Consider the following 57,671-nt stretch of genomic DNA (forward strand, 5'->3'; position numbering starts at 1 on the left):
AATCCTTTAATACTATCTCCGTTCAGATAAGCATTTACAATCGTTAGTCTGAACTCTACACTGAATTTTCTGTTTTTACCCATAAAAAATGCCCCCAAGAAGTGTCTAACTTTTTGGGGGCAGTGCAAATACAGATGTGCTTTCACCGCAAAGACAAAAGGAAATCGCCGCCCTTGTGGAACGGGTTCGGAAATTCCAGCCGGATATGATCGCCATTGAGCGGCTGCCCGAAGAACAGGCGGAGCTGGACAGCATTTATAATCTGTTTGCAAGTAACCAGTTGCAGCTAAGTACGCTTCCGGACGGAAGATCGGAGTCCTATCAACTGGCGTTTAACCTTGCGAAAAACCTGAAACTGAAAAAAGTATACGGCGTGAATGCACCCGGCGGAACTTCACAAAGTATCCTGAGCAATGGCGAGAATATTGATATGTACAAGGAAGAAGGCATGCAGGTCAGAAATATGGCCAGGGCGCAACTTGCAAAAATTCAGGACGGCAGCCTTTCCATCCGGGATTATATTCTTTTTCTGAACCAGCCTGAAATTATCCAGAAAACGCATCATCTGCGTTACATCATGCCTTCGCGTGTAACCAACGGGAAATTTACCAATCCGGATGCAATGGTGGATACCGCATTTGTAAACCCGAAATACATTGGCGCCGAACTGACTTCCGTGTTCAAGAACCGGGATTATAAAATCTATTCAAACATTGTGACGACACAATTGAAGCAGCAGTCCAAACGCATCCTGGTTGTAATCGGACAGGCGCACATCGGTTCGCTGCAAAGTATTTTCCGTGACGATCCGGCATTCAAAATCATCGAAGCCACGCAGTACCTCAGATAAATGGAAATAGAACAAACCACAAATAACCGCCGGCAAACTTCAACCCCACTCATCATCCTATAACAACTATCAATGACCGTTTCCGAAAATTAACGGCAATCAATGACTACATACCGGCAATCCCCGACCACGAATGACCTATTTGCCTTGTCCGCCATCCTGAACGCAGTTAAAGAACATCATGCAGAAACGATTTGCCTGAAACAAATACAACTGACATAAGCTTCAACTACGCTCAGTCCGGCAACTTTTTTACTAAACCTTGAAGATACATTCCGCAATATTCGCCGATGCCTGTTCACAGAAATCCAGTCCCGAATAATCAGGATTGTACCCGCCGATGTAAGGAACCGCCATCATGAACACCCGGTCGTTTGCTTTTCCGTCATGGCCTACAACCTGAAAATAGTCGTTGATTGTAATGCCAGGAACTTTAAGGTAAAATGCGCCGTCCGCATCTTTTACCACCTTTTCATTGCCCTGTTTCAATTCCGTACTGCCAGCTTCATCCGACTTGAACCTGATTTGTGCCGGACTTACCGTACGGTTTGCAACCAGACTTTTAAACGGAAAGGCATCAAAGGACAAATGCGGCTGACCGACACAATTAACGAACGTATTGTAATATACTGCCTGCTCACGATCTGATTCATCGGCATAATGGTATGTGACGCCGCCTTTGTTTTCAGGCACTGCATTGCTGTCTTGTTCCACCGGAATAATGTCCAGCTTTCCCGCATCATGCAAGGCAAGCAGCTCCTCGCATGAGCTTTGCGGAACAAAAGCAATTACAATGGAAATCAGCGGCATAAGCACTTTCTGATGCCGCTGCATGTCTTCGGCTGAAAAGTACTTGGCCGGATAATTGATGGCAAAACTGAGCACGGCAAGCATTTCTTTCCAGTAAATGGATTTTTCCCTTTTAATGGATTGCTCTGCTTCCAGATATTCGGCTTTGAAAAGCGCAAAAGGCTCGGCATGTTCCCTGTATGCCATCATGGATTCTACAAATTCTTCCAGGTTCTTATCTTTGATGAAATTGTAAAATTTGGCGTCCTTTTTCCTGAAACGATCTTTAAAATCTTTTTCAAACAAAAAATCCAGCGAAAGAAACCCGCCGTTTTCTGCCATGTTCTCTTCGATCTCTTTATGGCTGAGCAGTGAATCGCCGGATAACAACGGTTCTTCCAGGTGGAAACGGACTGCCGGAAGCAGGCCGCCTACGGAATGCATAACCAGCTTAAATTCAGGACTATCGACAGCCGGCTCATAAGAAACCCTGCCATTATCCTGTTTATGAAAACTGCCGTTGCTGCGCGCAAGAGTCCGTATGGCATCAATAGCCGTCAGTGAAGAACCTTTAAGCGCAACTGCGTGATTCAGTTTGAGTTTCAGCTTGGAAGGCGGGTACGGCGAATCAAAATAACCTGAAATTTTACCTTCATGCTCAACAGGCCAATTGTGCCCTGTACAAACGATTACACAGTCGAACTCCTGATGCCCTTTTCCGCTTAACTCGATTTTCACTTTTCCACAGGCGGGATCATCGGCAATATCCACAACTTTACTTTCAAAATGGACTACTGTTTCCATGCCGGCATTTCCTGCATTTTCCAGCAGTAAATCGAACTGCGCCGCAAGGTACTGCCCGAACAGCAGCCGGGGCAGCACTTTCATTTCGTTGAATTCTTTCTTTTTCACGTTGAACTTCGCCAGCTCCTTGTCCGGGACAGTCTGGATCCATTTTTTCACCGAAGTGACAATTTCCGGTATTTCACTATCGGAAACATTTGTAACATGCTCTTCGTTAGCACCTTCTGCACTGTAAGGCATTCCGGCGCCGAGCGCTTTCCGTGATTCAAAAATATGTACTTCCAGATCATTCCTGTTTGCTTCAACGATTCTTTTGTACATAAACAGCGCACTGGGACCGCCGCCCAGAATAGCGATACGCTTCTTAACTTTTTCTATGATCATGAGGTTTTTTAGTAACTGCAATGCCGGTATGCAAGCGTTTCACAGACCAAATCTTTTGCTGTTCTCGCTTACCGTATCGACATTGCTGCTTTATTTGTATACTGTTATTTTCATTAATCTTATGGATGCTAATTCTGTGCCAATAGTGCTGACCGAAATATGGATTTATCCGGTAAAATCGCTTGGCGGAATTCGTCTTACAGAATCTTATGCTGAAGAAAAAGGATTGCAATACGACCGTCGTTGGATGATTGTGGATGAAAACGGGATTTTTCTTACGCAGCGCACCAATCCGAAAATGGCCACGATAACTGTATTTTTTCATGATCTCGGCCTGCTGCTTTCATCCCGTTCCGATCCGTCGAATCAAATTCCGGTTCCTTTTAAACGTGTTTCGGATGAAGCCTTGCTGGTAAAAGTCTGGAATGATTCCGTTACAGCCTATACGGTTTGTCATGAAGCGGATGTCTGGCTTTCCGAAATGCTCGAAAAGAAAGTCCGGATTGTAGAAATGACCGCTTCCTCAGACCGCCGGATGAACGCGCAGGATGCAGAACCGGACACAACGCTCAGCTTTGCGGACGATTTTCCTTATCTGCTCATTTCAGAAGCATCGCTTCATGAGCTGAACCGCAGACTGGAGCAGCCTGTCGAAATGAACCGCTTCCGGCCCAATTTCGTGGTTTCGGGCACGGAACCCTTTGCAGAAGATGCATGGAAGTATATTCAGATCGGAAACGTGGGATTTCATGTGGCTAAGCCATGCGAACGTTGTGTTCTCACAACCGTAGACCAGCAAACCGGCATCAAAGGCCGCGAACCTTTAAAAACCCTTGCAACTTTCAGAAAGCACGAACGCAGTGTCCTCTTCGGCCAGAACCTCATCGGACTGCAGACCGGAAACGTACGTGAAGGCAATCAGATTATCGTTTCGGATTATAAATGGATAAAAGGCGATTAGCTTTTAGCGGTTAGCTTTTAGCGGTTAGCTTTTCGTTAAAACCGAGATACAACCAACTGCCAATAACTCTTCCAAAGCTACCAATGCCCGCAGAGCAGTCACTTGTTTGCAATGACCGCAGAGCGGTCCCCTGTTTGTAGAAAATTTGTTATACATGAAAATTGATATCAACCCCGGACGTGGTTCCCTTTCCAATTATGAGGCTGCTCCTCCAACGCTACCAATGACCGCAGAGCGGTCCCCTGTTTGTAGAAAATTTATTATACATGAAAATTGATTCCAACCCCGGAAGGGGTTCCCTTTCCGATTATCAGGCTGCTCCCTTAAAACAAAAATTTCACATTTACCCCTTTGCTGCAAACAAAAGCCCACAACTAAAAGCCCACCGGCCTTGACTTTCCGTTAAAACCAGTTACCCTCACATTTCGGAGTCCTTTTCTGGGAATAAAGATTTTCCGCGTCGATTGCGACAAATAGCCTGTTCCGTAATGAAGCTCGTATTGCATTGTTTTTCCATTGGCATAACTTGCTTCCAGCCATGCATCATGACTTTCAGGTTCAATCAAAAGCATGGAAGCCGGAACCTGATCAGCAAAGGACCGAAGCGCTGCATTGTTCTGGGCTGCCAGGATCATCAGGCCCTGTTTGCCGGTTGTAATTTCCGCAAGCCCCTTGCCATCGCCTTCCACCAGAAATCCGCTTTCAGCAGCCTTGACAGGAGTAAAATCTCCTTTACCATTTCCGGTCAGCAACAATCCGCTGAACGCATCCAGCCTTCCGCTGATTGATTCCGTTGCATAGGTGTTTCCGGAAAGCAAAAGATCAAGATGACCGTCATGGTTATAATCCGCGGCACAGATTCCGTATACTGATCCCAATTGAGCCGCAGCCGGAAGCGGTTTCACCTCAAACTTGCCATTGCCTTTGTTGATAATCAGAACAGACTGCATGGCTTCACAAACCATTTTTTTCGCATCCTTTAATTCTTCCTTTGAAAACACTTTGCCGATATCCGCTTTGGAATAATCGGCATAATAGATGAAACGCTTTTTCAGAAAATTCATCTGGCTCGTCATTTCGTCACGCGGGTGCACCGGGTAAAGTTCATTTCCGAAATACCGGCACAGAACCGGGTCCATCGTTCCGCTTCTGTCAAAATCCTTTGCAAATAACGTCAGCGGCTTGTCCTGCGACGGATGCCCTTCCGTATTCAGCCCGACGTTTCCGACTACATAGTCAAAATCACCGTCTTCGTCGAAATCTCCCGAAGCAATGCTGTTCCACCAGCCGTGCATGCCAGTCAGTCCCGTACCTTTCGTTACATTTTCCAGCTTTCCTTTGTTGTTTTTAAAAAAAATAACCGGCATCCATTCGCCTGTCACAATCAGGTCCGTCCAGCCGTCCTGGTCAAAATCGCTCCATATGGCTGAAGTAACTATTCCTGCGTTCCTGATATCCGGACAAACCACAGCAGTTGCATCGGTAAATTTCCCGTTGTCATTTCGCAAAATATAGCTTTCACCGGCAAGCGGGTACTGGCCGGGTGAAAGCCTTCCGCCAACAAAAAGATCCAGGTCGCCGTCTCTGTCAAAATCCGCTGCATTCACCGTGGAGCCGCTGCCCGTAACAGCCGGAAGTGCGTCAGGGTCTTTTTTAAAATTCCCTTTTCCGTCATTTTTGTAAAGTCTGTCCTGATAATACGGTGAACCGGCTTCAAATTCGTTGCTGCCGCTGACAATGTACAAATCCAGGTCGCCGTCGTTATCCGCATCAAAAAGCAGCGGAGCCATATCTTCTTCATACTTGCGACCGGTTTCCAGCAGTTTGGGAATAAATTTCTTGTCACGGTTCTGAATAAAAAAGCTGCCCGACTGATTGAAAGCGCCTCCGATATAAAAATCTTCCAGCCCGTCACCATTGATATCACCCACTGCAATGCCCGGCCCGTCCTGCGAAAGCAAATGCGGAAGCAAAGGCTGTATTTTAAAATCAATATAAAGCTCGTCTTGGTGTAAAAATGGGATTTCCTTTGCCGGCAATTCAGAAAAAAGCGGTTTTACCATTTTGTCAAAAACCGCATTCGGAATCTGTTTCGCGGCATCTTTGTAATCCAGTTTGCAAAACTGATCCGCTTTTACATGCACGAGCAGCTGCGTTTTTTCATCCGGCCAGATAATCCGTACCGAATCCACAACCGTGGTTTTGCCAAGTCCGAAATGCAGTGTGTTTTCCACCGTAGACTGATACCCGCGGTAAGGCGAATGCTCCGAATACTGCGTGTTCTCTTTACTGTAAACCCATACTTTTGCCCCATAACCAAACGGGTTTTCTTTGGTACCTGTCAGTTTGAGGTTAATGAAATGATGATCCGGAAGCTTGTCCGAATGGTTCTGGTAAATAAATGCTTCCTGATCTATATTGTTCATGACCAGATCAAGATCGCCGTCGTTATCCAGATCAGCATAAGCGGCTCCGTTGGAAAAAGACGGAATATCAAAGCCCCATTCAGCCGACTTGTCCGAAAAAGTAAGGTCATGATTATTACCAAATAAGTAGTTCGGGATATGCGCTCCTTCCACTTGTTTCAGCGCTTTGGACAAACGGCTGTTATCCCTGCTTCCCGACTGCATTTGCTGCTGATGCTCGGCCATTCTGTAAATCACGAAATCGCGGTTGGTAATGTCTTTCGGGTAACCGTTCGTAATCATCAGATCGCGGAATCCGTCGTTGTCATAATCCGCAAAGAGCGGCGCCCAGCTCCAGTCCGTAGCCTGTATGCCGGCATACCGACCGGTTTCACTGAAAAACGGATGACGGGTGCCCGGACGGTTTCCGTTGTTATGCTGCAACGTATTCCGCATGAACTGCGGCTCGTATCCCATTTTAAGCTCCGACAAATGCCGGTCGTAATTCATCAGCCCGAACATGTTTTTACGGCGTATGTTGCCTTCCGGAAGCATATCCACGGTTATGAAATCCACAAGCCCGTCATTGTCAATATCTGCAGCATCGTTGCCCATGGCCGAGTAACTCTGATGACGGAAATAGTCTTTTATTTCATTCCTGAAACTTCCGTCTTTCTGATTGATATACAGCAAGTCATTGGAAACATAGTCGTTAGAAACATACACATCCGGCCAGCCGTCACTATTGACATCTACGATGGAAATACCCAGCCCGTAACCTTCAATCAAAATATTGGCTTCCCTTGAAACGTCCGTAAAAGTTTTGTTACCGTTGTTTCTGAACAGTTTGTCGGAATTGGCGGAAGAGCCGTCTGTTGCTTTTTTACGGATGTTGTTCGGGCCGCTGTAATCCATTACATTGGTAACGAGATACACATCCAGATCGCCGTCACGGTCATAGTCAAAGAAGGCGGCCTGCGTTGTATTTCCGCTGTAATCCAGCCCGTACGATTTCCCTTCTTCTTTGAATGTATTGTCTTTTTGATTGACAAACAAAAGGTTGGAAAGCAGCCCGGCCTGTTTGGGTCCGGCGCGGCAAACGTAAATATCCAGATAACCGTCTGCATTGATGTCCGTAAGCGCAACACCGCGCGCCCATCCGCCGGGAACTTTTATACCTGACTTTTCTGTAAAATCCTCAAACCGGATCGGCTTGTTTTTTCCTTTGGTCTGGTTAAGGTACAAAGGGCTTCCGGTCATGTTCCCGGCAAAGAAAAGGTCCGTAAGCCCGTCGTTATTGAAATCGCCGGCTCCCACGCCGCCGCCATTGTAGAAATATTCGTAAGTTAGAATGTTAAGCTGATCGTTCTCCTGCAATTTGTTTGCAAAATGCACGCCGGTCTGTTCAGCAGGAAGCCGCTCGAATAATGTTTGCTTTTTATTGCTGTGGCATGCCGCTACAATGGCGATGAGGATGAATAAAATCGGCTTCCGGATCATTCTTTTGCTCACAATTATTTGCCGTCAGCAATTTTGGTAAAAAAGCGCACTTCAAACAATTCCTGATTCTTTCCCGGCAGATAAGGTTTCTGTGCTTTTTTGAGCACGAGCTGTTTGTCCGTCAGTTTCAGAATCAGAAAACTGCTCAGCTGTTGCCCGGAAGAATCGGCGTATACAAGCGAATCGGAAGCGGGAATACGGTAACGGTACTTTCTGAATTTTTCCTTTCTCCGTTCCAGCAGAATGCCGTCCGGCTGATACTCAAATGTAGACCAGTGTTCGTCAAAAGTATTGTTGGTAAAACTGAACCCATTGACAAAGTTGTTGATGGAATCCGTACGCCAAACCCCTTCCAGCTCTTTTTCCTGCATGTACACCGGCACATTGCACCCTGTAAGTCCGGCCAGCATTGTCAATATGATCAGTAATTGCTTCAAGTAACAGAAATTGGTTTAAGCCCGATATTTTAATCAATACAATAAAAAACAATTCTCCGGCTGCAACACAGCCGAAGAATGAAAATATATCAATAACACCTCACAAATTAAATTTCACGTTTCACGTTTTACATTTCACGTTTTACAGCAAACATCTCACCCGTTTCAATAATTCGGATTCTGCACCAGAACGCCGTTGCTCAGATCCACTTCGCGCTGCGGAAGCGGAAAATAGTAATGTTTCGGCTTAATGAAATTACGGCTTGGCTTGTACGGGCCTCTTGGAATTTTATAATGCGCAGCAATATCGATCAAACCCGCTTTGTCCCAGCGTAACAGATCCTGATGACGTTCGTTTTCGCCGGAAAGTTCTACGCGGCGTTCATGCATGATATCGGCCATTTTCGCACCCGTTTTGGCAGGAAGCCCTGCCCTTTTCCTCACCGCATTCAGCTCTGCGTCTCCGTTTTGTCCTGAACGGATTTTAGCTTCCGCCGCCAGCAGGTAAACGTCCGAAGAACGCAGAAACGGCGCATTAAGGCTTTGGCTCATGTCGCCGGATTCGGTAAATTCCGTATATTTTTTGAAGGAATAACCGGTTACACGCGTCATATCGGCAGTAAAAGTCGTTGTACCCTGCGTACCGCGCCTGACTGTATCGCCCGGGCTGTAAATGGAATAGGAACGGCGCGGGTCGCCGGTTTCGAATTCTTTCACCAGATCTTCGATCGGTTCGTGAAATCCCCAGCCTCCGAAAGCCTGCGGCGTGTGGTAAAAAGTAGGCGAATTGTCCGTTGTCCAGCCCGTTTCATATTGCAGTGAGAACAACACTTCCGGGTTATTTTCTGTCGGGAGACTAAAATTCTCGTTGTAGCTGCCGGCCAGTTTGTAAGCTGCATTGCCCGTTACTTTCGCGCTCATTTCAATGGCTTTTGCCCAGTTTTCCTGATAAACGTACAATTTGGTCAGAAAACCGTATGCCGAACCCTGCGTAGCCCTTCCCGTTTCCGAAGCATCGTACGAAACCGGCAGCAATGAAGCGGCTTTCAGGAAATCGGATTCAGCCTGCGCACGAACCTGCTCGACCGTTGATTTCGGCTTGTTGTAATTTTGATCCAAAGCATCTTCTTCCAGCAGAATCGGCACTTCGCCGTAGATCAGCGAAAGCCGCCAGTAAATGAAACCTCTTAGAAAATAAGCTTCGCCCATGCTCCGGTTGCGTAGCGTTTCATCCATATTCACTTTCGGCGCATTGATCAGAACGGCATTTGCTCTGGAAATCACTTCATATTTCGTCGCCCATGTCGCCAGAATATGCGAGTTGGAAGGGTCGAACGTGAACATTTCCAATGCAGTTTCATCTGAATGGTCACCGGCCCGGATCATGTCATCGGAACAGTTATCGAACGTGTATTCGGTATGTGCAAAGCCGTCTTCATTCAGCAGCGGTGCGTACACCGCATTTGTAGCCGCCACCACGTCGTCGCCGTTGCGCCAGTATTGCTGTGAAGTAACCTGTCCGTAAGGCGTACTTTCCAGTAAATCGTCTTTACAACCCGTTATAGTTACCAGAAATAAATATCCGGCGAGTATGATTATCTTTTTCATAGGAATGTTTTCAACTGATAAAAACCTGAACTTTCGTTTAGAATGACAAGGTTGCGCCTATGGTCCACGTACGGGCCAACGGATACTGCGCATAATCGACGTTCAGCTGTCTGCCCGTATCGCCCACGTAGCCAAGTTCCGGGTTAAGTCCTTTGTATTTGGTAAACGTTACGATGTTCTGGCCGGTGATGTAAAAGCGGGCATTGGAAAGCTTCACTTTGTCCGTCACTGACTTCGGAATCGCGTAACCCAGCGTAAAGTTTTTCAGACGGAGAAAATCGCCTTTTTCCACAAAAAGATCGGACGGCCGGAAATTGCGGTTGGAATTGTCGATGCTTACGCGCGGAACCGTATTGCTTGTTCCTTCGCCGTTCCAGCGGTTATTTTCCTCGGCATACAAGTTGAAGGAATAGCTGGCATCCAGTCCCTGCATGCGGTCGGCATTGTAGATTTTGCTTCCGCCTACGCCTACGAAGAAGACCGTCAGGTCAAACCCTTTGTAAGCAGCGCCTGCGCTGAAACCGTAATTGATCTTGGGCTGCGGGCTTCCGATAATGGTCCGGTCCTGATCGTCCACGATTCCGTCGTTGTTAAGGTCCAGAAAACGCACGTCGCCCGGCTTGATCTGTCCGTCTGTTTTGCGGGAATCGTTGGCGATGTTCGGATCGGAATCGATTTCACCCTGATTCTGGTAAAGTCCGTTTGTTTTGTAGCCATAGAAAGTACCGTAAGGCTGGCCTTCGTACGTACGGACGATTTCCTGCTGTCCCCGGCCGTAAAGCTGCGTGGCCAGAAACCCGCCCGGCGTTGCCAGCTTTGTAATCCGGTTTTTGATCATCGTGGCATTTCCGCTTACGTTGAACGTAACCGCGCCAACGGTATGCCGGTAAGAAGCTTCGATTTCAAGACCTTTGTTCAGCAGCTGCCCGATATTCTGGTCCGGAATGGTGGAAGTTCCGATAGTACCCACCGAAGGCGGCGCCAGCAGCATGTCTTTTGTTTTTTTGACAAAGTAATTCAAAGAGAAATAAAGGCTGTTTTTCCACAACCCTGCTTCCAGTCCGAAGTTGCTCATTTCAGCTGTTTCCCAGCCGATGCGCGTGTTGGCAAGCCTGCTTTGTGCCGCGCCCGTAACATAATTCTGATTGCCTCCGCTGCCGAGTGCATAGCGGTAAGACGGATTGATCAAAGCGAGATATTGCAGAGAATTAACATTCTGGTTTCCCAGCTGTCCCCAGCCGCCCGTCAGCTTGAAGTTGCTGAAAACAGGCAATGCGTTTTTAAAGAAATCCTCCTCGGAAATGCGCCATCCCAGCGAGAATGCAGGAAAATAGCCCCAGCGGTTTCCGGGAGCAAACTTGGACGATCCGTCCGCACGGAACGTAGCGGTTAACAGATAACGGTCTTTAAGCGAGTAATTGGCACGTCCGAACCAGGATGCCAATGCATCGTAGCTGCGGTTTCCGTTTTCACCTGCCACTGAAACGATGGTTCCGGCATACTGAAGATAACGCAGTGTCGGGTCTTCGCTCGGGAAATCCCTGCCGCGCTGCCTTGCGGTAATGCTGTTGAAAGTCTGTGAAGTGTAGCCGCCGACCAGACTCAGACTGCTGGCACCGAACTTCTTGTCGTAGGAAAGAAAATATTCCTGCAGAAAGGACCAGTATTTGCCGTGTGTCAGGTTCAGTTCATTGTAGGAATTGGTACGGAACTGATCGGTAACCTTGATGTCAAAGCTGTAATTTTCCGAGAAAGTAGCGTCGGTTGCGAGATTGGCGCGCAATTTGAGTCCTTTTGCAATTTCATATTCTCCTGTCAGGCTTCCCAGAAAACGGTTGCGTATGTTGTTCTGGTCCTGATTATCGACTGTGAAAACCGGATTGTTAATATCGCCGAAAGCTCCGATTCCCTGCGTCGAGCTGTAAGTTCCGTCCGCATTCCGTACAGGCAGTCCGGGATGAAAACGGATGGCGCTCCACAAAAGCCCGGTTTGTGAAGAAGTTGTATTGGGTGCCGTGTTATGTGTATTGGTGAATTGCAGGTTCTGCCCTATTTTCAGCCTGGAACCAATCTTGTGATCCGAATTGACGCGGAATGTATACCTTTTGTAATAGGATTTTCCGATAATCCCTTTTTCATTGTAATAGCCGCCGGAAATCGAAAAAGAAGAATATTTGCCCCCGCCCCGAATAGCTGCATCGTAGTTCTGCGTAACACCCTGCTGCAGCAGCTCTTCCTGCCAGTTGGTTTTCTGCGTCTGATACTGCGGGTCCTGCCAGATGGCCGGAACGGGAAGGCCGTCATTTTCGTAAGCTTCTCTTTTTAAAGCCGACAACGAAGGCGCATCCAGTACATCCAGCGTTTTGATCCGGTTGGTAACCCCGGCATAGCCATTCACCGTCAGCCCGATCGGGTTGTCGAAAGAGCCGCGTTTGGTTGTAATGATGATTACACCGTTTGCCGCACGCGTTCCGTAAATGGCGGAAGCAGAAGCATCTTTCAGGATTTCGATGGATTCGATGTCATTGGGGTTCACATCGTTCATGGAACCGGCAGGAACACCGTCAATGACGACAAGCGGATCGGCATTGTTTACCGTTCCAAACCCACGGATCTGAATGGAGCCTGCATCGCCGGGCGCACCGCCATTGCGGATGATATTTACGCCGGCCGCTCTTCCCTGAAGTGCCTGCTGCGCGCCGCCTGATGGCAAATTCTGAAAATCAGCCCCTTTTACCGAAGAAACGGCGCCGGTAACGTCCTTTTTTTCCTGCGTTCCGTAACCGACAACCACTACTTCGCTCAAAGAGTTGACATCGGGCACCAGCGTAACATCAATAACCGAACTGTTTCCGACGGTTGCATCCTGACTTACAAAACCGATAAAAGAAAACCTCAGAACCACATTTCCTTCCGGCACCGACAAGGTATACTGTCCGTTCTGGTCCGTGGAAGTTCCTGTCTGGCTGCCGGTAACCAGTACATTCACGCCGGGCAAGCCTTCGCCTTTGTCGTCAACGACTTTGCCTTTAATGACACGATCCGGAATGTTCTGCATGGCCGACAGGCCGGCAGGAACGGTTTTCTGCTGTTCACTTTTTTTCCTCAGCAGGATGCGCGTGCTGCCCACGACCTCGTACGAAACGTTCATCGGCGCAAGAAGCTGGTCGAGTACTTTGTTGAGCGAGCCGTGAACGTATTTTACATTTACCGTGCTTTTTCCCTGAATGCTGTTGGTACTGTACACGAATTTCACATCGGCCTGCTTTTCGATCTGCCTGAGTACCTGACGTATGTCCATGGATTCCACTTTCAGGGAAATTTCCTTGTTCAGTAACTCCTGACTATACACGCCGTGCGCCATGGAAATGCCGCAACAGATCATAATCAATAAAAGTTGTTTGACCATCGTGTTCAAAACCTTGGAAACAACCCTTTTCACGGGTATTCTTTGATGCATAATCAGTGGGTTATTTGTGAAATAATAATTTTGAGAACATACTGCATTTTACATTTAAATAATTCATATCCGGCTATTAATCAGTTTACTTGCTTTTCCGGGCATCCTTCTCCGAAAACAAATACGGAAGTTCCGCGCTCCTCATATTCCACATTCACAGATTTGCAAATGAGCTGCAATTGCTGGAACATGGACAAATCGTTCAGGTCTCCGGTAAAAAGGCAGTTTTTAAGCATGTCGCCTTCCACTACAATGTTGATTCCGTAAGTACTTTCCAGCGTTTCCATGATTTCTGCAACCGGCACTTCCGTAAAGTTGAATGCAGGCGTGAGAGCCGCTGTTTTCAGCATCAAGGGGTTTTTCACGATCCCGAGCTCCATTTTTCTGGAAGCCTTGTCAAAAATGATCTTCTGATTGGGGGTCAGGATTACACCGTTCTTGCTGGCGGCATGGCTTTCGCCGACTTCATAAACCGAAACCTTCCCGGTTGCTACCTGAACTTCCACCGAGCCGGCATGTGACCTTACATTAAAACTGGTACCCAGAACCTGCGTGGCAAGATTGTCCGTAGAAACAACAAACGGTTTGGCCGGATTTCGTTTAACCTTGAAAAATGCTTCTCCTTTGAGATAAACGATTCTTTTTCGGTCACCGAAATGTTCGGGATAACCAAGTCTGCTGTTGGGTTGAAGAATGATTTCACTGCCGTCTTCCAGCGTAACGCGCTGCGGTTTTCTGGACGTGTTTTTCACTTCAAAGGCTTCATTTTTGTCGCTTAAAGCAGCTTTTGCCGCCGTCATGTAGCTGTTTTTATCCCGAACAAAATACAGAACCAATCCTGAAATGATCAAAAAGACTGCCGCTGCAAGCATCTGGAAATACATGGGCCGGAGCGGTTTCCGGATCGTATTGGCAAACAGTCTTCTCTTTATTCTATTGCCGATTTCCGCTTTTTCATACGGCAGCACTTCCGGCGAGTCAACAGGGTTTTCTTCCAGATACTTTTCCAGCATGGCCTCTTCTTCCAGCGTCACAGTTCCAGACAAATATTTTTCAACCAGCAAATTATATTCAAAACCGTTCATGGCGCGCAAGTGTGTTCCTGTTTTCAGTTACTGGATTGATACATCCAAAGGCCGTCTTTCAGCGCTTTGAGGGATTTTGTAATATGGTACTCCACGGCTTTTTCCGAAATGTTGAGCTCTTCGGCAATGGCCTTCACCGACTGGTGCTCAAACCGGCTGAGCTGGAAAATCCTGCTTGTCTTTTCAGGAAGGCGGCTCATGACCTGATCAATCGCCTTGGACAAATCTGAAAAATCCACAATTTCATCCGTTGCATAATTTTCCTGTATCTTGTTCAAAATGAGATATTCCCGGTATTTCCTCCAGGTAATCCGCGATTTTATAAAATTGGCGATCCGGTATTTCATGGATATGACCAGATATGTATTCAGATTTCGTATGCCGGATTCCTGCCGCCGGTTCCAAAGGCTTTCGAAAATGTCATGGACAAGTTCTTCCGCTTCTTCCCGCGAGCCAACCTGATGATAGGAAATACAGAACAGCTTGTACCAGTAACGCTCATATATCTCCTCAAAAGCACGTTTGCTGCTTTCATGAAGCTGCGTAACCAGTTGTTCATCGGTTAAAGACTTACTCATCGGATGCCTCGGTATCAGGGGAATTAATGTATAGTCAATTATCCAGGGGCAAACCCTAAACAATTTATAAAATTTCTTAAAAATAATTTACGGGAAAATCCGGAATGCAGATTTAATCAAAAGTTAATTTTCAAATGGGTTTCTGGAGAAGGATTTGCATCCTTCCGGCATGCTGCTGGAACGATCTTTGTTTTCATACCAACTGTAATTCATCAAATCCCCAAAACGCCAGATATGGACAGCATCAATCAACAACAGCCAGAGAAAAACCATGAAGATCTATCCGGCCAGGAGGCAGGAAAAAAAATCAAAGAACTGACGGAAAATGCAGATACCTGTTATTTCTGCACGAAAATAACAACCGGGCAACCGCTGAAAGTAAGACCGATGTCGGTAAGAAAAGTGGACGAAGACGGAAACTTCTGGTTTCTGAGTTCAGACGACAGCACCAAGAATGCCGATATTTCACAGGACCCGGGCGTTCATTTACTGTTTCAGGGTTCCGCACATTCCGATTTCCTGAGCGTATACGGCCATGCATCGATTTCCAAAGACAAAGCCATGATCAAAGAACTCTGGGAGCCGATCCTGAAAGCCTGGTTTACAGAAGGTGAAGATGATCCGCGGATTACCGTTGTAAAAGTAGAAGCAAAAGAAGGATATTACTGGGACAACAAACACGGCAATGCCATTGCATTTGCCAAAACCGTAGTCGGTGCCGTTGTAGGCAAAACGCTCGATGATTCCATTGAGGGCAAACTGATCAACCCGTAAAAAAATCAGGACTGCATGGATAAAATCAGGCCATGCCCGGTGTATCCGTGCAGTTTAAAATCAAATGCTTCTTCCCGTTCTGGAACCGTAAATAATTTATAGTATTTTGCCGGCCATTTTCACCTTAAGATTTGGCTTGCAATGTTCCGAACTTTTACTGTTTTCCGCTGGATTGCCCCTCTTTTTGTCTTTTTACTTTCTTCACATTTCGTATTTGCCCAGTTTCTGACCGAAGCATCTGCCGAAAGTGCCGGCATGAGCAGTGAAAGACTCAGACGCATTGATGCCGTTTTGCAGCAATATGTCGATAAAAAAGAAATTGCCGGCGCCGTCGGAATTGTAGTCAGAAACGGAAAAATCGTTTACTACAAAGGCTTTGGCAATGATGACACGGACGCTAAAACGCCCCTGAAAAAAGACGCGATTTTCCGCATTGCCTCGCAGACAAAAGCCATTACGAGCACGGCCGTCATGATGCTGTACGAAGAAGGCAAATTCCTGCTGGACGATCCGATTTCGAAATATATTCCGTCGTTTAAAAATCCGCAGATCATTGAGAAATTTAATGAAGCAGATTCCAGCTATACCGTAAAACCTGCAAAACGGGAAATTACAATCCGTCAGTTGCTTACGCATACTTCGGGCATCAGTTATGCCATGATCGGCTCGCCGGAAGCCAATGCCATTTACGCCAAAAACAATATTCCAAGCGGAATAGGAACGCCGGATTATAAACTTTCCGATGTAATTACACGTCTGGGAAAATTGCCGCTGGTGCATGAGCCGGGCGAAAAATTTACGTACGGTCTGAATTCGGATGTGCTGGGTTACCTTGTGGAAGTATTGTCCGGCAAGTCACTGGATACTTTTCTAAGGGAACGTATTTTTGAACCGCTCGGCATGACAGACACTTACTTTTACCTGCCTGAAAATAAAAAAAACCGTCTTGCCAGACTCTACACGCAAGATAAAGAAGGAAAAATGATCAAGGCTGAAAACAGGCCGGATTTCAACACCGATTATCCAAAGCAAAACGGGACTTTTTACGCAGGCGGAGCGGGACTTTCTTCAACAGCTTACGACTATGCCATCTTTTTGCAGACTTTCATCAACGGCGGACAGTATAACGGAAAGCGGATTTTAAGCCCTGCCATTGTTAACCTGATGACTCAGAACCAGATCGGAGATGTGAATATGGGAAACAAAAAATTCGGGCTGGGATTTGCCATCACTACCGAAAAGGAAGCAGCACGCATTCCGGTTCCGGCCGGTTCTTTCGACTGGGGCGGCATATTCGGAACTACTTACTGGGCAGATCCGAAAGACAAAATCGTGGCTTTACTAATGACCCAGAAATATCCGAGCAACGTTTGGGGAGAAATGCAGGACAAATTCAAAGTACTTGTTTATCAGTCCGTTCTGGAACCCTGATTGAATTTGTGGAGTAACCAGAAAAAAATCCGATGCATGGCAGACAAAGATTTCTGTTCTGAAATCGTTGTCTGCTGAAATGGCCGATCAGGCATTTTTTCTGTCAGATACTATTCCGGTCCGTACGGATTCCGGCAGGCTTGGCTATGCACCCGGGTCGGCAAATAGCGGAATCTCGGAAAATCTATCCGTTTCCTAATGCAGCTTTGCGGCAAATAACAGCGTTGCGCCGGCATCAACAATAAACACAATGCCATTCGGCCCGCCGGTGAGATTGAAATGATCGAAAGCACCCGTATTAATCTTAGAAATCCCGATTTCCAGCAAAAGTACTGACCTCTTCTGTTTCGGTTTCCAAGCCTGCAAAGGCACCGGTTAAATACCGAAGGATAACCAAAACCTGCCGCTTGCTGATTGCCTGAATGCCTTGCTTGCAGAAGCAAAATGGGTAAGTGTTTTTTGTAAAAACTTAAAACGCTAATCAAATTATTTGAGCTATGTTAAAACATTCCGTAAAAGTATTTTGCATTCTTCTGGCACTTCTGGGCAGCAGCTGTTCATTGCAGGACCATACGATACCCGAGCCGGAAAATCCGGATCCCGGAACACCGGTTACCAATGAATTCAAGGTTTCTACTACGGGTGTGAAACAGGAAGGAGATAAATTGTATCTGCAAGGAAATGTTGATCAGGTTGATTTTACGCATCAAATTGATCCTAATGATGATGGAGATATAGGTATCGTTGGCTTTCTTGTAAGTTCTCGAGTTACTAATGATACTCCTATTAATCCTGATCCTCGTTATGATACTGATCCTTCAGTAAGGTTTTACTTTTTAAAGGATTTTGTTGATTATCCATCTGGATACTTAGAAATTGGACCTGTTAGCATATTAGAGCCATTTGCATTTACTGAAATTTATTTTAGGACGGTTTTGATACTAAAAGACAAAGTTATTTATGGTAATGTATTTCATCAATCTGGTTTATCTCTTCCTGCTAATATAACACCTTGGAAATTAACTACTAACTCATACGTTGCTGATGGATCGCTACATCTTTCACTTACAGAACAGGGCCAAATTCCAGGACAAGAAGTTGGTTTTGTTGTAAGTTATAAGGAGAAAGATTCTGATAAAATAAAAGATACACCTACAATTTTGGACAAAAGGATAGTAATTGACTGGAGAAATGGAAGCAAAGGTTCTTACTTGAAAAAAAGTGGTTATTTACAAAAGATCAATTTCAACTACACAGAACTTTACTTCCGCTCTTACTTGATTTTACAGGACGGCAGTATTGTTTATGGTAATGTTGTTCACGTGAAAAAATGATTTTGTCAGTTTTGTTTAAACTGAATAATGCAAAACGACCTTCTTATGCAATTTAAGAAGGTCGTTTCATAAGTAATTGCTCTGTGATTTGCTCGTTGGTTACTTTTTTTTAATCCTAGTTTAGTATTCTTCTATGTATCATATTTGCCGAGCGACTTACACAAATTTATTCCCTGCAATTTCCTTACAAACTTACCTGTCACTACTCTCATTCGGAATCTGAAATCTTAAATCAAATGGCTTTGTGATCCTAGCAGAATTCCCTGACGTTGAGTTTTTTACTATCCATAAATGATCAAATTAAGTTGTACCTGATCCTGTGAAGACACAGGACCAAAGCAAACCACTATGCAGCTTTGGCTCTTGTGAAATTAAGCTGTCCTGGCAAATTCAACTGGCATTGCCGGATCTTGTTGCTGTCCGGTTCACTGAGAAGAATTTCCTTTATACATCCATTCGTCCTGCCTCCTACTTCCAGCCTGATTCGCAGTTGTTCGTTATCATCAAAAACAGCATCTTTTGTTAACTCAACCGGCATCATTATAATCGGATGAGGCTTTGGAAACTGAAAAATCAGGATCGGAACGTTACAGATTATTTCCAGACTTAAAATCAGCTGCTGCAATGCAGTTTCATTAATCCCGTCTTCATTGATCCTGACCACAAACCCGCTTGAATTCAATATCATTCTTTTTTCTTCACTAGTTTTCATATTGCAAAGTGTCATTGTAACTGACAAAAAAATTATACAGATTATAATTTACGTTCAAAACAGGCTTGATATTGTAAATATCATTCTGATGTTGAAAATAATATCAATGTTAGGGATAATTATGGTAAATGTCAAGTAGTTAACAAAAATTTACAATCCGGGCAGAGCCATCCGGCAAAACCTGCGGGAAATAGCCGGTTCAGCTGCATTACACAAAATAGCTTTGGCTGAGAAAACGTTTGAAACAGACCGTTTAGCTATTGGCAGCCGTATTCTTGAACGGAAAAAAATGGGTCCGAACGGTGACCCAAACAGCACGGGCATAAAAAAACGGACCTTCATGTTCAGGGCCGTTTTTCTAAGCAGAATTTGAGATATGATTATTACCGCATAAATCCGGGCAACAGGCATAACTGCCAGTATTTCAGTATTATAGACAAGTCCTCTTTGAGCTTCGGATAGTTACTGGATTTTACAAAATATCCTTGAACCGTTGTTTTAAATGCTTCCTGAACTGTCTTGCTGTGGTCCGATGTTGTAAAAAACAGGAAAGGCACTGCCCTTTCTTTCAGAAGCGGTGAATTTTCTATGTAATTTCTGATTTCTATTCCGTTCATTAAAGGCAGGTTGATGTCGCAGATAATCAGAAACGGCTGTTCGTGACTGGATCCAAGGTATTCAATCACCTGAATTCCGTCCTGAAAAAAAAGCACACGGTTTGTAATTCCTATTTCCCGTAATGCTTGCGTAATGAGCAGTTGATCGTCTTCATCGTCTTCAACTAAAAAAATGGGTCCTGAATGTGACATATAATCCTGATAAGCGGTATTCGCTATTCTTTTATGTTAGAACGGGCGATTAGACATCTGATTGATCCCGTTTTGAAAGATTCCAAATTTGCAGGATAAATGGCCGTTTATATAACCAAAACCATCATATAAATCAGCCCAGCCTGACCGCTTTAAAGGTTATCTCGGCAAAATCTGTTCCATCTGTCTGGTTCTCTATGGTTACCGGTTCCGAAGTTATCAGATAATCATAACCCTCATGCCGGAAAAATGCACCGGGTTTCACTTCATCGCAAGCATTAGCAACAAATTCGTAGCCATTAGTTAAATCCTTGATTTTGCTGTATACTTTTATTTCAATCATTTTACTGTTTAAACATGTTTTCATAGCTAAATTACATGTATTTATACGAACTAACAATTGCTAAATAGAATTATTTTGTAGAAATAAATCTATTTTTGGTGAATTAGTCTACATAAACAGACAGCATCAGGCATAAAGCCTGATGCTGTTGAAAATTCCACGATTTCGCTGAACATGCTTTTAATATGATCCTTTCTTATCCAGAAGTTCAGGGAACATCCAGATTGGCCTTTTGACCCAGGTTTTCTTCATCCTGCATCACTTCCTTGATGGCCGATTTGGAATGAGGCTGACTTTCATCTTCCCCCAGTAATATTCCCCACGGATTAAGCCCTTCCACTCTGTCGAAAATAACCTTGAAAATGGCAATAATCGGAATCGACAGAAACATGCCTGTGATTCCCCAGATCATTTCGCCCAGTACAAGCCCGATCAGCGCGATCAGTGTATTGATCTTTACTTTGGAGCCTACGATTTTCGGCATAATGTAATTGCTGTCCACAAGGTGAATCCCGACAAGGGCAAGTAGTACAAAAAGAACCTGGCCGGTACCCGCCGTTGCAAAAGTGATCAGACTGGCCAGCAGCAAAGCAGTCAGGATTCCGATGTACGGAATCAGGTTCAATATGCCGGTGATCAATCCGAGAAGGAATGCGTATTTCACACCTATCGCCCAGAAAGCAACGCACGTAAGCCCGGTCACCAGCAGCATCTGGAGAAAAAGCCCGACAATGTATTTTTTTACGATATACTGAATCTGGCTTACGATATCGTAAACGATCACGCTGTGCTGCTCAAACAGCGCAACTATAAAACGCAGCAGCAGTCTCCGGTGAAGCAGTATGAAAAAAGTATACAGAAATATAAAAAGCATTGACAGCAAAATCGACGAAACGGACAGCAGCGTATTTCCGATCAGCGTCGTACCGGTATTGACGGCCTTTGTTGCAGAGCCGTTGATATAATTCATCTGCTCCTTGCTGTCTACATGAAAAGTAACTTCTATCCAGTTCTGCAGACTTTTCGTAGTATCCAGAACTTGCTCTTTAAATGCAGGCCAGTCCTGCGCGAGTGCAGTTAACTGGGCACCAAGAATCGTAAAAACGGCAGCGATACCAACAATCAAACTCAGCAGAGCGGTCATCGAGGATAGTGCCCGCGGAAAATGCAGACGGTATTCAAGAAACGTTGCGAAAGGAAGCAGCAGCAATGAAAACAGAAGTGCAAAAATCAGCGGAGCCAGCAGGGACTGGCCGATTACAGCGATGTAAACGAGGCAAATTATACTGATCAGGACCTGGGCAAGTCGCGTGTAAAATGGTACAGAACGGATCATCGGATTGTTAACGGGATTAATATACGGTATACCGGATGCATAACATAATCATGCCGGATTATACCTGTAAACGTTCTGTTCAAAAAATAATGATGTTGTCTATTTATTTAGAGGTCAAACCGGGAATTAATTCACCTTTTTCAAGATCCAGTCTGACATTTCAGACAATGCCTCAGGTGAAAAAGTCTGTTCAATCACCTTGTATTCAGCCGGCGAACCGGTTTCACATTCTTGAAAAAGATGGTTCAGCCGTGGAAATTCCTTGACGGTAACTTTTTCATTTCCACCTTTGATCAGTGCATTGCGTATCGCGGGTAAATTGTCTTTGGATGTTACCTGCAGATCCTTTGCTCCGTTCAACGCAAGCACGGGACATTTCACTTTTTCCAGTGCAGTGGCGGGATCATATCTGAACAGGTATTGTGCCCATTGGGACGAAAGCATGGAAATCTGGGCGGCAATGTACTGTTCTCTGCTCGTACCCGGCGGTAATAATTGCACCGGAACATTCTTTACCTTCTCATTTGCTGCATAGCGGGTAAGATCCGCTTTAAGCGTAGCCGTACCTTCTGAAACCGATATCATTTCATAAATATCCGAATTGATGGTTTTCAGCGTCACAATTTCATTTTCAGGAACACCGAACGCTCTTGCAATCAGTTCACTCTGAATCAACATCATTTTCCGCAGCGGAATCGCAGGTGCCGCCAGTAAAACCATAAAACGGACGTCTTCCGACTTTGAAGCGATCATCGGCGCAATGATTCCGCCTTCGCTGTGCCCGGCAAGACCTATTTTTTCTTTATTGATTTCCTTTCTTGTTTTCAGATAATCAATTGCACTGCTTACATCCGTAGCGAAATCCTCCGAAGTTGCTATCATGAAATTCCCCGTCGATTTGCCGCAACCTCTGTCATCAAATCTCAGAACGGCAATTCCCTTTCTGGTCAGATAATCCGAAATAACAAGGAAAGGTTTGTGACCAAGTATTTCTTCATCCCTGTTTTGAGGGCCGCTGCCGCTTATCAGGATGACAACCGGAAAATTTCCTTTTTTGGAAGGTAAAGTCAATGTTCCTGCAAGCGTGATTTTTGCCGTAGTATTTTCAAATGTTACGTTTTCGCTGTGATACGGATAGGGTTCCTGTGGTTCCTGTGATCGTTTCTGCGGCTTGTCCAGCCAGAAAGTCAGCATGATCACTGAGGCAATAAACAAAGAAACGATCAGAAGTATAGCTGTCTTTTTCACATCAGAGATTTTAGCAGTTGCAGGAATCCTCAAATAAAAATAGCTGAATTAAATTGATTCATTATCAGAAAATTATCCTAAAATCTGTTAAATAAAAGCAATTTGATTTTATACAAGAAAACCGGAGCAATCCCGATAACAGGAATTACTCCGGCTGCAAATCCGGTAAATTTCAGGACAAGCTCAGAAAGAATACTTTTAAATTCCAGCAGACCATTTCGTCCGTTTCAAAACAAGCGGGCTTAATTGATCTTAGTTCCTTCCCGATAGAATACGTAGCCGCCGTGATGCAGGATATTTTCTCCTTCAAAGTCGCCGTCGGCTGTAAATCCGGTATCATCCCAGTATTCGATATGCGTGCCGCTGATTTCGTAACGGCCGGTATAGGCACTTTTTCTGGCACCGCGCTGCTCGTCATAACGACCGCCCGGCAGCAATTCCTGCCGGATATAGCCATCGGCAGTTACCCACATGCCAATGAAGCTGTTTTCAGGATTGTTTGCCATTATATGTTTTTTTGTGCCGTCGGACGAACGACCAGTTCATTCACATCCACATCATCCGGCTGCGATACGGCGAATGCCACTGCGCGCGCAATTGCTTCTGCGGGCAGCAGGTCAAGCCGAAACTGTTCCACAGCCTGTTTTTTCAGCGAAGGGTCCGAAATGGTTTCCGCCAGCTCGGATTCCGTTGCGCCGGGTGCCACAAGCGTCACACGGATGTTTCTGCCCACTTCCTGCCGCAGTCCGTCCGAAATGGCACGAACGGCAAATTTGGTGGCGCTGTAAACAACGGAAGTCGGCCCCACCCAGCGGTCGCCAACGGATGTAATGTTCACAAACTGTCCGCTGTTTTTAGCTTCAAATACGGGCAGCGCAGCCGCAATCCCATGCAGAACACCTTTGATGTTCACATCGATCATGCGGTGCCATTCGTCAATTTTATAGGCATTGATGTAAGAAAGCGGCATCAGGCCGGCATTATTTACCATCACATCCAGATCACCGAACGTATCCCTTGCAAACTGTACGAATTTCTTTGCATCATCGGGCTGCGTTACGTCCAGTGAAGTAAACGCCGCTTCACCGCCTGCATTTTGAATGCCTTTTACTATTTGTTCCAGTTTTTCTGTTCGCCTGGCTCCTAAAATTACTTTTGCTCCCTCTTTGGCCAGATAACGTGCAATAGCTTCTCCGATGCCGCTGCTTGCGCCTGTAATGGCCACTACTTTTCCTTTTATTCCTGAATTGTTCATAATTAAGTTTTGATAATCAGCTTAGAAATTTTGGTTCTGTTATTTGCATTTTTTGTGTTGCAAATGTCAGAAAAGCCGTTTTTTCCAGATTGCCGAGATCAAACCAAAAATGTGAAAAATCAAGCAACAGCCGTTTTACGGAAGATTCCGGGCGTCTGGTTTACCGTTTTCTTGAAAAAAGAGATAAAATGCGATGGCTCTTCAAAGCCCAGACAATAACCGATTTCGGAAATATTCCAGTCCGTGTATTTCAGCAGGATCATGGCTTCCTGCATAATCCGTTCGGCAATGAACTCCGAAGTGGTTTTTCCCGTAACCGACTTCAATGCGCGGTTCAGATGATTCGTATGAATGGAAAGATGCGTTGCAAAGTCGGCCGGATTTCTCAGCTGCATCCTGTTTTCACTGGACTCAATGGGAAACTGGCGTTCGAGCAGGTCCGAAAACAACGAAGAAATACGCGCATTGGCATTGCTGTCCTGAGCGGAAGTTGCCTCGGCCGGCTTCATTTTAATGGCTTTGTGAACTAGTTGCAGCACCAGGGTCCTGATCAGATCATACTTGTACGCATATCCGGAATTTATTTCGGTAAATATGTTCTCAAAAACGGATCGGAGTTCTTCCAATTCCGCTTGGTTCAGCGGATAAACCGGATCTGCGCCAAGCTGAAAAACGGGGTAATCCTTTATATTTCCGAAATTGGAAAAGAATGCATCCGTAAAAACACAGAAACAACCGTCCTGCTGCATTTCCAAAGGTTCCCATTTATAAGGAACCAGCGGGTTGGCAAACAATAAGGCGGCGTCGTTTACTTCAATGATTTTATCGGCATACGAAAACCGGTTGCGGCCGATGATCAGCGCGATTTTATAATATTCTTTTCTGTTGTAAGGAACTTCCCTGGCGTCCGGCCCGACAAAATCATGGTTCCGGAAAATATTGAAATGCCCGATTTCCTTTTTCAGGTTTTCCGGTACTGCATTCAGTTTTTTCAGGTAAAAATCCTCGATCCTTTCCGTTTTTTCCATTGTACAGCCGTTTGCTTTTTGGTTAGAACAAAAATAACAAAATTCAGCAACGACCGTTCCCGTGACGGCTCTCAGGAATCCGGCAAGTTTCCTCGCTTTTGCAGGATTCAGAAAAAAAAAGCGCTTTCAGGCTTTGGCTGCGACTTTAAACTGCAGATAATCGCAGAACTGCCTTACGGTCTGAAGCTGCAGATAATCTTCGTCCGGGATCGTGATGTGAAACCGGTCTTCGATATCAATAACCAGATCCACGGTATCCAGACTGTCCAGACCAAGATCGCGTTCAAGATGTGCATCTGCGGTAATTGCGTGAAAAGGTAAACCGGAGTTGGCCGCCAACAAGGCCAGAAGCTGCTCATTCATATGAATTCCGTTTGGTAAAATGGAGTTATTTCCAGTAGAATTTCACTGCATAGCCCGGACCCGAATTGTTTGTTAAAGATGATGGACAAAAAACAGCCTCAAAGCAAAGCTGTCTGATTTCTGTACATAAGTACTGCGGAAATACGGGAAACGTGTCAGTCCAACGCAGATTTTATGATTTTTTAACTTTGCCGGAATGGGCTTATGCGCTTTAAAGCATTGAAATTCCTGCCTGAAATCAAGTCCGGAAATAACAGACCTGACCGTATTTCCGATGCATTGCCAGCGCCTTATAATAAGTTGCAGAAAGCATTTTCTGCCGGTTACTATATATTACATCAGGAATATACCACGAAATGTAACCAAACGTTAACAGGTTTTAACTTACGCTCGAAGTATGCACAAATTGCTTTATCAGCTTTTATTTTGCCTGTGTGCTTGTTTTCAGGGTTTTGCGCAGCAGCAAATCACCATAAGCGGGTTTGTACGGGAAAAAGGCAGCCTCGAACTGTTGCCGGGCGTAAATGTTTACATCCGCAATTCCGCCATCGGGACGGTGACGAACACGTATGGATTTTACTCTGTTACCGTTCCGAAATCCGATTCCATTTTTGTGACGTATTCCTTTGTAGGTTATGAAAAACAGGATGTACGCATTGCATCCGCGGCAGATCAGCAGATGGACATTATGCTTTCTTCTGTAAATCAGCTGGATGAAGTGATTGTTTCCGGTACAAGACAAAATGAAAAAGTGAGCGAATCCGTGCAGATGAGCCAGATTGAAGTTCCTGTTTCCCAGATCAAGAAAATACCCGCTTTTTTTGGCGAAAAAGATGTGATCCGTGTATTGCAGCTGATGCCCGGCGTCCAGAAAGGCACCGAAGGACAAACAGGTCTGTACGTACGCGGCGGCGGTCCGGACCAGAACCTGATTATTCTGGATGATGCCGTGGTTTACAATGCAAGCCATCTTTTCGGTTTTTTCTCCGTATTCAACAGCGATGCGCTGAAAAGCGTTGAACTGACAAAAGGCGGATTTCCTGCGCGTTATGGCGGACGGCTGTCGTCGGTCGTGGAAATGAACATGAAAGAAGGCAGCAAAGAGAAACTGCATGGCGAAGGCGGTATCGGGCTGATTTCCTCAAGACTGACGCTGGAAGGCCCGCTGGCCGGTAAAAAATCGTCTTTTCTGGTTTCTGCGCGACGTACATACATTGACGTTCTTGCAGCTCCGCTGATTGCGCAGCAGCAAATCGGCAACAACAGCAAAGTAAAGCCGGGCTATTTCTTTTATGACCTGAATGCCAAAGTGAACTACGATTTTGGCGCCAGAAACAAACTGTATGTCAGCGGTTATTTCGGTCAGGATAAATTCAGTATCCGGGAAAAAAGCGAAAACAGCGAAAACAGGTCGGGCCTGAACTGGGGCAATGCCACGGCAACGCTCCGCTGGAACCATCTGATCAACCAAAAACTGTTTGTCAATACTTCTTTCATTTACAGCCATTTCAATTTCCGTATTTTTTCCAATGACAAGGAATTTGACAAAGGCGAAGTTATAGAGGAATTCAGTTTGAAATACAACAGCCTCATCCGCGATTTCAGCCTGAAAACGGATTTTGATTATTATCCCAGTTCAAAACACAGCATCAGGTTCGGTGCACAGGCCATAGCGCACCGTTTTATTCCATCCGCACTCGGGCTGGACGGCGATTTTTCGGAAAGTGAAATCGAATTGCAGGCCAAACCCATCAATACAATGGAAGCCGGCGTGTATGCAGAAGATACCTGGCAGCCTTTTACGGCTTTGAAAGTAAATGCCGGTTTCAGGCTGAGTTTGTTTGAAACCAGATCAAAAGTGTATGTAAGGCCGGAGCCGAGGTTTTCTGCCGCCCTTACGCTCGCCAAAGATTTTTCCATGAAAGCTTCTTATGCCAAAATGAACCAGTATGTGCATCTGCTGAGCAATACCGGGCTTGGACTGCCTACGGACCTCTGGGTTCCGACAACGGACCGGGTAGCTCCGCAACAATCCAGTCAGGCTGCGTTCGGTTTTGCCAAAGATCTTGCAAAGCCCGGACTTGCGCTGACGCTGGAAGGTTATTATAAAAGAATGGACAATATCATCAGTTACCGTGAAGGGTCTTCCTTTATCAGTCTGAACGGAGAAAACGCCAATGAACTGAACTGGGAAGACAATGTGACAATCGGGAAAGGCTGGTCTTACGGCGCCGAATTTATGGTGCAGAAGAAAACGGGCAAATTGTCGGGATGGATCGGCTATACCTTGTCATGGACCAAATGGAAATTTCCGGAACTGAACTTTGGCGAAACGTTCTATCCGCGCTACGACCGCCGTCATGACATTTCCGTAGTCGGGATTTATGAACTGAGTCCGCGCATTACGCTTTCGGCGACGTGGGTTTACGGAACCGGAAACGCACTTACAATCCCGGTTTCCAAGTTTTCGACCTTTGGCAACAGTTTTGTTCCGAACCCTTACGGTTATTCGTACAGCTACGGAAATGTCACGAATGAATACGGCAGGAAAAATGCCTTCCGCGCCGAAGCATATCACCGCATGGACCTTGCGATCCAGTTTCACAAAAAGAAAAAAAGGCATGAAAGAACATGGGAGTTCGGACTGTTCAATGCATATAACCGCCGAAACCCGTTTTTCTATAACATAGACAGCAAAGAGGACAAGAACAATCCCAATCAAAGGATTAACGTGCTGACACGATATTCGCTTTTTCCCGTACTCCCTTCATTCAGTTACAACTTCAAATTCTGATCGCCCTGAATTAATGAATGCTTCCAAACATATGAATAGCAGAATTGCGGTGCTGCTGATCGCATGCCTTACTTTCCTGTCCGGTTGTGAAAGTCTGGTCAACGATCTGGATCAGGATAAACTTCCGAAAACCGAATCCAGGCTGGCCGTGGAATGCTACATTTCGCCCCAATCGCCCCGACTGGAGGCGGTCATAACGCAGTCGCAGCCTTTGTTCGGACCTGCAACCTACAATCCTGAATTTGTAAAAAATGCGCAGGTATTTTTGTCAGACGGACAAAACCGCGTTCAGCTGATGTTCCAGGATTCGGCATTCAATTATATGGCCGATACAACCGCATTCAGGATTGTGGCCGGGAAAACCTATACATTGACGGTCGATGACGGAAAAAGATTTGTGAAGGCCACCTGCACCGTTCCGGTAAAATCGCCGGTGATCAAAAGCTTTACCGTTGAAAAAATCTATTCCGGTTTCGGAACGGATTCACTTGCTTCCATCAAACTTTCTTGGGAAGACATAAAAGGTGAAAGCAACTACTACGACATCCGCGGCTATTCCGTTTTAGAGCAGACTACACTCCGTTTCGACAATGAAACAAATGATGCCGTTCCGTTTCGCTCCATCAATAAATTACAATTGTATTTCGGAGAAAAAAATATTTACAATGATATCAATCTGGACGGAATTACTTTCAACATTCCGGAAAGCAAAATTTATCTGCAGCCAAATACTGAATTTACTTATCAGGATAAAGACGGAGTGAAAAAATCATTTTATACAAATCCCAAAATCAGCGAAGTCCGCCTGGAAGTACTGCACATTGATGAAAATTATTACAAGTTTTACCGCTCACTGGCAAACACGGATTTTCAGGATAACCCGTTTGTTGAACCTACTTTGATTTACAGTAATATAGAAGGCGGCCTGGGCTGTTTCGGCGCTTTTAACAGCAGCGGAAAAACGGCAAATCCCGATTTTTGAATGACATTTTCAGACTGACAAACGGGCAATTCAGAAAAATTCCTGTTCAGAACTACAACCAAAACAGCCGTTTAATAAAGTTGTAATTTCAGGAAGCTTTTGCCTGTTCCATTTATCAATATGGCCACTTTACCGAATTTCAGCCCGTTATTTGCATTTTAAAAGCCATATTTAACCCTTGTTTATTGCAGGCATTGTAGTTTCAGGAAATAATATTCGGTTGCTATTCAACCAATTGTTCAGATTTAGAAAATCGTTCTCAATGATTTGGTTGACACATCGCTTTTAAAAACCATACTATTTTAATCCTTTATAAAAAGCCATTTGCAGAAATTCAAACATCAGCTTGCCATGCCGGGTTCTGCAAATGTTAATCTGCACAGATTAACTTTTTTAGTTTTATTACATCCTATTTTACTTGCAAAAGCAAAATATATCATAAAATCAAATTTTAAAACCGGCCCTTGAAAACCGGATCAGACCAGAATTAATTGATTAGCGAAGAACGGCATGATTCCATAGTCATTCCTGTAACTACTTTACAGGCCACGTCTTCCGAAACGAGCTGATATGACAAAAAAATTACAGAAAGGACCAATATTAACTACTGAAAATCATTACCAGCGTATACAGGTTGTCGATGTACTTCGCGGATTTGCATTGTTTGGTATTTTACTGATTCATTCGCTGCAAAAATTTCTGAATCATACCACCATGGGGCTTCTTGAGCTTGGGCCCAAAAACAGATTTGTTAAAAGTTCGGTGGAATTCCTGATTGAGGACAAGTTCTTTATTATTTTTTCGCTGCTGTTTGGATGGAGCTTTTATGTAATGCATCAGAGTGCCATTCGGAAACAAATTCCGTTTATCCGGCTTTACATCTGGCGGCTGGTTATTCTGCTGGCCATCGGGACTTTTCACACGCTTTTTTTTGAATCGGACATTCTTCAGGTTTACGCCGTTATTGGTTTGATACTGATTTTTTGCCGTGATTTTTCTAGCCGGAATATGCTTGCACTCGGCATTATGCTGTTTTTGGGAAGTATACCCTGTATCATATTCAGGGAAGAAATCTGGGGTGCCATCATCAGCATGAAAAACCTTGGCATTCCGCTCCCGAATAAACTGGGTTATTACATATTTACCGGCAGACTTTTCACCACCAGCTCCATGTTTGTACTTGGACTTTATGCTGGAAAAATCAATTTGTTCAGCAACATTTCTGCCAAGCAGAACCTGTTAAAAAAAGTAGTTATTTTTAGCTGCTGCATTTTCCTGATTACGCTTACTGTACTTACAATCGGTAAATTTACGATTGACCTGCCGGGACATTCCGCCGACAAAATACTGCAGGTTATCTGTTTTGCCCTGCAGAATATTTCACTTTCCTGCCTGTATGTTTCCGCCTTGACATTATTATATTATCAGACCAAGCTGATGAAATCCCTGAGCTGGTTAATACCATTGGGCAGGATCGGGCTTACGGCTTATCTCATGCAGTCCATTTTTTTCCAGCTGTATTATAATCTTTATGACGGCATGGAAATGGGTTTGCCAGGCGCCATGGCCATTACTTTGCTTTTCTTTTCCGGCCAGATATTTTTCGCGAATATCTGGTTATCCAGGTTCCGGTTTGGGCCGGTAGAATGGATCTGGCGTTCACTGACTTCACTTGCTGCACCACCCAAATAGGCGTTTTTGCCGATGCTCATTCGTGCTGATGCCATGGATGGCCTGCATCGGCATGGCACGGAATTATCTGCTTGTCATGCAACACCTGACTTATAATTGTTAAACTAAATTCTATGATGAACAAATACCTGCTTACCATCGGATTACTGATTCTTTCCAATGCTTTCATGACCGTTGCATGGTATGGACACCTGAAATTTTTCGGCAAGGAAAACGGACATAGCGCCACACCATTGTGGACTATTATTCTGGTCAGTTGGGGACTGGCTTTCTTTGAATACTGCTTTCAGGTTCCTGCAAACCGGATCGGCTCTTCAGAAACCGGAGGCCCGTTTTCACTGGTACAACTGAAAATAATTCAGGAAGTGATTACGCTGATCGTGTTCGTCATATTCTCTCTGACTTTCTTCAAAGGCACGTCTTTAAATATTAATCACCTGATCGGATTTGCGTTACTGGTCGGAGCCGTTTATTTTATTTTCAAAGCCTGACAAAACGAATTACAACTGCTCACAGAAGAAAATACCAAACTGTATTTCAACACAAATGCCGTCCGAAATCCGGACGGCATTTGTTGTTAATATAAAATTATTAAATCCTGCTATTTCAAATCAATTGCCGACGAACGGAATAGCCCAGAATACGCTGGCCTGAATGACACTGTTTTTAAAATCAGGGTTAAGGTTCTGACCGGAAAAATCCCCTACTTTGGAAATTCCGGCAATATAACGGACACCGACTCCAAGCCCTATTTTGGTTTGGTAACCAATACCCACTGCGCCGGAAAGGTCCAGGTTTTTAGCAAAATTGTTAATCGTCTGATCCGGAACATCCGAAGAAGTCCTGAAACCGACCTGCGGTCCGAACTCCGCATAAAAGCCACCGTTTGTTTTGAATTTAAACATTACCGGAATAGTCAGATAACTGATTTTGAAATCCGCTTTATTGCCATTGTTCTGGACTTTTGCGCCCTGCGTTGAAAATAAAACTTCGGGCTGAATGGAAAAAACATTGCCGAAACCGTAATTCAGCAAACCGCCAAGATGGTACCCGACCAATGCATCGGATTCAATATTCCCACCGGAATAATTGCTGATGTTCAAACCTGCTTTCGGACCCAGACTAAACTTCTGGGCAAAGGAAAATTGTGCAGCTGTTACTAAAAAAAGGGTAACCAGAATTTTTTTCATGATTTGGACGGTAAATGGATTAATGATAAGTTCATGATCGACATGAAACCAGAATGACTGATCTGATAACCTGCCGTATGTATACGTTCAAATACCATACCATTTAAATCATTCCTGCTGATCCTATTCCAATTCTAAACTTTTTCTAATCAAGCAAATTGTGAATTCTACCCATTTCAAATTTAATATTCAGTTTCAAAAGCTGCTTTATTCGGTTATAAGGGAATTGTGAAACCCAACTTTTCATTCATTATTTATCGCGGTTCAGCTCATAATACAAAACCACAATTCCACAATCAAACGAAGTGGATTTAATTAAATTCAGCTTTTGCCGGGAATCCAATTCATTGAAAATGCTCATTCCTTTTCCAATGGCAGCCGGATTGATAAACAGATGAAATTCATCAATCAATTCCTGCTTGATTAGAGACGAAACAAAAGCAGCTCCGCCGTAAGCAATGATATCATTTCCGTCCTGACTTTTCAGCCGGTTAATTTCTTCAGAAAGTTCATTTTCTGCCAGAACCGTATTGTTCCATTCCGATTTTTCCAGCGTTCTTGTAAAAACGACTTTATGTGTATCCGTAAATTTTTGGCCGGCTTCAAACTGCGGGTCTTCCGGATTTTCAGCCACACTGCCCCAGTAAGGAATAAAACCCTCAGCCAGTTTTCGACCCAGCACAATGCAATCCACAGGATCTGTAATTTCCTGTACATAATTTTTAAGTTCTTCATCCCAATCCATCACCAGCCAATCCATTTCACCGTTTGGGCCTGCAATGTAACCGTCAACGGTCATCTGTACCTGAAGTTTTAACTTTCTCATATTTCCATGATTTTTTTACAAATGTAAAATGCCGGTCCCGTACAAACGGGTTGTCAGCAGAACTTAAAAAGGGGGCGTTCAGGACAATCTGAAAAGCTTCCGGAACGCCGAATCCTGCATTAAATAAATCAGCAACGAAAAATACATGCTTCAAGCTTACAAGTACCAAATACATGAGATTTACTTCACAAAACTGCAACCTTGGAACGTTTCAAATAGATGACGGCATCTCAAAACAGCCATTCGGTACTGTTTCCGGCACTGTAAATTTTCAAAAGAATTCAATCAGACATTTTAAAAAACTATCATTATTTAGACTAGTTATTATTAAGTTTGTGATGTTACTTGAAGTTTCATGAAAATGTCGCAGGTAACGGGCATCTCCATAACTATGTTTTTATGAAAAAACTCTTAATCGCCGTTTCTACATTACTTTCCTTTGCTGTTCATGCACAGCAAAATGCATTATTGGATCAGTCCTTCTGGAAATCTTCTCCGGATGTAAATGCAGTCAAAGCGGAAATTCAGAAAGGCAGCAACCCTGCACAACTGAACCCGATGAGCTTTGATCCCGTTGTGATGGCGATCAATGCGCAGGCACCAAGAGAAACGATTGAATTTCTTCTCACGCAGCCCGGCAATACGGTTGATAAACTGACACACGACGGCCGTACTTATCTGCATTGGGCAGCCAATCGCGGTAATGCCGAAATCATGGAGTATCTGGTTTCAAAAGGAGCAAAAGCCGATGTAATCGACAGTCACGGCGCTACCCCGCTCAATTTTGCAGCCGGCGGCGGTCAGCTCAATACAAAAATTTATGATATCTGCCTAGCGCATGGCGCCGACCTGAAAAAGGACCTTAACCACGACGGGGCAAATGCGCTGCTGCTGGCGGTTGCCAATGATAAAGACCTTACGCTAACCAACTACTTCATTTCCAAAGGACTTGATCTGAAAAGTACAGACGCAGCCGGCAACAATGCATTCAGCTATGCGGCAAGAGGCGGAAATATAGAAGTGCTCAAAACACTTTTGCAAAAGGGCGTTCCGGCCAACGGAAATGCCATGCTGATGGCGGCGCAGGGAACGCGCCGCGGTGCCAACCCCATTGAAGTGTACCAATACCTTGAAAGCCTGAACATCAGGCCGGATTTTACGGGCAAAAACGGTGAAAATGCCTTGCATTCCATCGTTCGCAAACCCAAACAGGCTGAAATCATCTGGTATTTTCTGGGCAAAGGCGTGGATGTAAATCAGGCGGATGAAGATGGAAATACGGTGTTCATGAATGCAGCAGCTTCCAATGCCGACACCGCAGTGCTCGGAATGCTTGCTTCCAAAGTGAAAGATATCAATCTGAAAAATCAGAAGGGCGTTTCGGCGCTGGCCATGGCCGTTCGCAGCAATTCCCCGGAAGTCGTTGACTATCTGATCCGTAAAGGTGCCGATATGAAAACCACTGATAAAAATGGCGACAATCTGGCCTATTACCTTGTACAGTCTTACAGTCCGCAGAAAGCTGCTGATTTTGATGCCAAACTGAAAGTTCTTCAGGATAAAGGTTTCAAACTGACGGAGCCGCAAAGCAACGGAAATACGCTGTATCACCTGGCCGTTGCAAAAAATGACCTTTCGCTTGTAAAAAGACTGGAAGGCTACTCCATCGATATCAACAGCAAAAACAAGGAAGGCCTGACTGCGCTGCACAAAGCCGCCATGATTTCCAAAGATGATACCATGCTGAAATACCTGATTTCCATCGGTGCTAAAAAAGATATTGTGACCAACTTTGAAGAAACTGCTTTTGACCTTGCCGGTGAAAACGAATCACTGTCGAAAAACAATGTAACTGTTAATTTCCTGAAATAATTTTCATGTCCGATCTAATTAAAACGGTGCTGGTTTTCATGGTACTGACCTTTGCACGGCCTGCTTCTTCCATCGCCCAGACAGCCGGTACCAGCAAGTACAAATGCATGATCCAGATGACCAACTACATGGGCGAAGGTGCTTACATCGTTGTGTCGCTGATTAATCCCAAAAACGCTTACGACAAGACTTTGTACGTCATGGGCCAGGATAAGAAATGGTACAACAGCCTGAAAGAATGGCACAAGTTCCAATCCAAAAAGCCGGTCAACATCAGTGCCATTACGGGTGCTTCGGTAACCGGCGGCGACCGCAGCGTAAACGTGCTGGAAATTGAAAGCGCCAAAATCAATGCAGGCTACAAACTTCGTTTTGAAAGCGCGGTGGAAGACAAAAACTATTATGTAAAGGACCTGGAAATTCCGCTGACCACCGAAGCACTTTCCGGCAAGAGCGAGGGTACCGGATTCATCCGCTACGTCCGGTTCAGCCCCAACTAACGCTCCACGTTTCTTATGACTATTTCGATATGGAGATACAGCCATCTGGCATTGGCTGTATCTTCTTTTCTTTTGCTGACACTCGCATCCGTAACCGGCATTGTGCTGTCCTTTCAGCCGATTTCCGAAAAAATCCAGCCTTACCGGTCTGATCGTTTCAATGAAATAAACCTTGCACAATCGCTCCCTTTGCTTCGGAAACAATATCCGGGTATCAGCGAACTTACCGTGGATGCCAATCAGTTTGTACAGATTAAAGGAAGCGATGCAGACGGTAAAAACCTGCTGGCCCTTGTGGATCCGGAAACGGGCAGAATCCTTGGAACACCGCAGCCAAAATCCGGATTTTTTGAATGGGTAACGGCATTGCACCGCTCGCTTTTCCTGCATGAAACCGGCCGGTTTTTTATCGGTATCACGGCATTTCTGTTGTTGATGATTGCTGTTTCGGGAACCATCCTGATCATTCAGCGGCAACGCGGACTGAAGCGCTTCTTTACACGCATTGTACGCAACAATTTTGCGCAGTATTATCATGTGGTGCTCGGCCGGCTTTCACTCATTCCGATCATTATCATTGCACTCACGGGCACTTACCTCTCTCTCGCCCGTTTCGGGCTGATCAGCACACCGGAATTTTCAAACGAAATCGATTTTAATGAAATCAAGTCCGAACCCGTAAAAAGCCCGGATCAGTTTGATGTTTTCAGGCGTGTCAGCCTTTCCGAAGTCCAATCTGTAGAGTTTCCGTTTTCTGAAGATCCGGAAGATTATTATACTTTGAAACTCAGCGACCGGGAAATTACGGTTAATCAGATCACGGGTGAAATCCTGGGCGAAGTGAAATATCCGGCTGCGGTGCTGCTCACCAATCTGAGCCTCGACCTGCACACAGGCCGGACCAATGCAGCCTGGGCGGTTGTGCTGGCCGTTGCTTCGGCAAATATTCTTTTCTTCATTTATTCCGGCTTTACGATTACGTTGAAGCGGCGTGCAAACCGCGTAAAAAACAAATACACAGCGGATGAAAGTGAATTTATAATACTCGTCGGCTCTGAAAACGGCAGTACGTTCCGCTTCGCCAGTGCCATTCACGAGCAGCTGGTCAGCTCGGGAAAAGCTGCTTATGTAACCGAAATGGACAATTATACCGCTTTTCCGAAAGCAACGCATATGATTGTAATGACGGCGACCTACGGCCTGGGCAATGCGCCGACAAATGCTTCCAGGTTTGAAACACTGCTTGAAAGAAATCCGCAGCCGCAGCCAGTCCGTTTTTCCGTGGTAGGATTCGGATCGCACAGTTATCCGGATTTTTGCAAATACGCTTTTGAAGTGGACAATCTGTTTGCCAAACAGCAGTGGGCCGTTCCTATGCTGGAAATTCATACTGTAAATGATAAATCGCCCGACGAATTCAGTCACTGGGCAGCGAACTGGTCGCAGCATGCAGATGTTCCGCTGATTGTTTCAGCGGGATTGGTGACGCCCAGGCTGCATCGGCCGCATGCGTTGACGGTTATCAGTAAAACCACTGTTTCCAATGCAGAAGAAGCGTTTTTAATCCGGATGCGGCCTGAAAAGCAACTTGATTTTACCTCCGGCGACTTGCTCGCCATTTATCCTGCGGACGATCACCGCGAACGCCTTTATTCGGTCGGCAAAGTTGGAAATGATGTGCAGCTCAGCGTAAAACTGCACGTGAACGGACTGGGCTCGGAGTATCTTTACGGTTTGCAGCTTGGCGAAACGATTGATGCGCGTATCGACAGCAATGCACATTTCCATTTTCCCGAAAACGCAGGCACTGTTGTCATGATTTCGAACGGAACGGGCATTGCGCCGTTTCTGGGGATGATTGATCAGCAGCCTGTATATACGGATTGTCACCTTTACTGCGGCTTCCGGAATGAGGCTTCTTTTGCTTTATATAAAAATGCACTGGACCGGAATCTGGCTGACAAAAAGTTGAGCAGCCTGCATGTGGCCTTTTCACGCGAAGGCGAAAAGCAGTATGTAAGGGATTTACTGGCCAGAGACGAAGCCTTTCTTATGGATGTTTTATCAAGAGAAGGTGTCATAATGCTCTGCGGATCGCTTTCCATGCAGAATAATGTAGTCGCGTTGCTGGAAGAAATCTGTCAGAAACATCTTGAAAAAAGCGTCAGTTATTTCCAGTCCCGGAGTCAGGTCTTGATGGACTGTTATTAAATTGAAAGTTACTCTTTTGTTTCCGGCTGTTCAGAGTATCTGTATTCGGATATATCGAAGTTTGCGGAAGTAAATACCTTTTCGTCGTCGGTGATCATGACGCAGCTGTAATCCGGAAAACGGTTGATCAGCGCCAAACCGGCTTTTTTGCCCAAAACCATTAAAGATGTGCTGAACCCGTTCGCTTTTTCCGCACCGGGACCAAAAACAGTCACACTCATCAGTCCGGTGGCCGGATAGCCGGTGGCCGGATTGATGATATGCGAATAACGCCTGCCGTTAAGAATGACAAATTTTTCGTAACTGCCCGAAGTCACAACAGCGCCCTGCCGGAGCGGCACAACCGCAAAAAGTTCACCTGAATGCTGCGGATCGTTGATACCGATCATCCAGTCGCTGCCGTCCGGCTGCTTTCCCCACGCACTCATATCGCCGGAAGCATTCACAATACCCGCTTTAATGCCTTTTTTCAGCATCATATCCCGGCACCGATCGGTTGCATAACCTTCTCCCAACGCGCCGAAGCCGATTTTCATGCCTTTCCGTTTCAGGAAAATGGTGGAACGTGCTTTGTCCAGAATGACATTTTTATAACCCACTTTTTCAACAGATTTTTTTACGGCTTCCGGCGACGGCAAAGCAGTCATGGAACCGTCAAATTTCCAGATACGCTCCATTGCGGCAAAGCTGATGTCAAAGGCTCCGTTTGTCAGCTCCGAAAGTTCCAGCGCCCTTTCGGTCAGCTCAAAAACCTCTTTATCCACTTTTACAGGCCGGATGCCGGCATTTGCATTCACCTGTGAAACCTGTGATGAAGGCTTCCAGTCGGAAATGAGGTTTTCAATGCGTGTAATTTCGGCGATGACGGTATCAATGTTCATTTCAGCAGAAGCCGAATCAGGGGCCACAATCGTGATGTCAAACCGTCCGCCCATGAGCATGGTCGTTCTTTTCCGCAGCACCTGCGCCGTTGCAATGCATGTAAGGAAGACAAGAAAAAGCGTCAGAATGGTTTTCATGGATCAGACTGTATGCTGTAAAAACGAAAAAGCCGGAAAGGATTGTTTCCTTTCCGGCTGTAAAGAACAGAAAATATCAGAACCGGTAGGAAACCGTTGCCGCAAACATGCGCGGCGGAATCGGGTTGATGCTGTAACGGTCGTGAACAATATAGTTCATGGTATTGAAAATATTGGAAACTTTCACGAGCAGCGACACACCACGCAGGCTGTAACCGGCCGACAGGTCCACAGTTGAAAAACCGGTCAGCGGCAATTGTGCATTGTACGAAGTCAGGTTCGGTGTCGTATTGTTCAGGCCGCCTTCCAGTCCGACCACGTTGTTGTTGCCGCCCATTCTTTTTCCCGTATAGAATGCCGAAGCCCCGAGTTTAAGACCTTTTACGCTGCCTTTGTCAAAAGTATAGAACACCGATCCGTTGGCCGTATGCGCAGGATTATTGATCAGACGTTCGCCTTCCACCTGTGAACCAACGATGCCCGTAGTGTTGGTGTAACGCATATAGTTATATCCGTAGCCGGCCAGAAAGTAGAAATTTCTCGAAAGTGTACCGTTGAAATCCACTTCAAACCCATCGCTTGTAGTTTCGCCGTTCAGCTCTTTGATGTTGCTGTTTGTATTCGGATTGCCGTTCTGATCGACCAGTGCCATTTGCGCAAAGTTGCTGTTCTGGATGCGGTAAACGCTTACATTGGCTGTAACGCGTCCGTTCAGGAACTCGTTTTTCATACCGAGTTCGTACTGGTTAATGATCGAAGGTTTCAGATTGTCCCCGTAAATGTCCGTTCCGGAATTGATCGTGAAATTGTTGGTATAACTGGCATAAACCGAACTGGTTTGTACCGGCTGATAAATCAGGGCAACTTTGGGTGAAAATGCATGATCCGATTTGTCCGGCGCCGTTCCTCTTCTTTCCTGTTGTTTTTCCTGATTGAAAATGGTTGTCTGGAAAGCTTTCTGATGCGACCAGCGAACGCCGGCCAGTACTTTGAACTTGCTTGTTACGCTGATCAGGTCCTGTACATAAATGCCCAGACGGTTTTGCGGCGTAGTTGTTCTTGCTGTATCGGCAACCGAAGGTATGTCTGTGCGGAGGTAATAGCTGGCCGGCTCATAAATGTTGATCTTGTCGTAGGCCGTTCCCACAACGCCGTTTGCAGAAGTATACCGGAAGGAATTGTTCTCGCTCACAATCCGCGTAAAATCCGCTCCGAAAAGCAGCTGATGCTGGATGCCGGCCGTTTTGAAGTTGCCGTTCAGGTTGATTTGCCCGGTATAATCGTTTTCACCGGACCTTACCGCGCTCAGATTACGGTTCCAGTCGCCGTTTGCAGCAATGGTCGTCGGAACGCCTACACCAAAGCCGTTCACCCGCGTATGCTGGGCCGAACCGATGGCTGTCAGTTTCCAGCTGTCGTTGAAACGGTGATTAATTGTCACAAAGGCGGATTTCTGATTGGTGTTGTTGAATGCCCACGCGGGATAAATAAAACGGTTGCGCGGTGCATCCGGCACTTCGGTAACGGTAATGCGATTGTTGGGAATGCCTACGCCGGCGTCCGGTACAAGGTTGGATTTAAGATAATCGACCTGTAAAAGAACGTCCGTTTTGTCGCTGATTTTGTAAAGCAATGACGGGTTGATGTACGTGCGGTTGGTATTGACGACATCGCGGTAACTTTTGGCATCCTCGTGCGTACCGATTACTCTGAAAGCCAGCTTTTTGGAAATCGGGCCGTAAACGTCCACAGTCGGTTTGTACTGACCATAGCTACCAAACAGCATGGAAACCTGACCGCCCCAGTCGAAAACGGGTTTTTTGGTTACCATATTGATGATTACACCGCCGGAAACGTTGCCGTATAACAAAGCAGAGCTTCCTTTCAGCACTTCAATGGATTCCAGCGTGCTGGCATCCGGAAATCCCTGCGTATTGGAAATTACACCATTCTTGAAAATACTTCCGCCCGAGCCTGCGATTCCGATGCTGTAACCGCGTGCGGAGAACGTTTCTGCCACGCCGCCGCGGCTTTGTGTCAGCGAAACACCGCTTACGTTTTTTACCACATCGCCCAGACGGACGGCCTGCTGATCGGCAATGACCCTGCTCTGGATCACGCCTACACTTTGCGGCAGATCCAGCGGCCGGATGTCGGCTTTTCCAAGGGAAACGGGCTTGTTGCTGCTTGCGCCGCCTGTAACAATTACTTCATTGAGCTGCGATGAACTTTCCGTCAGTGTAAAATCCCGCTGAATGCGCTCGCGGGCCGACACATTTACCTGTTGTTCCTGCGTTTGCAGCCCAACAAATGACACCTTCAAGGTGTAGCTTCCCGGCTTGATATCCGTTAACAGAAAATTTCCATCTTCGTCTGTCGTAGTGCCTTTGTTGGAGTGCGTAATGCCGACGCTGACGTACGCTGCCGGCTTGCCGTCACTGGTTTTCACACGGCCTTTGATGGTACCATTCTGGGTTTGTGCAAAAGCTGCCTGCATAAAAAGGCAGCAGAGGATGAGAAGAGCAGTATAAAAACGATGCATATAATTTATTTAGATTAATTCTAATCGGGGCAAAGATAGCAAGGAATACAAAAAATAAAATTTCTATTAAGAATTAATTTAAATAGCAACAACACTTAGCCGGATGTCACAAAAGACCTTTTGCCGGAAGTTTCTATTACAATCCAGTTGTACTTATTCTGGAATTCAGCGTGTTGTATGATCATGCGGCTGTTTTGTGCGGGAACCGGCATGAGTCGGTAAAGAACCGCCGTTTTAAGGATCAGAAAAGTATGTTTAATATTACGACCGGAATCAGCAGCCGTTTTGTATAGCATTTATTTATCATTTCCGATCATGCATTCTGAAATACCGAAATTTGATATATGTTCGCTTTCGGAGTACGGCCGGGATGATATTCTGATCAGCCGGTTTTCTCCGTATCTGAAACAGCATCTGAACCTCGCGGCACCGCACCGGCACAGTTTCTATCATATGGTATTTTTTACCGAAGGAGCCGGCAGGCATACGATCGACTTCAACCGGTTTTTTGTGAAGCCTTTCCAGAGTTACTTTATGATTCCCGGGCAAGTGCATTCCTGGAATTTTGAAGGAAAAGTAGACGGTTTTGTTGTCAATTTTTCAGCCGAATTCTTTAAGTCATTTTTGCTGAGGTCTGATTACATCGATTCGTTTTCATTTTTTACCGGCCGCCCTCAAAGCAGTGTAATTGACTGTTCCGATAAAAAGGACATCATCATTTCTCTTTTTGAAAACCTGCTGACGCACGCACAATCCGGTTCTGTTCTGGACAAGGACATGATCCGGCTTTTACTGTTGCAGATTTTCATCCATACCGAACAAGGCAATTACGACAGACAGGAAGCCGGCACTTTGTTCCATAAAAATCCAGTCATCAGGAATTTTCAGGCGCTTATTGAGCGTCATTATCTTAAACTGAGATTGCCGGGCGAGTACGCGGAACTGCTCAACATCACACCCAATCATCTGAACGCGCTTTGTAATGAACATCTTGGCATGCAGGCCGGAAAACTGATCCGGGAAAGGGTGCTGCTGGAATCAAAAAGGCTTCTGGTGAACATGGATCTCAGCGTGTCGGAAATTGCATACAAGCTGAACTTCAGTGATAATTCCTATTTTACAAAATTCTTCAAAAAGGAAGTCGGCATGACGCCGGAAGTTTTCAGGCAAAGCCTTCGCAGTGAAAGTCCGTTATAGGCAGTTCCGGCTGAAATCAATGCGTGCATGAAAACCGGGATCAATGCGTGCATAAAAACCGGGATCGTTGATTAATACCATAAAAGGCATTATTGGTATCGTGATCCATCCTGCGGTTTATTGCAATTTTGTACATCATTAACAGTCCTTAAACGGGTGAGAAATCACTTTTTGATATGTCGGCTCCCAATCGGTTATATACAGTTCTTTTCAACAAATGTCCGCGCTGCGGCGCAGGAGATTTCTTTATTACCAAAAGTGCATACAATTTGAAAAATTTTGACAAGATGAACAGGCAATGTACGCATTGCGGGGAAAATCTTGTTCCGGAACCCGGTTTTTATCAGGGTGCGTTATACATGAGCTATGCTTTTTATGTGATCTTTATGCTCATTTATTTTTTGGTGTTCGTTCATTTCTTTGAAGCCTATCTGGATTACTTTCTGATCAGTATTATTCCGGTTCTGATTATTCTGACGCCTTACTTTTACAGACTGGCAAGACGTTCATGGCTGGCTTTGTTTATTGCACCTGAGGCGCGCACGGAACGGTGAGGATTGTGAGATGCTCCGTGTGAGAAGTAAAATGTGCGATGTTACAGGTTAACTTGCTGGTATATACGTAATATCAAGAAATTAATAAAAAAAGCTGCCATGTCACCTTTTATTGACATGGCAGCTTTTTTTATGATTGGGATCAAGGCTGGCCGCTTCCGCCCGCAGCGCCGTATATCTGGCCTGTGGAAAAGCTGGCGTCATTGGCTGCAAGCTGGACAAAAATAGAACCCAGCTCTGCCGGCTGCCCTGCCCTGCCGATCGGCGTATCGCCACCGAAATTTTTAAGTTTTTCCATGGTCTGTCCGCCACTGACCTGCAATGGCGTCCAGATCGGGCCGGGTGAAACACCGTTTACCCGGATGCCTTTTGGCCCCAGCTGCTTGGCAAGTGACTTGACATAACTTACCGTTGCAGCCTTTGTTTGTGCGTAATCATACAGATTTTCAGAAGGATCATAAGCCTGTACCGACGTTGTTCCGATAATGGATGAACCCGGCTGCAGATGCGGCAACGCTGCCTTGATAATCCAGAAAGGAGCATAGATATTGGTCTTCATGGTCCAGTCAAACTGCTCGGTGGAAATATCCAGAATAGACGGATGCGATTGTTGTCTTGCCGCGTTGCTTACCAGAATATCCAGTCCGCCCAAACCTTTTACCGCATCTGCAACCAGTTTCTGACAAAATGCTTCGTCACGCAAGTCACCGGGAATGGCAATGGCTTTGCGGCCTTCCGCCTTGATCAGCGCAATGACTTCACGTGCATCCGGCTCTTCATCCGGCAGATAATTGATGGCTACATCTGCGCCTTCGCGGGCGTAAGCAATGGCGGCTGCACGGCCGATACCCGAGTCGCCTCCGGTGATCAATGCTTTGCGGCCTGTCAAACGGCCTGAACCTTTATAACTTTTTTCACCATGATCAGGAACCGGATCCATTTTGCTGCCCAATCCGGGCCATGGCTGCGTTTGTTCCTTGTATGGAGGCTTGGGATATTTGCTGACCGGATCTACCAGTTTTACAGGATCAGAAACCGTGTTGTTTGTCGCTGCCTGTACGGATATAACCGGTGCAACGGCTGCCACGGCGAAACCTGCTCCGATCTGATCCAGTACTTTACGTCTGCTGATGATATTTTCTTCACTCATGATAACTACATTTAATAATTTGCCATGTCTGACTGAAACCTGAAAGCGATAATCGATCTGACTGACTCATTTTTCAGGATTCAACCGTTGATGGATTTGTTTTACTGAGACAACACATTCAGATATTATGCCATCGGCTGTTTGGACGGAAACAGGGTTTTAATTGTAGAATCTTTTTCTTGATCCTGCTTATAATTCCCGCATCTGATGAATTCATTGCCAAGCCAACTTTATGCTTAGTGCCTGAATATTAGTATATTATAATTTAATTCTTGAATAATTACAATCCTCTTGTTCTGTAAATCATTGCACAGGTTACAAGAATACAGGTACAGCGGTTTTAGATTTCCGGAAGCGGAAAAGAAATGGTTAACGGGTAAATTCAGACGGCTTCTGCAGCCGCAGCTAATGCGGTTTGACCGAATCAGTACTTGGGCAGCATGATTTTCATCGCGTTATTATGGTTCGTATTAAAAACCAGATGAATGATGATGCAGTTACCGGAAAATTCAATGTAGTCAACTTTCCAGTCTCTTCTCAGAACGGCTAGGGTTGCATGATATTCTTCGCTGTCTTTTTTATACCAGTAATTGGGGGCATTGTGTATCTCAGCCTTTTCCAGGTTTACAATGTCACCGGCCTGCGGTACCAGTTCGTGATCGAACACGATATAAGATCCGGCAAAGTCATTCAAAATCTCATCATCAAATAGCACTGTCTGATCATCGTCGTAAATCAGGTCGAGGTACATTCTTATCGAGTCCATAATTTTAGATAGTATTATTTTTGTGTAAGACTATCAAATTATTATACCAAAATCAATGCATAAAGACCTGCGTTTTTATTACAAAATTGAAAAAAGGTGAATGCATTCGCCCAATGATCGTTTTGGCAGCATTTACGTTAAATAAATAGTTTTAAAATGTAAATAAATATTTGATCTGTAGCCATTTAACCTTTACTGAAGTACTTTGTCCCAGTCTTTCCAGACCGGCTCATAACCTTTTGCCCGGATCATTTCCGCGATTTCCAGCGAGCTGCGTTCGTCTGAAATTTCAAACTGCTCCAGCGAACCGGGTTCAACGGCATATCCGCCCGGATTTGTTCTGGAACCGGCGCTAATGGAAGTAATTCCCAATGGCACGCAATGATTTCTGAACTGTTCGGTTTCCCTTGTCGACAAGGAAATTTCGAGTTCTTCATTAAACAGGCGGTAGGCACAGATCAACTGGACCAGTTCTCTGTTGTTCATTTCCATTTTCGGCTGCAATCCGCCTGAAAATGGCCGAAGACGCGGAAATGACAGACTGTAACGCGTCTGCCAGTATGTTCGTTCGAGATAATGAAGATGCAATGCGGTGAAGAAACTGTCCGTACGCCAGTCTTCCAGACCGATCAGAACACCCAGTCCCATTTTATTGATCCCGGCGCGCCCAAGCCTGTCCGGCGTTTCGAGCCGGTAATCAAAGCTGGATTTCTTTCCCTTCGGATGATGCTTTCTGTAATCCGCCTTATGATAGGTTTCCTGATAAACCAGAACGGACGTGAGCCCCAGCGGGATCAGCTCGGTATATTCATCGGTGTCCAGCGGCTGCACTTCCATCGAAACCTGAGCGAAAAAAGGCCGGATGAGTTTCAGTACTTTTTTGAAATATTCCACGTGCACGGTCTGATTGGCCTCGCCCGTAACCAGCAGTACGTGCTCGTAACCCATTTTTTTGATTACCGCCACTTCCTGCAGGATTTCGTTTTCCGTCAGGGTCCGCCTTTTCACCTTATTGTCCAGACTGAACCCGCAATAGGTACAGATATTCGTGCATTCGTTGGAAAGATAAAGCGGAATGAACAACTGCACCGTTTTGCCAAAACGCTTCTGCGTAAGTCTGTGACTGAGCTGAGCCATGGGTTCCAGGTACGGAGCCGCAGCAGGAGAAACAAGCGCCTTGAAATCTTCCAGTGTTCGTTTGGGCGAATTCAGCGCTTGCTCTACGTCGTTTTTTGTCTTGGAATAAATGCTTTCCTTCGCCTCGTCCCAATGGTATGTTTCAAACAAATCTTTAAAATTCTTCATCCAGAAAGGCGGTTAAGGGACTGCTGGCAACAGCGTAATTTTCCTGTTTTGCAAGTCTGGCCATAAAAGCCATCCTGCCTGCTTCCACGGCCATTTTAAAAGCGCTGGCCATTTGCACCGGATTTTCGGAAACAGCAATGGCCGTATTCACCAGCACGGCATCCGCGCCGATTTCCATGGCCCGGGCAGCATCCGAAGGCGAACCGATGCCGGCATCGACAATGACCGGAATAGTACTTTGTTCGATGATGATTTCCAGAAAGTCAATGGTTTTCAGTCCTTTGTTGCTGCCGATCGGAGAACCCAGCGGCATGACCGCAGCAGCTCCTGCATTTTCAAGGCGCTTGCACAAAACAGGGTCCGCGTGGATGTAAGGCAAAATGATAAAACCTGCTTTGGCCAGTTCTTCGGTAGCCAGCAAGGTTTCAACCGCATCGGGCATGAGGTATTTGGGGTCCGGATGGATTTCCAGTTTCAGCCAGTTTGTTTCCAGCGCTTCCCTTGCAAGCTGTGCCGCAAAAACAGCTTCTTTCGCCGTTCGTACGCCGGAAGTATTGGGCAGTAAATTTATTCTCGGATGCTTAAGGTACGACAGTAAATCGTCCTTCCGGTTGTTTACATCCACTCGCCGCAACGCAACCGTAACCAGTTCGGATTCAGAAGCAAACAACGCTTCCTGCATCAACGGCAATGAACTGAACTTTCCGGTTCCGGTAAAAAGACGCGACGAAAATTCCTTGTCTGCTATTTTCAACATAGTAAATTATTTATGGTACTGATCAGATCTTTCTTGTTTTCGGCAAGCTGAATGGCGCCCGACATGGCCACCCCGTAAATGCCCGTTTCCAGAATTTCCGGAATGTCTTCCGCAGTAATGCCGCCGATGGCAATTACAGGAACCGCGTAGCCGAGCTGCCGGAGCATTTCCATCTGGCTTTTATATCCTTCCAGGCCCAGAACCGGACTGAGATTCTGTTTGGTCGGGGTAAAACGGAACGGGCCCAAACCTACGTAATCGGCTCCTTCTTTTATCCGGTTTAAAATGTCGTCCAGCGTATTGGCCGTGCCGCCAATGATCGTGTTGCTTCCTGTGATTTTTCTTGCAGCTGGAATCGGCATATCACTCAGGCCCAGGTGCAGGCCGTAAGCATTTACCGCTTTGGCAACGGACGCATAGTCATTGATGATCAGTTTGGCCTGATAGCGTTTACAAAGGTTTTGAGCTTCATAAGCAATTTGTAAAACAACTTCCGCAGGCTGGTTTTTAATGCGCAGCTGTATCCATCGGCAGCCGGCTTCCAGCGCATTTTGTATGCTGTCGATGTGCGTTATGCCGCTGCTTTCACTGGATATAAATTGCAGTTTGTCTATCATTTTTCAGGTTGGCAATTAATTTCACTAAGCTGTTCCATTTCCTTTTGCAGGCTTATAAAATGCGCTGCTGCATGCGCAGGGTTTTGCCATAAAGCACCTAAAACCGCTACGCCGTCCAGATTCATTTTTTTTGCTTTTTCAAGGTTTGTTATATCCACTCCGCCCAGCCCGATCACCGGAATTTTCTTCAACGCTTTATCAAAATAAAAGGGATCCGGCAATGAAGTGTGGTACCCTTTCTTTGAAATACTGTCAAATACCGGCCCGAAAAATGTGTAGCTGAAATGCGGAGAAAGCTTACCGATGTCAATCACATGGTGAACCGAAGTACTCAGAACAAACTTTTTTTCAATAAACAATTCAAGCTGATCCGGCGAGGTCTGCATCCGGTTTTGTTCTGTAAGATGCAGTCTTTTGATCCCGAATTTTTCTGCCAGTTGGTGATGCTGGTGAATGGCCGTTTTGCCAAGAAAACCGGGATCGATCTGTTCCAGCAATGCGCTTAATTCCGCTTCGTTACTTTCCGGTTTGCGGACATGCAAACAGGCCATGCCGTTCCGGAAAAGATGATTGATAATCTTGGCTTCATCCGGAATAAATTCCGGGCCGGTAATAATGATCAGCTTCATTTTACATGATGTTCCGTTTTGATAATTTTCCTCGCGTCCGGTAATTCCTTTTCGGTTTACCCGCCTTGTGTAGCCTTGATCAGAATGATTTTATCGTCCGGACGGAGCATGTGAACGGGCCATTGTTTTCTGGGAATAATGGCCTGGTTGATGGCAATGGCCATGCCGGAAGCGGAACCTGTAAACAGCATGTTCAAAAGTTCTTCAACTGAAAAATGCTCGGGGATTTCCGTACGCTGCTGATTAATGCTGATTTCCATTCTGAATGAATTTTGATGAAAAAAAACTTCAGGAATGGACCTTGTGAAAGATTGATAAAGATACCGTGAAAGTATCTTTTACTTTTCCCTACCGGCAGTACTGGCTGCATCAGGTTCAAAGGGTATTATCTCAGTCCGCATCCGGGACACCCCTAAAGTGGATGTAAAGCTATTCCTAAAACCGGATTTTAAAAAATATTAATTCAGGATATCCAACCCGCAACAAAAAACCGGACTGCATGGAACCGCTTCATTATACTGGCTTTTAAGGAGTTCATGAATGGAAAAAGAATGCCCAAAATTATCATATTGTTAAGCCCTTAGCTGCGTATACTTCATTGTATAAATTTGTGTTTTAAAGTAAAAGATCAGAAATGAAACTGGAAAAAATATATAGCCTGGCAGCAGGACGTGAAGCCAAAGTCATTGTAAGTGAGGAACATTCGCCGGCTTTTACAAAAAGCGGAATCAAAATTGAAGTACTGATCAAAGATCCCCGGGAAAATGATTTCCACCTTCCCATTACAGAAACACATCCCCAGTTCTGGAAGCTGAAAAGGCTGGATCCCGATCAGTGCAGCATGCTGCAGTACCAGTACAGCGGCATAACGGAAAAACAGGTCAGAAAAGCCATTAAGGAATACAGACAACTGAGCAGTCAGGCGCTGGTATCCTGAATATGTTCCGGAAATCAGGAAGTGAACATCATTCAAAGTTTATCGCTAAACCCCTGACCGTTTATGAAAAGAAATACAAAACGGGTGTCACTGCTGATCCTGGCCGGCATCGTAGTTCACTGGCTTCTGGAATGGATTAAAATCCAGTCCGGAGGCCGGCTGTTTTTTCCCTGATGATCCTGAATCTGATCCATAAGCATTTCTCTGGCGCGATTTTTACCGGGAAATGCTTACTCGTTATAATCTGATCCATAACCGGCCAGGGATGTACATTTCGCAAGGCAATGTTGCTTCCCTGATTTTTTAATTAAACTGACATCCGATGACCAGATAATTAAAAAGCAAAATGGCAAGCTGAAAGAATTGCATTAATCCTGAAATAAAATCCCGTCAAACCCGCACCTATCCTTTTCATGAATCCGTATTGCTGAACAAACCAATTATCCCTGATGAAAAAGTATACTTATTTCAACCGTGACCTGAGCTGGCTTTCTTTTAACGAGCGCGTTTTGATGGAAGCCTCAAACGAAAGGGTACCGCTGATGGAAAGGATCAAGTTTCTGTCCATTTTTTCATCCAATCTGGATGAATTTTACCGGGTACGCATGCCGGTGATGCTGAGGAACAAGCAGCAGGATTCACAAAACAGTATATATGATCAGGCAACGGAAATTATCAGCAGCCAGCAAGACCGGTTTGGAAAAACATTGAATGAATTTATTATTCCCGAACTGCGCCAGGCCGGCATTCATTTCTGTTATCAGGAAAAAATCCCTGAAAACCTTTTTGCGCAGACAACCGAGTACTTTTATTGTCAGGTTGCCGGACTTTTACAGCCTGTTTTGCTGAAAGAACACAGTTCCTTTTTTCTGGAAAACGATATGCTTTATATTCTTGTCATTTACAAAAACGAGGATGAGCAGGAACATCTGGCCGTAGTCAATATCCCGACTGACAATCTGGACCGCTTTGTAAAATTCAGGCTTGACGGTGAAGATTACGTTATTTTTCTGGATGAAATCATCAAACAGAATTTAAAGAGCCTCTTTCCAAAAGCCGCGCATATTGAATCGTACAACATAAAGGTAAACCGGGATGCCGAACTGGATCTGCTGGACGATGAAGGTCCGGATATGACGGAAATCCTGGAAAGGCAGCTCCGCAAACGAAAATACGGACTGCCTACCCGCTTCTTGTATGAGCCCGGTTTGCCGCCGCACCATCTGGAAACCATTATTGATATATTTGAACTGAGACATGCGTCCGTACTGCAGGGCGGGAAATACCATAACTCCAAAGACCTTGCTTCATTGCCCGTTAAAAATCAGCTGCATGCTTATCCCGAATGGCCAATGATCCGCAAACTGGGCGGAATCGATCAGTATACAACCTTATTTGACACCATGGCGAGGCAGGATCTGATGGTGCATGCGCCTTACCAGACCTACGATACCATATTAAGGTTTTTCAACGAAGCCGCCATTGATCCGGAAGTGGAGGAAGTGTATACAACCATGTACCGCGTTGCGCATGATTCCAAAATCGCGCTTGCACTGATCAGCGCGGCCAAAAACGGCAAAAAGGTCGTAGTCCTTGTGGAGCTGAAAGCCAGGTTTGACGAAGCCAATAACATCCGCTGGTCGAAAAAAATGAAAGCGGCGGGCGTAAGGATCGTGCACAGCGTCAACTCCATAAAAGTACATGCAAAACTTGCACTGGTAAAAAGAAGGCACGCCGAGTTTCCGCTGCTCGGTCTGCTCGCTACGGGCAACCTGAACGAAGGCACAGCCCGGTTTTATACGGATCATATCTTACTGACGGCACACCAGCCGATGCTGAAAGAGGTGAAAAAGCTGTTTCGGTTTTTAAGTAAAAAGAAGAGGCCGGAGATAACCGACAAGCTTTCATTTCACCATCTGCTCGTTGCACAGTTCAACCTTCAGATCAAATTTCTGCAGTTGCTGGACCGCGAAATCGTCAATGCCAAAAACGGCCTGAAAAGCGGGGTAACCATCAAACTGAACAATCTGGAAGAAGAAGTATTGATCAACAGACTTTATGAAGCGTCCAATGCGGGCGTAAAAATCAACCTGATTGTCCGAAGCATATGCCGGCTGGTGCCGGGCGTTGCCGGCCAGAGCGAAAACATTACGGTGAAGCGGATTGTGGACCGTTTTCTGGAACACGGGCGTATTTTCATTTTTACCAACGGCGGCGATCATGAAGTGTACATGGGTTCGGCGGACTGGATGAACCGCAATATCTACAAACGCATCGAAGTCAGTTTTCCGGTTTATGATGAAAAACTCAAAAAAGAGATCATGCAGATCGTTTCCATGCAGTGGGAAGATACGCTGCAGGCCGTCCGCATTGATAAAGACCTGAAAAATGTTCCGCTGAAAGTTTCCCAGGACGGCATCCGGTCGCAGGAAGCCATTTACAAGCTTTTGTCGGAAATGAATAGCTGAAAGTTAACTATCTGATAACGTGTGCATCATATCTGGGTAATATGAAATAAGAATATTTGTGGCATGACACATGCAACAAGTTTTCAAACGATCATCATTTCCGATTTACACCTGGGCGCCAGTGCTGCAAAGGCGGATGAAGTAACCAGTTTCCTTAAAAGGTACTCCTGCAAAAAACTCATCCTGAACGGTGACATTATTGATGCATGGCAGCTGAAAAAATACGGTACCTGGAAAAGAAAGCATACGCTCTTTTTCAAAAGGGTGCTGAAAATGATCGAAAACGATAAAACCAAGGTCATTTACATACGCGGAAACCATGACGATTTTCTGGATCAGGTTGTACCGCTGCGCCTTGGAAAGCATTTCCAGATCAGAAAGGACTACATTCTTCATTCCGGCGACAAGCGCTTTTACATCACGCACGGCGATGTTTTTGATTCCGTTACAACGCACCTGAAATGGCTGGCTTATCTGGGCGACATCGGCTATACTTTTTTGCTGATGCTGAATAAATTTTACAATAGATACCGGGAATACCGCGGCCTGCCCTACTTTTCGTTGTCGCAGCGCATCAAGCATTCAGTAAAGATGGCGGTGAATTACATGACCGATTTCGAAGAAAAACTCACCGAGCTGGCCAGGGCAAAAAATTGTGACGGCGTAATCTACGGCCATATCCATCATCCTGCAATCCGTGAAATAAACGGGATCAGATACATGAACTCGGGCGACTGGGTGGAGACCATGAGCGCGCTGGTCGAGGATTTCGACGGAAACTGGAGCCTGCTTCATTACGGTCAGCAACAACTTGAGCCAAAAGGCAAAAACACCGGACCTGACACAAAAACCGGCCACGAGCATTTTCCGGAAGCCGGACGAATGGTTGCATTCACAGGCATATTCAGGTAAATATCCGTAAGCTTCATTACTTAAATCCTTTCATACTGCCCGGAAAAACGCTTCATATACGTTGCGAGCTTTCCTTAACGATTTCATAACATTTGGTTAGCACAATGGTAACACCTCACGGAGACCTTTGTGGCTGAATCAAAAAAGAAGTTATGAAAAAAGTTTTACTGCCAAAGTCTCAGCTGACGCTGCTGTTTGCATTGCTGTTGAGCATTTCAGCATTTGGCCAGAAAGGATTGATTACCGGAAGCATTATGGATGCGCAGAAATTGTCCCTTCCCGGTGCAACGCTGAAAATCACACCCGGCAACCAGTATACCATTTCGGATGTGCACGGCAAGTTCGAGTTCCTCAACGTGGCGCCCGGCACTTACAAACTGGAAGCTACTTACATCGGCTATCAGAACTATTTTCAGGACATAACATTGGAGGCAGGCCAGAATGCTTCAGTAATTCTTGTGATGCAGGAAGGCGGTCTGGACATGAAAGAAGTGGTCGTACTGGGCGACAGGCTCAAAGGACAGGCGCGGGCACTTAACCAGCAGCGCAACAATGAAAACATCAGCAACATCATTTCATCGGATCAGGTCGGACGTTTTCCGGATGCCAACATTGGCGACGCGTTAAAGCGCGTTTCGGGCGTCACGATGCAGAATGATCAGGGCGAAGCAAGAAATATTATCATACGCGGACTTGCACCGGAACTCAATTCCGTCACCATGAACGGTGACCGCATTCCGTCGGCAGAAGGCGATAACCGCCGAGTGCAAATGGACCTGATCCCGTCGGATATGATCTCGACGATTGAAGTCAACAAAACGCTTACGTCGGATATGGATGCGGATGCCATCGGCGGTTCGGTCAATCTGATCACGCGCTCGGCACCAAACGGCCAGCGTTTTTCAGGAACACTTTCCGGGGGCCTGAACCCGATCCGCGGCAAAGCGCTGTATACCGGCGGGTTTGTATATGCCAACCGTTTTGCGAAAAGTAAGATCGGAATGGTTCTGAGCGGATCGTACAACAACAACAATTACGGTTCCGACGATGTAGAAGCTTCCTGGGCCAAAGATGATTTCGGAAATGTTTATATCAATGAAAGCGATATCAGGAAATACGATGTCCAGAGGATCAGAAGAAGCCTGTCCGCAGCATTTGATTTCAAGCTGGGCAAGAACAGCACCATAACGGCCAATGCGATGTACAACTGGCGCGACGACCGTGAAAACCGGTACCGCCTGCGGATTGACAATATTGAACCGGTATACAATGACGACAATCAGATTACAGGTTTTGAGGGCCGCATTGGAAGACAGACCAAAGGCGGGATCGACAACAGCCGTAACAACGGTTCAAGACTGGAAGACCAGCGCGTACAGAATTATTCACTGAAAGGCGACCATTTGCTGGGCCCGAAAGTGGACCTGGACTGGAGTGTAAGCTATTCCACGGCGAGTGAAGACCGTCCGAACGAGCGTTATATCAACTTCCGTGAAGGCGGAAATGCACTGATTTACAACGGCAACAGCCGCGCGCCGCTTTTTACAGCAACCGATTCGGACCCGCTTGCATTGGGACTTCAGGAAATTTCCGAAAACCATGATTTTACCAAAGAAACCGAACTCGGAGCCAAAGTAAATGTGCGCTTTCCGTTTTCTGTAATCGAAGGCCGGAAAGGACGATTGAGACTGGGCGGCCGGCTGAGGCTGAAAACCAAAGACCGCGACAATATCTTCTACGAGTATTCACCTGTAAATGAAGATGAGATCAGTAACCTTGGAAGCACCGGAACCGTAAACTGGGCCGGCAATAATTTCCAAGCCGGATCGCACCTGATTCCGGGTGTATTTGCCAGCAAAAGTTTTCTGGGCGGACTGAATCTTACGAATACTGCCCTTTTCGAGTCGGAAGCTGTGCCGAGTGAATACCTTGGCGTCAATTACCATGCAAATGAAAACATCGTGGCGGGTTACGTGCGCTGGGACCAGGATTTTACAGACAAACTGACGATGATCCTCGGTGCCAGACTGGAAAATACGGGCATTGATTATACCGGAAACGTCATTCTGGACGAAGAAGAACTGACTGGACAGCGTAACGTCAAAAACAGTTACCTGAACGTAATGCCCAATCTTTCCTTCAAGTACAACGCAACTGAAAACTTTATCCTGAGAGCTGCGGCCACTACGGCACTGGCGCGTCCCAATTACTATGCCCTCGCCCCTACCCTGAGCACCATTCCGGGCGACAAGGAAATCAGGGCGGGAAATCCGGACCTGAAAGCTACTTATTCATGGAACTATGATTTCATGGCTGAAAACTATTTTGAATCGGTCGGTCTGATTTCAGGCGGGGTGTTTTATAAAAACCTGAAAAACTTCATCTACACATACCGGAACCAGCAGTACACCACAGCCGACTTTGCAAATGATTTTCCGGGCAGCACGAACCCGGTTGCAGCCGGTGAACAATGGGATTTTTTCCAATCGCGCAACGGTGAAAACGTGAACGTCTTCGGCTTTGAACTGGCATTTCAGCGTCAGCTGGATTTCCTTCCCGGCTTTTTGAAAAACTTCGGGATTTATGCCAATTATACCTTTACCAAATCTTTTGCCGACGGCGTTTACAATGAAGACGGCGAAGCCCGCACCAATGTGACGCTGCCGGGAACCGCGCCGCACATGTTCAATGCGTCCCTTTCGTGGGAAGACAAGCGTTTTACGGCGCGTGTTTCGGCCAACTATACCGCTGCTTACCTGGATGCACTGGGCGGAAGCGATTTTGACGATATTTATTATGACAAACAGTTTTTTCTGGATGCAAACGCCGCATTTAAAATTACCAAAAACCTCCGGCTTTTTGCAGAAGCAAACAACCTGACAAACCAGCCGCTGCGTTATTACCAGAGCATTTCATCCAGAACCGTTCAGGCGGAATATTATCGTCCGAGATTTAACCTGGGCCTTAAATTTGACCTTACCAAATAGGTTCTCAAAAATTAATCAAAAGAAAACAGACCCGTCTGTCCGGAAAACCGGGCAGACGATTTTTAGTATTTATCCCCAAAAAGCATGCAGTCATTTTCAGTAAGTACAATCCTTTTTATTCTGGCATTAACCGCCTGCAACCGTCAGAACTCCGGAAAAACGGCCGATTCGAAACCGGCAGCAGACAGCACTGTTGTACAGCCAGTGGTTATCACCGATTCCGTTGTACATGACACGGATGATCCTGCCATCTGGCTTAACCAGGCGAACCCTTCCGGAAGCCTCATCATCGGGACGGACAAAGATCAGGATGGCGCATTGTATGTTTATGATATGAAAGGCAAAGTTCTGAATGACAAAGTGGTAAGAAACCTCAAACGACCCAATAACGTAGACATCGCATACGGACTCACGCTCGGCGGAAAGACCGTGGATATCGCCGTAGTAACAGAGCGGGAAGCCAACCGGATACGCATTTTTTCTTTGCCCGACATGAAAGCTGTTGACAATGGCGGCATTGAAGTTTTTAAAGGTGATTCCATGCAGGCACCGATGGGGATTTCGCTTTATACACGTCCGTCCGACAAGGCCATTTTCGCAATTGTAGGCCGCAAGACCGGCCCGGCCGACGGGTACCTCTGGCAATACCGCCTGCAGGACGACGGAACAGGAAATGTAAAAGGCACGGTTGTGCGCAAGTTTGGAAAATACAGCGGCAAAAAGGAAATAGAATCCATCGCCGTAGATAACGAACTGGGGTTTGTTTATTATTCCGACGAGCAAGTGGGCGTACGCAAGTACCATGCCGATCCGGATAGTGCGGACAAACAGCTTGCACTGATTCCGAACAAAGGTTTTACAGAAGACAACGAAGGAATTTCCATTTACAAAACAGGACCGAAAACCGGATTTATCCTGATTTCAGATCAGGGTGCCGACCAGTTCCATATTTTCAGGCGCGAAGGGGAAGCGAATAATCCGAACATGCATCCGCTGGTGAAAATTGTAAAGGTAGCCGCCCATCAGAGTGACGGTTCCGAGGTCACCAGCACACCCATTCTGCCGCAGTTCCCGAAAGGCCTGTTCGTAGTGATGTCGGAAGGCAAGGTTTTTCATTATTACCGTTGGGAAGATATCATCGGCAATCACAAATAGCACTTACTTTTTCGGGAGTATTTACGTGCTAACAACTTTCCGGAAATAAAATACGGCTATTTATTCCTGACAATGAGCGCCTTGCAAATGATAATATAAGTAATGCAGAATCATACCCTATCTTTACGGATACGATAAACTAAAATTATTAACATCATAAAGAAGGTTATGAAAAAAAGTGAAAAGCAGCTGGCAGCCAATATCGCCAGTGCAGTACATATCAAGCTCGATCTGACAGGCGAACAGTCGGAAAAAGTAGAAAAGGCAATCAAAAAATCGGCTAAAAAACTCGCCAAGAAGCTTCTGAAGATTGCTTCGGATGAAAATAACAGCCAGGAAAAGGATCAAGAGGATTCAGACGATAACGGATAATCCGAATCAATACTGACGATCATTTTTAATGCCGGCTTAAAGCCTGCATTCGGCCAAAGCATATTTTCCCTCGATACCAAAAGTGACATCCCGGTTTCTTTTCTGAAACACCTGCCAGAAAAAGGTTTTCAGGAAAAAGGCCGGGATGCTTTTTTAAAGACTAATTCGTTTTGTAGCATTCATTCTGAAACTTTGGTTTTCATTTTATAAACGCCTTCGGAAATCCGGGAAGTACTTTCGAAACCGCTGCAATTTTGCAGTTTCCTGTATTCGGCAAAAACTGTCCTGAAACATAACCGGACATGATTTTCTCCAACCTGAAACTGACTGCAGGAAGCCGTTTCGCTTCAGTAAGGTTTTTCGTTCATGCAGAACGCCGGAACTTCTTCGATGAGTACCTCTTTTCTGGCTTTGATCAGTCTTACGACGGAGTTGAATTTAAGAAGGTCAGACGCTTCGAATATCAGGATGCCGGCTACATTCTTGCCTTTACTGATAAAGTCAAGATGCTGAATCCGGACACCGTTCACAGATTCAACCAGCGAAGTAATATTATACAGGTTGAAGGTTTTAGGGTAAGTCAGCTTCAATTGGTAAGTATTGTTCATGACAATTCTATTTAAGCCATTATACTTCGTTAAACTCTACCAAATTTATAGAGTATACAAATGTAAGCATCGATAGAATGATATAAAAGCGCATGAAGTCATTGGCTGCTATATAAACCGAAAAGTTGCAGAACG

At 45.5% G+C, this 57,671-nt stretch carries 49 protein-coding genes and 1 riboswitch; of the genes, 20 read left to right on the top strand and 29 right to left on the bottom strand.

From position 1 onward, the window contains the following. Positions 1–136: 136 nt before the first annotated feature. Complete coding sequence (locus FEM33_RS16005) at positions 137–850, top strand: DUF5694 domain-containing protein (RefSeq protein ID WP_139013013.1); 714 nt, start codon at positions 137–139, stop codon at positions 848–850. Positions 851–1,105: 255 nt separating this feature from the next. On the opposite strand, the gene FEM33_RS16010 is transcribed toward FEM33_RS16005, so the two are convergent. Then, positions 1,106–2,827 carry an FAD/NAD(P)-binding protein gene (locus FEM33_RS16010; RefSeq protein ID WP_139013014.1) on the bottom strand — a complete coding sequence of 574 codons (1,722 nt, stop codon included), beginning with the start codon at positions 2,825–2,827 and terminating at the stop codon, positions 1,106–1,108. 121 nt (positions 2,828–2,948) lie between these two features. Here FEM33_RS16010 and FEM33_RS16015 point away from each other — a divergent pair, with 121 nt between their 5' ends. Continuing rightward, the gene (locus FEM33_RS16015; protein WP_139013015.1) at positions 2,949–3,788 is read left to right on the top strand and encodes an MOSC domain-containing protein; all 840 of its coding nucleotides are present in this window, start codon (positions 2,949–2,951) and stop codon (positions 3,786–3,788) included. Positions 3,789–4,162: 374 nt separating this feature from the next. On the opposite strand, the gene FEM33_RS16020 is transcribed toward FEM33_RS16015, so the two are convergent. The 6 genes from FEM33_RS16020 to FEM33_RS16045 form a co-directional block, all read right to left on the bottom strand. Beyond that, positions 4,163–7,693 carry a VCBS repeat-containing protein gene (locus FEM33_RS16020; RefSeq protein ID WP_139013016.1) on the bottom strand — a complete coding sequence of 1,177 codons (3,531 nt, stop codon included), beginning with the start codon at positions 7,691–7,693 and terminating at the stop codon, positions 4,163–4,165. Between the two features lie 14 nt (positions 7,694–7,707). After that, on the bottom strand, positions 7,708–8,130 hold the full coding sequence (locus tag FEM33_RS16025; protein WP_139013017.1) for a hypothetical protein: 423 nt from the start codon (positions 8,128–8,130) through the stop codon (positions 7,708–7,710). Between the two features lie 165 nt (positions 8,131–8,295). After that, positions 8,296–9,738, bottom strand: coding sequence for a RagB/SusD family nutrient uptake outer membrane protein (locus FEM33_RS16030; protein WP_139013018.1), 1,443 nt, complete (start codon positions 9,736–9,738; stop codon positions 8,296–8,298). A 37-nt stretch (positions 9,739–9,775) separates the two neighbouring features. After that, positions 9,776–13,198, bottom strand: a complete 3,423-nt coding sequence (locus FEM33_RS16035) for a TonB-dependent receptor (protein ID WP_139013019.1) — start codon at positions 13,196–13,198, stop codon at positions 9,776–9,778. 80 nt (positions 13,199–13,278) lie between these two features. Beyond that, positions 13,279–14,283 carry a FecR family protein gene (locus FEM33_RS16040; RefSeq protein ID WP_139013020.1) on the bottom strand — a complete coding sequence of 335 codons (1,005 nt, stop codon included), beginning with the start codon at positions 14,281–14,283 and terminating at the stop codon, positions 13,279–13,281. Between the two features lie 23 nt (positions 14,284–14,306). After that, positions 14,307–14,861, bottom strand: coding sequence for an RNA polymerase sigma factor (locus tag FEM33_RS16045; protein ID WP_139013021.1), 555 nt, complete (start codon positions 14,859–14,861; stop codon positions 14,307–14,309). A 234-nt stretch (positions 14,862–15,095) separates the two neighbouring features. Between FEM33_RS16045 and FEM33_RS16050 the strand changes: the two genes are divergently transcribed. Together FEM33_RS16050 and FEM33_RS16055 are read left to right on the top strand one after the other, a co-directional pair. After that, complete coding sequence (locus FEM33_RS16050; protein WP_139013022.1) at positions 15,096–15,635, top strand: pyridoxamine 5'-phosphate oxidase family protein; 540 nt, start codon at positions 15,096–15,098, stop codon at positions 15,633–15,635. Positions 15,636–15,776: 141 nt separating this feature from the next. Continuing rightward, complete coding sequence (locus FEM33_RS16055; protein ID WP_139013023.1) at positions 15,777–17,066, top strand: serine hydrolase domain-containing protein; 1,290 nt, start codon at positions 15,777–15,779, stop codon at positions 17,064–17,066. Between the two features lie 195 nt (positions 17,067–17,261). On the opposite strand, the gene FEM33_RS26415 is transcribed toward FEM33_RS16055, so the two are convergent. Continuing rightward, positions 17,262–17,432 carry a hypothetical protein gene (locus FEM33_RS26415; protein ID WP_161597155.1) on the bottom strand — a complete coding sequence of 57 codons (171 nt, stop codon included), beginning with the start codon at positions 17,430–17,432 and terminating at the stop codon, positions 17,262–17,264. A 131-nt stretch (positions 17,433–17,563) separates the two neighbouring features. Between FEM33_RS26415 and FEM33_RS16060 the strand changes: the two genes are divergently transcribed. Beyond that, positions 17,564–18,400 carry a hypothetical protein gene (locus tag FEM33_RS16060; RefSeq protein ID WP_139013024.1) on the top strand — a complete coding sequence of 279 codons (837 nt, stop codon included), beginning with the start codon at positions 17,564–17,566 and terminating at the stop codon, positions 18,398–18,400. 346 nt (positions 18,401–18,746) lie between these two features. On the opposite strand, the gene FEM33_RS16065 is transcribed toward FEM33_RS16060, so the two are convergent. The 9 genes from FEM33_RS16065 to FEM33_RS16105 form a co-directional block, all read right to left on the bottom strand. Then, on the bottom strand, positions 18,747–19,088 hold the full coding sequence (locus FEM33_RS16065) for a hypothetical protein (RefSeq protein WP_139013025.1): 342 nt from the start codon (positions 19,086–19,088) through the stop codon (positions 18,747–18,749). Positions 19,089–19,495: 407 nt separating this feature from the next. Next, positions 19,496–19,921, bottom strand: coding sequence for a response regulator (locus FEM33_RS16070; protein WP_139013026.1), 426 nt, complete (start codon positions 19,919–19,921; stop codon positions 19,496–19,498). A gap of 133 nt (positions 19,922–20,054) precedes the next feature. Beyond that, positions 20,055–20,264 carry a hypothetical protein gene (locus tag FEM33_RS16075; RefSeq protein ID WP_139013027.1) on the bottom strand — a complete coding sequence of 70 codons (210 nt, stop codon included), beginning with the start codon at positions 20,262–20,264 and terminating at the stop codon, positions 20,055–20,057. A gap of 208 nt (positions 20,265–20,472) precedes the next feature. Then, positions 20,473–21,600 carry an AI-2E family transporter gene (locus tag FEM33_RS16080; RefSeq protein WP_139013028.1) on the bottom strand — a complete coding sequence of 376 codons (1,128 nt, stop codon included), beginning with the start codon at positions 21,598–21,600 and terminating at the stop codon, positions 20,473–20,475. 126 nt (positions 21,601–21,726) lie between these two features. Next, positions 21,727–22,848, bottom strand: coding sequence for an alpha/beta hydrolase family protein (locus FEM33_RS16085; protein WP_229214269.1), 1,122 nt, complete (start codon positions 22,846–22,848; stop codon positions 21,727–21,729). Positions 22,849–23,090: 242 nt separating this feature from the next. Next, entirely contained in the window at positions 23,091–23,354 is a 264-nt protein-coding gene (locus FEM33_RS16090) for an Atu4866 domain-containing protein (protein WP_139013029.1), read from the bottom strand. Next, positions 23,354–24,103, bottom strand: a complete 750-nt coding sequence (locus tag FEM33_RS16095; RefSeq protein WP_139013030.1) for an SDR family oxidoreductase — start codon at positions 24,101–24,103, stop codon at positions 23,354–23,356. Before FEM33_RS16095 ends, FEM33_RS16090 begins: the two co-directional genes overlap by 1 nt. A gap of 119 nt (positions 24,104–24,222) precedes the next feature. Further along, positions 24,223–25,131, bottom strand: a complete 909-nt coding sequence (locus FEM33_RS16100) for a helix-turn-helix domain-containing protein (protein WP_139013031.1) — start codon at positions 25,129–25,131, stop codon at positions 24,223–24,225. 126 nt (positions 25,132–25,257) lie between these two features. After that, a complete protein-coding gene (locus FEM33_RS16105; RefSeq protein WP_139013032.1) occupies positions 25,258–25,494 on the bottom strand; it encodes an acyl carrier protein in 237 nt (78 codons plus the stop codon). Positions 25,495–25,891: 397 nt separating this feature from the next. Here FEM33_RS16105 and FEM33_RS16110 point away from each other — a divergent pair, with 397 nt between their 5' ends. The 4 genes from FEM33_RS16110 to FEM33_RS16125 all read left to right on the top strand — a co-directional run bounded on the left by FEM33_RS16110 (position 25,892) and on the right by FEM33_RS16125 (position 31,453). Continuing rightward, a complete protein-coding gene (locus FEM33_RS16110; RefSeq protein WP_139013033.1) occupies positions 25,892–28,288 on the top strand; it encodes a TonB-dependent receptor in 2,397 nt (798 codons plus the stop codon). 31 nt (positions 28,289–28,319) lie between these two features. Beyond that, on the top strand, positions 28,320–29,270 hold the full coding sequence (locus FEM33_RS16115) for a DUF4249 domain-containing protein (protein WP_161597156.1): 951 nt from the start codon (positions 28,320–28,322) through the stop codon (positions 29,268–29,270). 570 nt (positions 29,271–29,840) lie between these two features. Then, positions 29,841–30,962, top strand: a complete 1,122-nt coding sequence (locus FEM33_RS16120; protein ID WP_139013035.1) for a DUF418 domain-containing protein — start codon at positions 29,841–29,843, stop codon at positions 30,960–30,962. Positions 30,963–31,075: 113 nt separating this feature from the next. Continuing rightward, positions 31,076–31,453: a DMT family protein gene (locus FEM33_RS16125; RefSeq protein ID WP_229214270.1), complete on the top strand. Its 378-nt coding sequence runs from the start codon at positions 31,076–31,078 to the stop codon at positions 31,451–31,453. Positions 31,454–31,573: 120 nt separating this feature from the next. Here the strand turns inward: FEM33_RS16125 and FEM33_RS16130 are convergent, their stop codons facing one another. Continuing rightward, entirely contained in the window at positions 31,574–32,152 is a 579-nt protein-coding gene (locus FEM33_RS16130; RefSeq protein WP_139013036.1) for a porin family protein, read from the bottom strand. A gap of 250 nt (positions 32,153–32,402) precedes the next feature. Continuing rightward, positions 32,403–32,978 (bottom strand): dihydrofolate reductase family protein, encoded by a 576-nt coding sequence (locus FEM33_RS16135; protein WP_139013037.1) that lies wholly within the window; start codon positions 32,976–32,978, stop codon positions 32,403–32,405. A 399-nt stretch (positions 32,979–33,377) separates the two neighbouring features. Here FEM33_RS16135 and FEM33_RS16140 point away from each other — a divergent pair, with 399 nt between their 5' ends. From FEM33_RS16140 to FEM33_RS16150, 3 genes are read left to right on the top strand one after another with little or no spacing between them, the layout of a single operon-like run. Beyond that, positions 33,378–34,850, top strand: coding sequence for an ankyrin repeat domain-containing protein (locus tag FEM33_RS16140; protein WP_139013038.1), 1,473 nt, complete (start codon positions 33,378–33,380; stop codon positions 34,848–34,850). A gap of 5 nt (positions 34,851–34,855) precedes the next feature. After that, the gene (locus FEM33_RS16145) at positions 34,856–35,350 is read left to right on the top strand and encodes a DUF2271 domain-containing protein (protein ID WP_139013039.1); all 495 of its coding nucleotides are present in this window, start codon (positions 34,856–34,858) and stop codon (positions 35,348–35,350) included. A 15-nt stretch (positions 35,351–35,365) separates the two neighbouring features. Then, complete coding sequence (locus FEM33_RS16150) at positions 35,366–37,561, top strand: PepSY domain-containing protein (RefSeq protein WP_139013040.1); 2,196 nt, start codon at positions 35,366–35,368, stop codon at positions 37,559–37,561. 8 nt (positions 37,562–37,569) lie between these two features. Here FEM33_RS16150 and FEM33_RS16155 read toward each other — a convergent pair whose 3' ends face one another. Then, the gene (locus tag FEM33_RS16155) at positions 37,570–38,580 is read right to left on the bottom strand and encodes an FAD:protein FMN transferase (protein WP_139013041.1); all 1,011 of its coding nucleotides are present in this window, start codon (positions 38,578–38,580) and stop codon (positions 37,570–37,572) included. A gap of 76 nt (positions 38,581–38,656) precedes the next feature. After that, positions 38,657–41,077 carry a TonB-dependent receptor gene (locus FEM33_RS16160; protein WP_229214271.1) on the bottom strand — a complete coding sequence of 807 codons (2,421 nt, stop codon included), beginning with the start codon at positions 41,075–41,077 and terminating at the stop codon, positions 38,657–38,659. 360 nt (positions 41,078–41,437) lie between these two features. Between FEM33_RS16160 and FEM33_RS16165 the strand changes: the two genes are divergently transcribed. Beyond that, on the top strand, positions 41,438–42,319 hold the full coding sequence (locus tag FEM33_RS16165; RefSeq protein WP_139013043.1) for a helix-turn-helix domain-containing protein: 882 nt from the start codon (positions 41,438–41,440) through the stop codon (positions 42,317–42,319). Positions 42,320–42,495: 176 nt separating this feature from the next. Continuing rightward, a complete protein-coding gene (locus FEM33_RS16170) occupies positions 42,496–42,873 on the top strand; it encodes a DUF983 domain-containing protein (protein WP_139013044.1) in 378 nt (125 codons plus the stop codon). 142 nt (positions 42,874–43,015) lie between these two features. Here FEM33_RS16170 and FEM33_RS16175 read toward each other — a convergent pair whose 3' ends face one another. From FEM33_RS16175 to thiS, 7 genes are all read right to left on the bottom strand, one after another. Further along, positions 43,016–44,023, bottom strand: coding sequence for an SDR family oxidoreductase (locus FEM33_RS16175; protein WP_139013045.1), 1,008 nt, complete (start codon positions 44,021–44,023; stop codon positions 43,016–43,018). A gap of 424 nt (positions 44,024–44,447) precedes the next feature. Then, positions 44,448–44,789 carry a hypothetical protein gene (locus tag FEM33_RS16180; RefSeq protein WP_139013046.1) on the bottom strand — a complete coding sequence of 114 codons (342 nt, stop codon included), beginning with the start codon at positions 44,787–44,789 and terminating at the stop codon, positions 44,448–44,450. Positions 44,790–44,981: 192 nt separating this feature from the next. Next, positions 44,982–46,094, bottom strand: a complete 1,113-nt coding sequence (thiH, locus tag FEM33_RS16185) for a 2-iminoacetate synthase ThiH (protein WP_139013047.1) — start codon at positions 46,092–46,094, stop codon at positions 44,982–44,984. Then, complete coding sequence (locus FEM33_RS16190; protein WP_139013048.1) at positions 46,081–46,851, bottom strand: thiazole synthase; 771 nt, start codon at positions 46,849–46,851, stop codon at positions 46,081–46,083. The genes thiH and FEM33_RS16190 overlap by 14 nt, the downstream gene beginning before the upstream one ends. Then, entirely contained in the window at positions 46,845–47,468 is a 624-nt protein-coding gene (locus FEM33_RS16195; protein ID WP_139013049.1) for a thiamine phosphate synthase, read from the bottom strand. The genes FEM33_RS16190 and FEM33_RS16195 overlap by 7 nt, the downstream gene beginning before the upstream one ends. Next, the gene (locus FEM33_RS16200) at positions 47,465–48,097 is read right to left on the bottom strand and encodes a thiamine phosphate synthase (protein WP_139013050.1); all 633 of its coding nucleotides are present in this window, start codon (positions 48,095–48,097) and stop codon (positions 47,465–47,467) included. Before FEM33_RS16200 ends, FEM33_RS16195 begins: the two co-directional genes overlap by 4 nt. Before the next feature lie 56 nt (positions 48,098–48,153). Next, the gene (thiS, locus tag FEM33_RS16205) at positions 48,154–48,357 is read right to left on the bottom strand and encodes a sulfur carrier protein ThiS (RefSeq protein ID WP_139013051.1); all 204 of its coding nucleotides are present in this window, start codon (positions 48,355–48,357) and stop codon (positions 48,154–48,156) included. Between the two features lie 68 nt (positions 48,358–48,425). Beyond that, positions 48,426–48,521, bottom strand: a riboswitch (TPP riboswitch). 210 nt (positions 48,522–48,731) lie between these two features. Here thiS and FEM33_RS16210 point away from each other — a divergent pair. The 6 genes from FEM33_RS16210 to FEM33_RS16235 all read left to right on the top strand — a co-directional run bounded on the left by FEM33_RS16210 (position 48,732) and on the right by FEM33_RS16235 (position 56,928). Beyond that, positions 48,732–49,034, top strand: coding sequence for a hypothetical protein (locus FEM33_RS16210; RefSeq protein WP_139013052.1), 303 nt, complete (start codon positions 48,732–48,734; stop codon positions 49,032–49,034). A gap of 449 nt (positions 49,035–49,483) precedes the next feature. Beyond that, on the top strand, positions 49,484–51,502 hold the full coding sequence (gene ppk1, locus FEM33_RS16215; RefSeq protein ID WP_139013053.1) for a polyphosphate kinase 1: 2,019 nt from the start codon (positions 49,484–49,486) through the stop codon (positions 51,500–51,502). 63 nt (positions 51,503–51,565) lie between these two features. Next, a complete protein-coding gene (locus FEM33_RS16220; RefSeq protein WP_139013054.1) occupies positions 51,566–52,414 on the top strand; it encodes a UDP-2,3-diacylglucosamine diphosphatase in 849 nt (282 codons plus the stop codon). A 152-nt stretch (positions 52,415–52,566) separates the two neighbouring features. Beyond that, positions 52,567–55,401 carry a TonB-dependent receptor gene (locus tag FEM33_RS16225; RefSeq protein ID WP_139013055.1) on the top strand — a complete coding sequence of 945 codons (2,835 nt, stop codon included), beginning with the start codon at positions 52,567–52,569 and terminating at the stop codon, positions 55,399–55,401. An 84-nt stretch (positions 55,402–55,485) separates the two neighbouring features. After that, positions 55,486–56,556, top strand: coding sequence for a phytase (locus FEM33_RS16230; protein WP_139013056.1), 1,071 nt, complete (start codon positions 55,486–55,488; stop codon positions 56,554–56,556). A gap of 168 nt (positions 56,557–56,724) precedes the next feature. Beyond that, positions 56,725–56,928, top strand: a complete 204-nt coding sequence (locus FEM33_RS16235; RefSeq protein ID WP_139013057.1) for a hypothetical protein — start codon at positions 56,725–56,727, stop codon at positions 56,926–56,928. Between the two features lie 347 nt (positions 56,929–57,275). Here FEM33_RS16235 and FEM33_RS16240 read toward each other — a convergent pair whose 3' ends face one another. Next, positions 57,276–57,536 carry a hypothetical protein gene (locus tag FEM33_RS16240; RefSeq protein WP_139013058.1) on the bottom strand — a complete coding sequence of 87 codons (261 nt, stop codon included), beginning with the start codon at positions 57,534–57,536 and terminating at the stop codon, positions 57,276–57,278. Between the last annotated feature and the right edge of the window lie 135 nt (positions 57,537–57,671).

Origin of the sequence: Dyadobacter flavalbus (assembly GCF_006149045.1) — a bacterium.
In the GTDB taxonomy this organism is placed as follows: domain Bacteria; phylum Bacteroidota; class Bacteroidia; order Cytophagales; family Spirosomataceae; genus Dyadobacter; species Dyadobacter flavalbus.

Bases quoted from the DNA above. Each gene is read 5' to 3' on its own strand.
- FEM33_RS16045 (WP_139013021.1), bottom strand. From the start codon at position 14,861: ATGAGTAAGTCTTTAACCGATGAACAACTGGTTACGCAGCTTCATGAA.
- FEM33_RS16150 (WP_139013040.1), top strand. From the start codon at position 35,366: ATGACTATTTCGATATGGAGATACAGCCATCTGGCATTGGCTGTATCT.
- FEM33_RS16075 (WP_139013027.1), bottom strand. From the start codon at position 20,264: ATGATTGAAATAAAAGTATACAGCAAAATCAAGGATTTAACTAATGGC.
- FEM33_RS16030 (WP_139013018.1), bottom strand. From the start codon at position 9,738: ATGAAAAAGATAATCATACTCGCCGGATATTTATTTCTGGTAACTATA.
- FEM33_RS16115 (WP_161597156.1), top strand. From the start codon at position 28,320: ATGAATAGCAGAATTGCGGTGCTGCTGATCGCATGCCTTACTTTCCTG.
- FEM33_RS16155 (WP_139013041.1), bottom strand. From the start codon at position 38,580: ATGAAAACCATTCTGACGCTTTTTCTTGTCTTCCTTACATGCATTGCA.
- FEM33_RS16230 (WP_139013056.1), top strand. From the start codon at position 55,486: ATGCAGTCATTTTCAGTAAGTACAATCCTTTTTATTCTGGCATTAACC.
- FEM33_RS16040 (WP_139013020.1), bottom strand. From the start codon at position 14,283: ATGAACGGTTTTGAATATAATTTGCTGGTTGAAAAATATTTGTCTGGA.
- FEM33_RS16140 (WP_139013038.1), top strand. From the start codon at position 33,378: ATGAAAAAACTCTTAATCGCCGTTTCTACATTACTTTCCTTTGCTGTT.
- FEM33_RS16220 (WP_139013054.1), top strand. From the start codon at position 51,566: ATGACACATGCAACAAGTTTTCAAACGATCATCATTTCCGATTTACAC.
- FEM33_RS16130 (WP_139013036.1), bottom strand. From the start codon at position 32,152: ATGAAAAAAATTCTGGTTACCCTTTTTTTAGTAACAGCTGCACAATTT.
- FEM33_RS16200 (WP_139013050.1), bottom strand. From the start codon at position 48,097: ATGAAGCTGATCATTATTACCGGCCCGGAATTTATTCCGGATGAAGCC.
- FEM33_RS16170 (WP_139013044.1), top strand. From the start codon at position 42,496: ATGTCGGCTCCCAATCGGTTATATACAGTTCTTTTCAACAAATGTCCG.
- thiH (WP_139013047.1), bottom strand. From the start codon at position 46,094: ATGAAGAATTTTAAAGATTTGTTTGAAACATACCATTGGGACGAGGCG.
- thiS (WP_139013051.1), bottom strand. From the start codon at position 48,357: ATGGAAATCAGCATTAATCAGCAGCGTACGGAAATCCCCGAGCATTTT.
- FEM33_RS16190 (WP_139013048.1), bottom strand. From the start codon at position 46,851: ATGTTGAAAATAGCAGACAAGGAATTTTCGTCGCGTCTTTTTACCGGA.
- FEM33_RS16080 (WP_139013028.1), bottom strand. From the start codon at position 21,600: ATGATCCGTTCTGTACCATTTTACACGCGACTTGCCCAGGTCCTGATC.
- ppk1 (WP_139013053.1), top strand. From the start codon at position 49,484: ATGAAAAAGTATACTTATTTCAACCGTGACCTGAGCTGGCTTTCTTTT.
- FEM33_RS16120 (WP_139013035.1), top strand. From the start codon at position 29,841: ATGACAAAAAAATTACAGAAAGGACCAATATTAACTACTGAAAATCAT.
- FEM33_RS16095 (WP_139013030.1), bottom strand. From the start codon at position 24,103: ATGAACAATTCAGGAATAAAAGGAAAAGTAGTGGCCATTACAGGCGCA.
- FEM33_RS16070 (WP_139013026.1), bottom strand. From the start codon at position 19,921: ATGTCACATTCAGGACCCATTTTTTTAGTTGAAGACGATGAAGACGAT.
- FEM33_RS16060 (WP_139013024.1), top strand. From the start codon at position 17,564: ATGTTAAAACATTCCGTAAAAGTATTTTGCATTCTTCTGGCACTTCTG.
- FEM33_RS16195 (WP_139013049.1), bottom strand. From the start codon at position 47,468: ATGATAGACAAACTGCAATTTATATCCAGTGAAAGCAGCGGCATAACG.
- FEM33_RS16035 (WP_139013019.1), bottom strand. From the start codon at position 13,198: ATGCATCAAAGAATACCCGTGAAAAGGGTTGTTTCCAAGGTTTTGAAC.
- FEM33_RS16090 (WP_139013029.1), bottom strand. From the start codon at position 23,354: ATGGCAAACAATCCTGAAAACAGCTTCATTGGCATGTGGGTAACTGCC.
- FEM33_RS16055 (WP_139013023.1), top strand. From the start codon at position 15,777: ATGTTCCGAACTTTTACTGTTTTCCGCTGGATTGCCCCTCTTTTTGTC.
- FEM33_RS16160 (WP_229214271.1), bottom strand. From the start codon at position 41,077: ATGCAGGCAGCTTTTGCACAAACCCAGAATGGTACCATCAAAGGCCGT.
- FEM33_RS16145 (WP_139013039.1), top strand. From the start codon at position 34,856: ATGTCCGATCTAATTAAAACGGTGCTGGTTTTCATGGTACTGACCTTT.
- FEM33_RS16050 (WP_139013022.1), top strand. From the start codon at position 15,096: ATGGACAGCATCAATCAACAACAGCCAGAGAAAAACCATGAAGATCTA.
- FEM33_RS16105 (WP_139013032.1), bottom strand. From the start codon at position 25,494: ATGAATGAGCAGCTTCTGGCCTTGTTGGCGGCCAACTCCGGTTTACCT.
- FEM33_RS16135 (WP_139013037.1), bottom strand. From the start codon at position 32,978: ATGAGAAAGTTAAAACTTCAGGTACAGATGACCGTTGACGGTTACATT.
- FEM33_RS16180 (WP_139013046.1), bottom strand. From the start codon at position 44,789: ATGGACTCGATAAGAATGTACCTCGACCTGATTTACGACGATGATCAG.
- FEM33_RS16010 (WP_139013014.1), bottom strand. From the start codon at position 2,827: ATGATCATAGAAAAAGTTAAGAAGCGTATCGCTATTCTGGGCGGCGGT.
- FEM33_RS16020 (WP_139013016.1), bottom strand. From the start codon at position 7,693: ATGATCCGGAAGCCGATTTTATTCATCCTCATCGCCATTGTAGCGGCA.
- FEM33_RS16240 (WP_139013058.1), bottom strand. From the start codon at position 57,536: ATGAACAATACTTACCAATTGAAGCTGACTTACCCTAAAACCTTCAAC.
- FEM33_RS16125 (WP_229214270.1), top strand. From the start codon at position 31,076: ATGATGAACAAATACCTGCTTACCATCGGATTACTGATTCTTTCCAAT.
- FEM33_RS16175 (WP_139013045.1), bottom strand. From the start codon at position 44,023: ATGAGTGAAGAAAATATCATCAGCAGACGTAAAGTACTGGATCAGATC.
- FEM33_RS16210 (WP_139013052.1), top strand. From the start codon at position 48,732: ATGAAACTGGAAAAAATATATAGCCTGGCAGCAGGACGTGAAGCCAAA.
- FEM33_RS16110 (WP_139013033.1), top strand. From the start codon at position 25,892: ATGCACAAATTGCTTTATCAGCTTTTATTTTGCCTGTGTGCTTGTTTT.
- FEM33_RS16165 (WP_139013043.1), top strand. From the start codon at position 41,438: ATGCATTCTGAAATACCGAAATTTGATATATGTTCGCTTTCGGAGTAC.
- FEM33_RS16100 (WP_139013031.1), bottom strand. From the start codon at position 25,131: ATGGAAAAAACGGAAAGGATCGAGGATTTTTACCTGAAAAAACTGAAT.
- FEM33_RS16065 (WP_139013025.1), bottom strand. From the start codon at position 19,088: ATGATATTGAATTCAAGCGGGTTTGTGGTCAGGATCAATGAAGACGGG.
- FEM33_RS16235 (WP_139013057.1), top strand. From the start codon at position 56,725: ATGAAAAAAAGTGAAAAGCAGCTGGCAGCCAATATCGCCAGTGCAGTA.
- FEM33_RS16015 (WP_139013015.1), top strand. From the start codon at position 2,949: ATGGATGCTAATTCTGTGCCAATAGTGCTGACCGAAATATGGATTTAT.
- FEM33_RS16225 (WP_139013055.1), top strand. From the start codon at position 52,567: ATGAAAAAAGTTTTACTGCCAAAGTCTCAGCTGACGCTGCTGTTTGCA.